Origin of the sequence: Faecalibacterium sp. An122 (genome assembly GCF_002160895.1) — a bacterium.
GTDB lineage: Bacteria > Bacillota > Clostridia > Oscillospirales > Ruminococcaceae > Faecalibacterium.
On record NZ_NFLL01000006.1, the window covers coordinates 55,890 to 112,145 of the forward strand.

Annotated in this window: 61 protein-coding genes and 2 pseudogenes (2 of these 63 running past the window's edge); 13 read left to right on the forward strand and 50 right to left on the reverse strand. The window is 51.8% G+C overall.

Annotation, left to right across the window (positions count from 1 at the left end; translation table 11 throughout):
* Both B5E67_RS06100 and B5E67_RS06105 read left to right on the forward strand, forming a co-directional pair.
* A protein-coding gene (locus B5E67_RS06100; RefSeq protein WP_087383931.1) for a type I restriction-modification system subunit M crosses the window boundary here: on the forward strand, window positions 1–279 show its end. Its footprint begins 1,290 nt before the window's first position; only the last 279 of its 1,569 coding nucleotides appear in the window; its start codon lies off the left edge, out of view; it ends in the stop codon at window positions 277–279.
* A gap of 2 nt (window positions 280–281) precedes the next feature.
* Window positions 282–1,493: a restriction endonuclease subunit S gene (locus B5E67_RS06105; RefSeq protein WP_242956808.1), complete on the forward strand. Its 1,212-nt coding sequence runs from the start codon at window positions 282–284 to the stop codon at window positions 1,491–1,493.
* Here B5E67_RS06105 and B5E67_RS06110 read toward each other — a convergent pair.
* A complete protein-coding gene (locus tag B5E67_RS06110; protein ID WP_242956809.1) occupies window positions 1,486–2,607 on the reverse strand; it encodes a restriction endonuclease subunit S in 1,122 nt (373 codons plus the stop codon). The genes B5E67_RS06105 and B5E67_RS06110 overlap by 8 nt on opposite strands.
* Before the next feature lie 266 nt (window positions 2,608–2,873).
* On the opposite strand from B5E67_RS06110, the gene B5E67_RS06115 reads away from it, so the two are divergent.
* Window positions 2,874–3,458: a restriction endonuclease subunit S gene (locus B5E67_RS06115; protein ID WP_242956810.1), complete on the forward strand. Its 585-nt coding sequence runs from the start codon at window positions 2,874–2,876 to the stop codon at window positions 3,456–3,458.
* Here the strand turns inward: B5E67_RS06115 and B5E67_RS06120 are convergent.
* Window positions 3,451–4,560, reverse strand: coding sequence for a restriction endonuclease subunit S (locus tag B5E67_RS06120; protein WP_343286516.1), 1,110 nt, complete (start codon window positions 4,558–4,560; stop codon window positions 3,451–3,453). The two genes, B5E67_RS06115 and B5E67_RS06120, sit on opposite strands and share 8 nt — an antisense overlap.
* 149 nt (window positions 4,561–4,709) lie before the next feature.
* On the opposite strand from B5E67_RS06120, the gene B5E67_RS06125 reads away from it, so the two are divergent.
* Window positions 4,710–5,657, forward strand: a complete 948-nt coding sequence (locus B5E67_RS06125; protein WP_087384113.1) for a site-specific integrase — start codon at window positions 4,710–4,712, stop codon at window positions 5,655–5,657.
* A gap of 354 nt (window positions 5,658–6,011) precedes the next feature.
* Here the strand turns inward: B5E67_RS06125 and B5E67_RS06135 are convergent, their stop codons facing one another.
* From B5E67_RS06135 to B5E67_RS06290, 32 genes and pseudogenes are all read right to left on the reverse strand, one after another.
* Window positions 6,012–7,769 (reverse strand): antirestriction protein ArdA, encoded by a 1,758-nt coding sequence (locus B5E67_RS06135; protein ID WP_087383946.1) that lies wholly within the window; start codon window positions 7,767–7,769, stop codon window positions 6,012–6,014.
* A 13-nt stretch (window positions 7,770–7,782) separates the two neighbouring features.
* Window positions 7,783–7,995 carry a transposon-transfer assisting family protein gene (locus tag B5E67_RS06140; protein ID WP_069432464.1) on the reverse strand — a complete coding sequence of 71 codons (213 nt, stop codon included), beginning with the start codon at window positions 7,993–7,995 and terminating at the stop codon, window positions 7,783–7,785.
* Between the two features lie 2 nt (window positions 7,996–7,997).
* The gene (locus B5E67_RS06145; protein WP_158098856.1) at window positions 7,998–9,269 is read right to left on the reverse strand and encodes a hypothetical protein; all 1,272 of its coding nucleotides are present in this window, start codon (window positions 9,267–9,269) and stop codon (window positions 7,998–8,000) included.
* A gap of 5 nt (window positions 9,270–9,274) precedes the next feature.
* Window positions 9,275–11,086, reverse strand: a pseudogene (locus B5E67_RS16090) (DUF3849 domain-containing protein); the annotation flags it as partial.
* 33 nt (window positions 11,087–11,119) lie between these two features.
* The gene (locus tag B5E67_RS06155; RefSeq protein ID WP_087383954.1) at window positions 11,120–11,875 is read right to left on the reverse strand and encodes a phosphoadenosine phosphosulfate reductase; all 756 of its coding nucleotides are present in this window, start codon (window positions 11,873–11,875) and stop codon (window positions 11,120–11,122) included.
* Window positions 11,872–13,941: a DNA topoisomerase 3 gene (locus B5E67_RS06160; RefSeq protein WP_087383957.1), complete on the reverse strand. Its 2,070-nt coding sequence runs from the start codon at window positions 13,939–13,941 to the stop codon at window positions 11,872–11,874. The genes B5E67_RS06155 and B5E67_RS06160 overlap by 4 nt, the downstream gene beginning before the upstream one ends.
* Window positions 13,938–14,747 carry a DUF4366 domain-containing protein gene (locus B5E67_RS06165; protein ID WP_087383960.1) on the reverse strand — a complete coding sequence of 270 codons (810 nt, stop codon included), beginning with the start codon at window positions 14,745–14,747 and terminating at the stop codon, window positions 13,938–13,940. The genes B5E67_RS06160 and B5E67_RS06165 overlap by 4 nt, the downstream gene beginning before the upstream one ends.
* Entirely contained in the window at window positions 14,740–14,985 is a 246-nt protein-coding gene (locus B5E67_RS06170; protein ID WP_087383963.1) for a DUF4315 family protein, read from the reverse strand. Before B5E67_RS06170 ends, B5E67_RS06165 begins: the two co-directional genes overlap by 8 nt.
* 17 nt (window positions 14,986–15,002) lie before the next feature.
* Window positions 15,003–17,207: a C40 family peptidase gene (locus B5E67_RS06175; protein ID WP_087383966.1), complete on the reverse strand. Its 2,205-nt coding sequence runs from the start codon at window positions 17,205–17,207 to the stop codon at window positions 15,003–15,005.
* Complete coding sequence (locus tag B5E67_RS06180) at window positions 17,207–18,154, reverse strand: site-specific DNA-methyltransferase (protein ID WP_087384119.1); 948 nt, start codon at window positions 18,152–18,154, stop codon at window positions 17,207–17,209. The genes B5E67_RS06175 and B5E67_RS06180 overlap by 1 nt, the downstream gene beginning before the upstream one ends.
* Window positions 18,155–18,190: 36 nt before the next feature.
* Window positions 18,191–18,817 carry a nitrogen fixation protein gene (locus B5E67_RS06185; RefSeq protein ID WP_087383969.1) on the reverse strand — a complete coding sequence of 209 codons (627 nt, stop codon included), beginning with the start codon at window positions 18,815–18,817 and terminating at the stop codon, window positions 18,191–18,193.
* A gap of 14 nt (window positions 18,818–18,831) precedes the next feature.
* Entirely contained in the window at window positions 18,832–21,267 is a 2,436-nt protein-coding gene (locus tag B5E67_RS06190) for an ATP-binding protein (RefSeq protein WP_087383972.1), read from the reverse strand.
* Window positions 21,233–21,616, reverse strand: coding sequence for a PrgI family protein (locus B5E67_RS06195; protein ID WP_242956811.1), 384 nt, complete (start codon window positions 21,614–21,616; stop codon window positions 21,233–21,235). Before B5E67_RS06195 ends, B5E67_RS06190 begins: the two co-directional genes overlap by 35 nt.
* Window positions 21,617–21,635: 19 nt before the next feature.
* A pseudogene (locus B5E67_RS06200) lies at window positions 21,636–22,172 on the reverse strand (MT-A70 family methyltransferase); the annotation flags it as partial.
* Between the two features lie 15 nt (window positions 22,173–22,187).
* Window positions 22,188–23,057, reverse strand: a complete 870-nt coding sequence (locus tag B5E67_RS06205; protein ID WP_050005960.1) for a CD0415/CD1112 family protein — start codon at window positions 23,055–23,057, stop codon at window positions 22,188–22,190.
* A gap of 37 nt (window positions 23,058–23,094) precedes the next feature.
* The gene (locus B5E67_RS06210; protein ID WP_004611947.1) at window positions 23,095–23,307 is read right to left on the reverse strand and encodes a Maff2 family protein; all 213 of its coding nucleotides are present in this window, start codon (window positions 23,305–23,307) and stop codon (window positions 23,095–23,097) included.
* 88 nt (window positions 23,308–23,395) lie between these two features.
* A complete protein-coding gene (locus tag B5E67_RS06215) occupies window positions 23,396–23,608 on the reverse strand; it encodes a Maff2 family protein (RefSeq protein ID WP_087383978.1) in 213 nt (70 codons plus the stop codon).
* A gap of 111 nt (window positions 23,609–23,719) precedes the next feature.
* Window positions 23,720–25,492 carry a type IV secretory system conjugative DNA transfer family protein gene (locus B5E67_RS06220; RefSeq protein WP_087383981.1) on the reverse strand — a complete coding sequence of 591 codons (1,773 nt, stop codon included), beginning with the start codon at window positions 25,490–25,492 and terminating at the stop codon, window positions 23,720–23,722.
* A complete protein-coding gene (locus B5E67_RS06225; RefSeq protein ID WP_087383984.1) occupies window positions 25,489–25,980 on the reverse strand; it encodes a PcfB family protein in 492 nt (163 codons plus the stop codon). Before B5E67_RS06225 ends, B5E67_RS06220 begins: the two co-directional genes overlap by 4 nt.
* Before the next feature lie 116 nt (window positions 25,981–26,096).
* Window positions 26,097–26,933, reverse strand: coding sequence for a DUF6017 domain-containing protein (locus B5E67_RS06230; protein ID WP_069432516.1), 837 nt, complete (start codon window positions 26,931–26,933; stop codon window positions 26,097–26,099).
* A 4-nt stretch (window positions 26,934–26,937) separates the two neighbouring features.
* A complete protein-coding gene (locus B5E67_RS06235) occupies window positions 26,938–27,168 on the reverse strand; it encodes a hypothetical protein (protein WP_087383986.1) in 231 nt (76 codons plus the stop codon).
* A 141-nt stretch (window positions 27,169–27,309) separates the two neighbouring features.
* Window positions 27,310–27,609, reverse strand: a complete 300-nt coding sequence (locus B5E67_RS06240; RefSeq protein WP_087383988.1) for a DUF6050 family protein — start codon at window positions 27,607–27,609, stop codon at window positions 27,310–27,312.
* Window positions 27,606–27,818, reverse strand: a complete 213-nt coding sequence (locus tag B5E67_RS06245; RefSeq protein ID WP_050006549.1) for a DUF5348 domain-containing protein — start codon at window positions 27,816–27,818, stop codon at window positions 27,606–27,608. The genes B5E67_RS06240 and B5E67_RS06245 overlap by 4 nt, the downstream gene beginning before the upstream one ends.
* Window positions 27,819–27,954: 136 nt before the next feature.
* A complete protein-coding gene (locus tag B5E67_RS06250) occupies window positions 27,955–28,185 on the reverse strand; it encodes a recombinase family protein (RefSeq protein WP_087383991.1) in 231 nt (76 codons plus the stop codon).
* A gap of 185 nt (window positions 28,186–28,370) precedes the next feature.
* Window positions 28,371–28,994, reverse strand: coding sequence for a recombinase family protein (locus B5E67_RS06255; protein ID WP_087383994.1), 624 nt, complete (start codon window positions 28,992–28,994; stop codon window positions 28,371–28,373).
* 411 nt (window positions 28,995–29,405) lie between these two features.
* Window positions 29,406–30,845, reverse strand: coding sequence for a CotH kinase family protein (locus B5E67_RS06260; protein ID WP_087383997.1), 1,440 nt, complete (start codon window positions 30,843–30,845; stop codon window positions 29,406–29,408).
* 4 nt (window positions 30,846–30,849) lie between these two features.
* Window positions 30,850–31,521 carry a DUF4956 domain-containing protein gene (locus tag B5E67_RS06265; RefSeq protein WP_087384000.1) on the reverse strand — a complete coding sequence of 224 codons (672 nt, stop codon included), beginning with the start codon at window positions 31,519–31,521 and terminating at the stop codon, window positions 30,850–30,852.
* A gap of 24 nt (window positions 31,522–31,545) precedes the next feature.
* Complete coding sequence (locus B5E67_RS06270; protein WP_242956821.1) at window positions 31,546–32,265, reverse strand: polyphosphate polymerase domain-containing protein; 720 nt, start codon at window positions 32,263–32,265, stop codon at window positions 31,546–31,548.
* A complete protein-coding gene (locus tag B5E67_RS06275; protein WP_087384007.1) occupies window positions 32,234–33,397 on the reverse strand; it encodes a PepSY domain-containing protein in 1,164 nt (387 codons plus the stop codon). Before B5E67_RS06275 ends, B5E67_RS06270 begins: the two co-directional genes overlap by 32 nt.
* Before the next feature lie 110 nt (window positions 33,398–33,507).
* Complete coding sequence (locus B5E67_RS06280; protein WP_087384010.1) at window positions 33,508–34,467, reverse strand: hypothetical protein; 960 nt, start codon at window positions 34,465–34,467, stop codon at window positions 33,508–33,510.
* On the reverse strand, window positions 34,464–35,189 hold the full coding sequence (locus B5E67_RS06285) for a sigma-70 family RNA polymerase sigma factor (RefSeq protein WP_087384013.1): 726 nt from the start codon (window positions 35,187–35,189) through the stop codon (window positions 34,464–34,466). Before B5E67_RS06285 ends, B5E67_RS06280 begins: the two co-directional genes overlap by 4 nt.
* Window positions 35,190–35,563: 374 nt before the next feature.
* Entirely contained in the window at window positions 35,564–35,845 is a 282-nt protein-coding gene (locus B5E67_RS06290) for a TnpV protein (RefSeq protein ID WP_087384017.1), read from the reverse strand.
* A 189-nt stretch (window positions 35,846–36,034) separates the two neighbouring features.
* Here B5E67_RS06290 and B5E67_RS06295 point away from each other — a divergent pair, with 189 nt between their 5' ends.
* From B5E67_RS06295 to B5E67_RS06320, 6 genes are all read left to right on the forward strand, one after another.
* Window positions 36,035–36,532: a flavodoxin family protein gene (locus B5E67_RS06295; RefSeq protein WP_087384020.1), complete on the forward strand. Its 498-nt coding sequence runs from the start codon at window positions 36,035–36,037 to the stop codon at window positions 36,530–36,532.
* Window positions 36,529–37,275, forward strand: coding sequence for a hypothetical protein (locus tag B5E67_RS06300; RefSeq protein WP_087384022.1), 747 nt, complete (start codon window positions 36,529–36,531; stop codon window positions 37,273–37,275). Before B5E67_RS06295 ends, B5E67_RS06300 begins: the two co-directional genes overlap by 4 nt.
* Window positions 37,276–37,285: 10 nt before the next feature.
* Window positions 37,286–37,828: a flavodoxin domain-containing protein gene (locus B5E67_RS06305; RefSeq protein WP_087384025.1), complete on the forward strand. Its 543-nt coding sequence runs from the start codon at window positions 37,286–37,288 to the stop codon at window positions 37,826–37,828.
* Complete coding sequence (locus B5E67_RS06310) at window positions 37,825–38,634, forward strand: hypothetical protein (protein WP_087384028.1); 810 nt, start codon at window positions 37,825–37,827, stop codon at window positions 38,632–38,634. The genes B5E67_RS06305 and B5E67_RS06310 overlap by 4 nt, the downstream gene beginning before the upstream one ends.
* A gap of 12 nt (window positions 38,635–38,646) precedes the next feature.
* A complete protein-coding gene (locus B5E67_RS06315) occupies window positions 38,647–39,837 on the forward strand; it encodes a hypothetical protein (protein ID WP_087384029.1) in 1,191 nt (396 codons plus the stop codon).
* 75 nt (window positions 39,838–39,912) lie between these two features.
* On the forward strand, window positions 39,913–40,092 hold the full coding sequence (locus B5E67_RS06320; RefSeq protein ID WP_087384032.1) for a hypothetical protein: 180 nt from the start codon (window positions 39,913–39,915) through the stop codon (window positions 40,090–40,092).
* A gap of 216 nt (window positions 40,093–40,308) precedes the next feature.
* Here B5E67_RS06320 and B5E67_RS06325 read toward each other — a convergent pair whose 3' ends face one another.
* The 9 genes from B5E67_RS06325 to B5E67_RS06375 form a co-directional block, all read right to left on the reverse strand.
* Window positions 40,309–40,857 (reverse strand): DUF2812 domain-containing protein, encoded by a 549-nt coding sequence (locus B5E67_RS06325; RefSeq protein ID WP_087384034.1) that lies wholly within the window; start codon window positions 40,855–40,857, stop codon window positions 40,309–40,311.
* Window positions 40,838–41,173, reverse strand: coding sequence for a PadR family transcriptional regulator (locus B5E67_RS06330; protein WP_087384037.1), 336 nt, complete (start codon window positions 41,171–41,173; stop codon window positions 40,838–40,840). The genes B5E67_RS06325 and B5E67_RS06330 overlap by 20 nt, the downstream gene beginning before the upstream one ends.
* Before the next feature lie 746 nt (window positions 41,174–41,919).
* The gene (mobQ, locus tag B5E67_RS06340) at window positions 41,920–43,617 is read right to left on the reverse strand and encodes a MobQ family relaxase (protein WP_087384043.1); all 1,698 of its coding nucleotides are present in this window, start codon (window positions 43,615–43,617) and stop codon (window positions 41,920–41,922) included.
* Window positions 43,618–44,045: 428 nt separating this feature from the next.
* Window positions 44,046–44,252, reverse strand: coding sequence for a DUF3847 domain-containing protein (locus B5E67_RS06345; protein WP_087384048.1), 207 nt, complete (start codon window positions 44,250–44,252; stop codon window positions 44,046–44,048).
* 4 nt (window positions 44,253–44,256) lie between these two features.
* The gene (locus B5E67_RS06350) at window positions 44,257–44,469 is read right to left on the reverse strand and encodes a hypothetical protein (protein ID WP_002596143.1); all 213 of its coding nucleotides are present in this window, start codon (window positions 44,467–44,469) and stop codon (window positions 44,257–44,259) included.
* 390 nt (window positions 44,470–44,859) lie between these two features.
* Window positions 44,860–46,239, reverse strand: coding sequence for a phage/plasmid primase, P4 family (locus B5E67_RS06360; RefSeq protein WP_087384052.1), 1,380 nt, complete (start codon window positions 46,237–46,239; stop codon window positions 44,860–44,862).
* Entirely contained in the window at window positions 46,217–46,948 is a 732-nt protein-coding gene (locus B5E67_RS15870) for a CHC2 zinc finger domain-containing protein (RefSeq protein ID WP_242956812.1), read from the reverse strand. The genes B5E67_RS06360 and B5E67_RS15870 overlap by 23 nt, the downstream gene beginning before the upstream one ends.
* A gap of 67 nt (window positions 46,949–47,015) precedes the next feature.
* Complete coding sequence (locus B5E67_RS06370; protein WP_087384055.1) at window positions 47,016–48,956, reverse strand: recombinase family protein; 1,941 nt, start codon at window positions 48,954–48,956, stop codon at window positions 47,016–47,018.
* A 1-nt stretch (window position 48,957) separates the two neighbouring features.
* Window positions 48,958–49,161 carry a transposon-encoded TnpW family protein gene (locus B5E67_RS06375; RefSeq protein WP_087384058.1) on the reverse strand — a complete coding sequence of 68 codons (204 nt, stop codon included), beginning with the start codon at window positions 49,159–49,161 and terminating at the stop codon, window positions 48,958–48,960.
* 262 nt (window positions 49,162–49,423) lie between these two features.
* On the opposite strand from B5E67_RS06375, the gene B5E67_RS06380 reads away from it, so the two are divergent.
* Genes B5E67_RS06380 through B5E67_RS06390 form a run of 3 tightly spaced genes read left to right on the forward strand, consistent with a single transcriptional unit; the run spans window position 49,424 to window position 52,249 of the window.
* Complete coding sequence (locus B5E67_RS06380) at window positions 49,424–50,272, forward strand: hypothetical protein (RefSeq protein ID WP_087384061.1); 849 nt, start codon at window positions 49,424–49,426, stop codon at window positions 50,270–50,272.
* 31 nt (window positions 50,273–50,303) lie between these two features.
* The gene (locus B5E67_RS06385) at window positions 50,304–51,224 is read left to right on the forward strand and encodes a hypothetical protein (protein WP_087384064.1); all 921 of its coding nucleotides are present in this window, start codon (window positions 50,304–50,306) and stop codon (window positions 51,222–51,224) included.
* Window positions 51,221–52,249 carry a virulence RhuM family protein gene (locus B5E67_RS06390; RefSeq protein WP_087384067.1) on the forward strand — a complete coding sequence of 343 codons (1,029 nt, stop codon included), beginning with the start codon at window positions 51,221–51,223 and terminating at the stop codon, window positions 52,247–52,249. The genes B5E67_RS06385 and B5E67_RS06390 overlap by 4 nt, the downstream gene beginning before the upstream one ends.
* A 66-nt stretch (window positions 52,250–52,315) precedes the next feature.
* Here the strand turns inward: B5E67_RS06390 and B5E67_RS06395 are convergent, their stop codons facing one another.
* From B5E67_RS06395 to B5E67_RS06425, 7 genes are all read right to left on the reverse strand, one after another.
* Entirely contained in the window at window positions 52,316–52,591 is a 276-nt protein-coding gene (locus tag B5E67_RS06395; RefSeq protein WP_087384070.1) for a DUF6809 family protein, read from the reverse strand.
* Between the two features lie 13 nt (window positions 52,592–52,604).
* A complete protein-coding gene (locus B5E67_RS06400) occupies window positions 52,605–52,955 on the reverse strand; it encodes a TnpV protein (protein WP_087384073.1) in 351 nt (116 codons plus the stop codon).
* Window positions 52,956–53,317: 362 nt separating this feature from the next.
* Window positions 53,318–53,506, reverse strand: coding sequence for a transposon-encoded TnpW family protein (locus B5E67_RS06405; protein WP_009259633.1), 189 nt, complete (start codon window positions 53,504–53,506; stop codon window positions 53,318–53,320).
* Between the two features lie 14 nt (window positions 53,507–53,520).
* On the reverse strand, window positions 53,521–54,363 hold the full coding sequence (locus B5E67_RS06410; RefSeq protein WP_033126274.1) for an ATP-binding protein: 843 nt from the start codon (window positions 54,361–54,363) through the stop codon (window positions 53,521–53,523).
* Window positions 54,360–55,091, reverse strand: coding sequence for a replication initiator protein A (locus tag B5E67_RS06415; RefSeq protein WP_009259635.1), 732 nt, complete (start codon window positions 55,089–55,091; stop codon window positions 54,360–54,362). Before B5E67_RS06415 ends, B5E67_RS06410 begins: the two co-directional genes overlap by 4 nt.
* Window positions 55,092–55,227: 136 nt before the next feature.
* A complete protein-coding gene (locus B5E67_RS06420; protein WP_009259636.1) occupies window positions 55,228–55,614 on the reverse strand; it encodes a cysteine-rich VLP domain-containing protein in 387 nt (128 codons plus the stop codon).
* Window positions 55,604–56,256 carry the end of a relaxase/mobilization nuclease domain-containing protein gene (locus B5E67_RS06425; RefSeq protein WP_087384075.1) on the reverse strand. It continues 973 nt past the right edge of the window, so 653 of the gene's 1,626 nt are visible here — the last part of the coding sequence; its start codon lies beyond the right edge, outside the window; the stop codon is at window positions 55,604–55,606. Before B5E67_RS06425 ends, B5E67_RS06420 begins: the two co-directional genes overlap by 11 nt.

The following is a 56,256-nucleotide window of genomic DNA, read 5'->3' on the forward strand; positions in this document are numbered from 1 at the left end:
CAAAGCGACATCGACAAGATTGTAGACGCATACCAGCGCCGCGAAAACATTGACAAGTATGCTCATGTGGCGACTATGCAGGAGATTGAAGAGAACGGCTTTAACCTCAACATTCCCCGCTATGTTGATACCTTTGAGCCGGAAGAAGAAATTGATCTGAACGAAGTGGCTGCGGAAATTCGCAAGCTCCAAAGTGAAATCAAGGACATCGACGCGGAATTGAAGCCGTATTTTGATGAGCTGGGGCTGGATTTCCCGTTTGATGTGGAGGGCAAATAATTATGGCAAATGTATCCTCAAGTAACGGTCTCGAAAAGCGCCCGAAACTGCGCTTTCCGGGCTTTGACGAGCCGTGGCACGGCAAACCATTTGGCGATCTTATTCAGGAGTATAGTGATCGCACTCAAACGGAAGACGAAGATACTCTTCTCTCTGCTGCGATAGAAGGAATGTTCCTAAATTCAGAGTTGTTTGGTCATCAGCGTGGAGCGAGCAACAAAGGTTATAAGAAAATCAAATACGGTACAATGGTCTTATCTACCCAAAATCTGCATTTAGGAAACGCAAATGTAAACCTCCGTTTTAAGAACGGCATGGTATCTCCTGCATATAAAACCTATGATATAACGGGATGCTCGATAGAACTGCTGGCACATTGGATTAAATCAGATGCTGCAAAACATTTCTTTTATAATGCTACAACCGTCGGTGCGAGTATGTGCCGACGAAATGTGGAATGGAAAACGCTCTATGAGCAGCCCCTGTTTTTGCCATCCACTGACGAACAAGATAAAATCGCTTCCTTCCTGAGCTTTTTGACTCAAAGAATTGATGCGCAGCAAAAATATGTTGCGACACTCAAGAAGTATAAAAGAGGTGCGGTAAGGTGTCTTCTTTCGGCAAAATCATGTCCGCTCAGAAATGCGAGATGGACAACTGCAAAGATGGGCGAACTCGGCAGCTTTGTGAAGGGTGCGCCTCTTTCCAAAGCCGATATATCCGAGGATGGTACCCCCTTTATCCTTTATGGAGAACTTTATACCACCTACAACGAGGTTGTAACCAGCGTCAAAAGACGGACGCAAGCACAAGTTGATGAAACTTTTCTGAGCCGTGTGGGTGATGTCGTGATCCCGACTTCCGGCGAGACGCCAGAAGAGATTTCAACGGCTTCCTGCGTTATGCTGCCCAATGTCATTCTTGCCGGAGACCTCTATATTTTCCGTGGCGATAAGGTGGATGGACGAATTATGAGCTATCTGCTTAATCATGTTGTTAATGCAAAAATCGCCCGCATAGCACAGGGGAAGTCAGTTGTCCATATTCAAGCGAGCGAATTGTGCAAGCTCACATTGACATACCCGGATAAAAGCACGCAGAACACGATTATAGGATTCCTTTCCTCGCTTGATGATAGGATCATGAATGAAGAAAATGCGCTTGCTTTTTTGTCCGATCTAAAAGAGGGGTTATTACAGCAGCTATTCATATAAAGAGTTGCTGTAACAATGCTTCCTTAGTGCGTACAAGTCCATGAACACAAGCCTGACAAATATCAATCCTATGATCCAAAGCATAAAGCACAGAGGCTATTTGTGACTGCACTTCGAAAGAGGGAAATGCAATGGATGTTTTTTGTATTTCGCTTTTGCTGATGGAGGAAACCTTCGTCCCTTGTACCAGCGGAAGTATTTGCGTTCTAAATCTTTTGGAATTGATAAAGTAACCAAGATACATAGAAGCAAACGAAATCTTAGGGCGGCATGGTATTGTGTGAAGACCTGATAATGCCTTTGTATCAGCGACTCCAACAATTTCTACCGCCTTACCAACTGTATAATCTTCTGCGGTGTCTGCGATCACGATGTCACCATTTCGCAGATAACTACTCCGAGCAAACTTTGAAAGGCTCACATCCGAGCGAATGTATGGTACCTTTGACTTGGACAGATCAACCACCGCGCCGTATTTAATCAGAACATCTCCATAGTGGATGTTATATGCTATTCCGTTTTCAGTTGACATTTCATCCCGCGAGAAGGTGTTGTTCTGTAACAGATCAAATGCTTCACTAAACGGAACTGTCATCCATCTTTCGCCTGGTCCTTTCTCCCCAAAAAGCTCATCTGAGAGTCCTCTTTTATACTTCTTGAGGTTATCCACAAGAAGTTGCTGAGATGAGATTCGTCGCTCAATAGCGTTTAGAAAAGAGGCGATTTTCTTTTGCTCTATTGAAGATGGAAAACGAATTGGCATGGAAAAGAAATCGTCATCCTTTATACTTACTCTGTCATGCCGTGCGCCACTGTCGCCGGTCATATAAATATAGCGATGCCATGCAGACGAACGGAAATACCACTCAAAAAAGTTCGTGTCTACATCTCCTTTGGCTCGAAAACAGAGATAGAGCGGCGAAACAATCCCAGCATCAGGATAAGCATATCGGCTTATAGGTCCGTATGGAGCATCGGATGACTTTCTCGGATTGTAAACAAAGTCATTATGTTCAATTATGTAATACCCGCTGGTATTATCGCTGTTTGCAATGTCTTTATCGAAGTAATCGCGCTGGGGGATAAGCCCCATCTTTGCGGAGTTACAAATCACATTGGAAATACGCCCATCCGTATTTTTCTTTATATTCTTTGCAAAACACGCTGATAACTTTGATTCGTTCCACGGCTCATCAAAGCCCGGGAAGCGCAGCTTTGGACGCTTTTCGAGACCGTTACTTGAGGGCTATTTAGACTTCCAAAATCAATACCGCCTCATAGCAAAATCCCTTGCAGTAGCAGAGGTAAATCCGCTATTGCAAGGGATTTCGGCGTTCGTGGAGCTTTATCTGCGTACTTGAACAGAAGTATAAAAGAGGATTGCTTTCAAATCTGTTCGGTGAAAAGATAACTCAGGGATGTACAACAAAGAGTTATTATTTCTCGGAGATTGCCCAAAGAAGAAGCGAGAAATATGATCCCTCTTCTGGCATCGAATATCCTTGTGTGGAGTTGGAGAACATCGAACAGGAAACGGGGAAAATCCTTGCCACAGTTCCATCAACAGCGCAAAGCAGCATAAAAAATATAGCAATGCCCGGTGACACACTTTTTGGCAAATTGCGCCCTTATCTTCGTAAATATGCTTTTGCTAAAAAGACGATGGCTTGCTCATCGGAGATATGGGCGCTTATTCCGTCAGATGTTGTTTTGCCGAAGTTCTTATTCTACCTTGTTCAAACTGAGTATTTTCTTCGAGTAGCCAACATCAGCTCAGGTACAAAGATGCCGAGAGCAGAGTGGTCTAATATTGAAAAAGCTGAGTTTTTTATCCCTGATTTCTCTGTTCAGCGTAAAGTAGTCTCTCTTCTTGAGGGGCTGGATCAAAAGATTACTTTTGCGGACTCAACACTCCTTAGCTTGAACAGATTAAAAGCATCGCTATTGCAACACCTCTTCATATAAAGAGCTGTTGCAGCAAGGAGGATTTAACACTGCATAAGGCGGAAAGTAGCTTTTGATGTACTTCTATCTTTTCCCCGAGAAAGGATAACGCCGCACCAATTTTCTCCTGCTGATTAAGTGGCGGAACCCAAATGGGAATTTCCGCAAGATCATCTGCATTGATAGCTGGATACCCTGTACCTGTACTGCGAAGCATTGCTTCACGGGCAAAATAGTCTGACGAAAGTTGCTCGTATATGAATTGAGTGTCCATCTCTGAGCATCGGATTTGTGCATACCCGGTAGATGCAACTGTTGGATATTCAAAACCCTTTTGGAAATAGTAATTGTTTTTTTGGTAAGGTCGGACCATTTGATAGAGTAAATCGCCTTCCTCCAAAAGCCTTTGTGCTCGACTTGGTGCAGAGTTACGAGATATAAGTTTTTTACTGTTCAAAACACCCGACTCTACGCACTCTAAGTCAATATATATGAACGCCTCTGGAAGCGATCCGGTCTTGGGGTTGATATGGACTACGCTTCCCAATGGCTCCACATCATGCGAATCAATTTCAGAGGCTTTTGGGGACAAATGTGAACGCTTAAAGAAAAATCGGTTTTGTAATCCTCTTTTATACTTCTTGAGGGCATCGACAAAGGAACGCTGAAGCTCAACTCGTTCGTTCAAGCATTCTAACAGAGAAGCGATTTTATCCTGTTCCTCTTTACAAGGAAGATCAAACTTTGCAGATTTTAACGCTTCGAACGAAAGAACAACTTGACTTGTTCCGACCGCAAGCACTGACAGTTTTTTTCGTGCTCGGGCTGACGAGTTGAGATATTCTGTCATAAAAGTGCTGTTCGCATTTTTGAATCGAAAGACCGGATAGAATTTACTTACAATAGCCTTGTCGCTGATTTTGTTAATGTTGAAGGTAAACCTTCCGTCATCGCTTCTATTTCTATATGTGCAAAAGCCAAGAGGTATAATGTTATAGCCGTCTGTATCGTGCCTTTGTTGAGAGCCAAAATGATCTATTTGTCTTTGAAGTCCTTCACGAGAAGATGTAAGGACTTCAAAGTCATGTTCTCCATGAACTTTCTCTGAATATGGCTCAATAATTGTACCAAGGGTAGTGCGATGCCAGCTTGGAAACTCTCTTCCGCAATCATCTCTAAACGATAATGCTGGGCGCTTTTCGAGACCGTTACTTGAGGACGATAATGCTCTGTTTGCTCCTCCACCTGATAATGTTCGTGGAGGTGGTCAATATGACTAACAATACACAATTCAAGACGCTGCTGAACACTTGGCTAAATCAGAAGAAGCCAATGATCACACCGTCAACCCACGCCAGCTTCACGCTGATTGCCGAAAATCATCTGATCCCGTACTTCGGCAAGCGTAAGATTGGCAGCATCACCGAAACGGACATTCAGAGCTACATTTCGTATCTCTACAATGCCGGTCGGCTTGACAACACGGGAGGGCTTACCGTAAAGACCATACGGGATGTTATTCTCGTTCTCAGGCTTGCAATGGAGTTCGCCTATAAAGAGCGGGCTATTCCATTGCTGAATTGGGACTTGATTGAGTACCCGAAAGAGCTGGGTATCAAGAAAGTCAACTCGCTCTCCAAAGATCAGGAACAAGCCCTTATTCAGTGCATCTACATGGACTTGAACAGAAAAACGGCGGGTATTCTGATTGCGCTGTTTACCGGCATTCGGATCGGTGAGCTTTGCGGACTCCAGATGAAGGATATTTCCCTTACGGACAAGACCATCAATATCAACAAGACTGTCCAGCGCATCTATGACAAGCGAAAGGGATCGTCCTATCTCCATATAGGACCGCCGAAGACGAAGACATCTGCCCGTGTTATCCCGGTTCCGTCGTTACTCATGAACATCATCAAGAAGTTCTACACGGAAAATCCGAATCACTACTTCCTGACGGGCAAAACGAGGCCGACCGAGCCGCGTACATACCGGCAATTTTTCACCCGTTTTCTCAAGCGTAACGGGCTGCAAAAGGTAAAGTTCCATGAGATCCGGCACACCTTCGCAGTGAGGGCAATCGAGATACCGGAGTTTGACATCAAATCGCTCTCTGAAATCCTTGGACACAAGAATGTTTCATTCACGCTGAATGTCTATGGGAGCGCCAATCTCCAACAGAAGGTAAAGTGCATGAACCTTCTGAACGATCTGCTGTAAACAAAAAAGAGCCTCAGCCGACACCCGCAAGGGCATCGACCGAGGCTCTTCGCTTTTGTATAAAAATCGACCTTTATTCTGACATTTCAGACATTTGGAGCTTAGACGGGAAAACATACGGGGCAATGCGTCATCTCTGCGCAGAGGGCAGGAAATCAGCGATTTTCAACCTTTAATCCGACAGATTTTGGCTTTGTCCTGAGCGCTTGGAAAAGTAACGCGGACAGGCAAGGATAACGGCGCGGAAGCTCTGCTTACAGGGATGAACGCAGCGGCGGCACAGGTCATTGTATTTGCGGCGACCGTCGCTGCCTAAAAAGAAGCTCCATTCGAGCTTCCATTTCTTACTCCGGCTCATAACTCACGCTCGCTCTTCTTCTCCTTGTGGGGAGAAGGCTTATCCGTCTGCTGGGCGGTTTTGGCGGATTTCAGCCGATCCATGATAGAGGCTTTCTCGCCTTTCTCGTTCGCTTTGTCTTCCTTCGGACCGTTGTTGATGATCCCGTCAATCATGCCGTAGTCATCCTCAAGCGACATTTCAGCGGCTTTGAGCGGATTTTTCTTTTCCAGCTCAGCCACCCAATCCGCTTTCTCCACACCGAAGATACCGCCTTTTGCGGCGTGTTCCTTGATCTCCTTGGCGTCCAGAACCAGCCCCTCGGTATCGTCGCCGTACAGCCGGTAAATCTGGCACGACTTCATGACCTCAGCCGCAGTCTCTTCCCGCATGGGCAGCATCCCGCCCCATTTGTAGCCGTACTGCTTCATTTCCTCGATGCTGATGCTGTCGTCCGGCATCTTCTCGACCGGCATGACCTCCTGACGGAGCAGATTGACTGCGGTTTCATCGAAGCCGTCATAGATATGGGACAGCACCAGCTCGCCGCGCTCATCGACAATGATGCAGGAGGCATCGTCCCCAAAGGTGTCGTGCTCCATCAGCCAAAAGGTGTGGCCATCGATCTCCTTATGGTCAATCGTGTGCCATGTGCCGATATGACCATCCACCGCCATGCCGGAGGTGTTTTCATTGACAATGGAGCTTTTCTCTTCAAGAACCGTCTGTTTCTGCTGTTCTTCGGAAATCATCGGGATAGCAACAATCCTGTCTCCGATTTTGGCAAACTGCTCCGGCATTTTGAACTCCGTCACAAACTGCCGCAACAGATCCGGCGAAAGCGAGCCGAAGCTGTCATCCGTCAGCCCTGTGACAAGGAAGGTACCGGCAACAATGTCATAGATTTCACCGTTGTCATCCCGCAGGGCACGGTTGAGAGGCAGCCCGTTCATCTTGCCTTCTTCGTTGCAGACAATGGCGACCGGCTCTTCAAAGGGATAGACCGCCTCAATGTCCCCGCCAACCTCATGCTGTAAGGACTCAAGGCTGGAAGGGATTTCTTTCACATAGGGCTTCTTGTCCGGCTCAACCACCAGCACAGTGATCGTACTTGGCTGCTCCAATTCCTCGCCGCTTCCGGTGACACGGTACTCATCGGGAATATCCTCAAGCGTACCGTCAAAGTAGCGGTTCCAGCTATCGCCGGTAGGTCGGATGTACCCGGCGTCGGTCAGCGTGCCGCCTTCATTGATTGCGCAGTCTTCACCGTACCGCTCAAAGTCGATGTAGTCCACAAAGCTGCCGAACTTGTTGTCGATGTTGTAGCCACCCTCAAAGAAGTAGTAACGACCGAGATCGTCATAGTCCTTGATGTCGGGGATAAAATCATAGTTGTCAAGATTGTAGGTCAGGTTAATCAGATCGTCGAGGTCATTCACTTCATCGCAGCCGTTATCTATGATTGCCAGGAAATGCTCAAGCTCAGAGCGGGACATCTCATCCAGCCGCGCGGCGAGGTAGTTGAGCTTATCGAGGTTTTCGTATTCGCCAAGGAGATTGCTGACTCCATGAATGGAGCAGTCATAATCTGTGATAAACCATTCCTCATAGACCTGACCAAACTCGCCCTTTGAGCCGATGCCGATCCGCTCGAAGACCTTCTTCATTTCCTCTTCGGTGGTCGGGAAATGAACCCATTCACCGACAAGCTCGCCTTCGTTGTACTTGCCGAGATTAGTCACGAAGGCTTCAAAACTGCCATCCAACACGGGCATAGGTATCCTCCTTTCAATCGTCCATCATGCTGTCCGGCGCGATGTAGAGCTGGGCAAACGCCTCATCGGTGATACCCTCAAGCTTCCGAACGGTATGAAAAAGCAGCTCCGCCATCTCGTCGTCCAGCTCGTTGATGGGCAGCGACTTCATTTCAGCAATCAGCCTCTTGCGGCTGGAAGTGTCGAAGCAACACATCAGATTTGTCTCTTCCACGGTAAAAAACATAATCACATCTCCATTTCTTTTGATTTCGGTTTCTTTGTTTGCTCAGGCTTTTTAGCACTTTTGTCCGGCGCAGTCTGGGCGTGTTCTTTGAGCTTTGCGAGGACAGAAGTCTTCTTCTGAGAGGGATGCTCTCTGCGATCCATTGCTTTCCAGAGGCTTTCTGCCGGAGCGTCCTCCACATAGGAACGGACAATAGACAGCCGCTCATGGAATGGAACGGGATTCTTCCTGTCCGTGATGTCAGTCAGGCTGACTTCTTCATTTGGAAAATCCACTTTGTCAACGCGGACGGTTTTGCCGTCCATTTCCATTACCATGCCGACAGGGATGTAATCCTCAGCGAGAAGGTGTTTGACGGTTTCCTGTCTGCCGTCTTCACCGGGCTGCGTAACAAGGACATCGTTGCCTCGCCCCCACAGTGTCTTAGCCTTGGCAACCCACTGATCTTCCCGAAAGCCGGTCACGGCAACCTGTCCGCCGCCTTCCAGCTCTTTCATCAGAAGCTTCGACCCGAGCGCGGGCGCTGCCTTCTTCGCATCTTCACCGTAAATCTCGAAGTAGCCGTTCTGGGCAAAGCAGACAATCGCTTCGGGATGGGCTTCCTTGACGGCGTTGTAAGCGGTCTGCGCTTCAAGGGGCAATATGCCAAGCTTTTCGGTCACGCCATGCTGAACGGCAAGCTTGTGAATGTGATCCTCAATACTGCCAGTTTTCGCATGGAAGCTCGTTTTGAAGCGCTCACGGCGGAGAATCATGTCAAGCTCAGCCGCGTTCTCAGGCAGATAACTCACCGACACGACCTCGCCGTGCTTTTCTTTCAGCGGGATCGCTTCGCGCCGGTAGCTGCGGAAAGGCAGATAAAAGGTGGCATCGTCCTTAAAGGTGACTGCCACTGTCTCAACCGGAACGGTGAGCTTTTGCATCCTCTCCACATGAGCGGCATAGTCCAGCTCAATGAGGTTGCCTCTGATGGTATCGCCCTCTACGCCCTTGATCTCGACTGCATAGGCAAGGATGGGATCGCGGGTTTGCTCATGGTAAAACTCCCACACTTTGTTTTCGTAGGAATCCTCCACATAGACTTCGCGCTCAGGCAGGAGGTAAGTGCCGTTCGGACGGGACATCCAGAGAAGGTGCTTGTCCTCGGAGGATTGGGAAGCGGCAAGGCTGTGAAGCAGCCCGGCGTCCAGCTCAAAATCCTCCTTGTAGTTCTGGGTGTGGATGTCCATAATCCGGCGAAGGGCATCCACAAGATCGATGTTTTCAAACTTCATAGGCATCACTCCAAACCGACATCGTGGGACTTCTGCTTAACCGGCGTTTTCCGCTCAGGCTGGCTCTTTGCCGCAGCACGGAGCTGTTCCCGGATAGAAGGCTTTTCCCGCGCTGCTTCCTGAGTCTTCTCTTTTCCGATATATTCAAGCGTCGGTGTCAGCTCTCGATAGCAGCCTTGCACCTTCTTGGCAGAATGGCGGCGGTGAATGGCGAACATCGGCTCGCCATCCCGGGTAACGGTGTTGCCCTCAATCCTGACCTTGTACTCCACCATCACCTTGAAGGACTGATTGGACGAGCGGTAGGTAGACAGCATCCCGTCGTTGCGACCGGCGATCTGCGCTTTGAGCGTGTCCATGACGGCTTCCTTAATTTTCTTTTCCTCCGGTGTGAGGCGATGCTTCACCGGTGCCGCCTGTTCCGGCTCTTTGGGAGCCGGAGTTTCGGGACCTTCCTCCGGGACAGCCGTTTTGCTCTGTTCAGCCGGTGTCTGCTCCTGCGCCTTACCGATAGCGGTCTGCCGGACGAACTCTTCGGTGAAAAGACTGACAAGCCCCGGATTTACACTGTCAATAATGAGTTGAGTTGCATGATCCGGGCTGGCATCCATGCCCTTTGCCCATTCCTTGCAATCACGGGAGATACGCCCGTCATGGTCTTTCTGCTGGATGGTATTCGCAAGGACATAAGCGACGCGCTCAGGCGAGAATTTCTCAAGGATGCTCTTAACGGCGGACTCCGCCGCAAGGCGGTTGTTGCCGTAGTAGTCGTTGATGGTCTGCTCAATCGCCTCTTTACAATCCATGTTCGCTTGCATCGAAGTACGGTAAGCACTCAGCTCACCGGCTTCAAAGGCATACATCGCAGCTTCCCGATAAACCGGAATCGCCGCATCCCGCAGCGGCGTAGGGGCTTCCTGTTCTTTCACGGCAAGCCGCTCTTTGAGCTTTTCATCAATACCGGTGATCATCTCAGCCGCCGTTTTGCGGATGGTTTCCAGCGAGCCTTTCAGCTCCTTTGTCTCCTTGTCGGAGGACCAACCGGCGATATAGCCGAAAGAATAATCAGAGGTTTCAATGCCGTACCGCTGGCAGACGGTATAGGCGACGCTTTCTGCCTCGACCTCCTTAGTGCGCCGGTCTTTCTTGTCTTCGGGAGCGACCTTTTCGCCCGGAGTGACGGCATGGAGCTTGGCATGGGCAATCTCATGGATCGCCGTCTTGATGGTCTGGATTTCGCTCATGCCCTCCTGAATGGCAATGCGGTTTTCTACATGAGAGAAGTAGCCTTTTGCGCCATCGGTGATGTTTTCAAAGGCAATGGGGGCCGGAGACAGCTCTTTGAGAGCATCAAAAAAGGCGGCGTAGTTTTCCACGCTGCCTGTCAGCTCGTCTACGGCAATATCGGGAAGCGCTTTGCCGTCCGTCTGGGACACATCGAAGACGCTCACCACCTTGAAGGCGGGGCGGGTCACTTCAACCGTCTCAGTGACCGGCTTGCCGTCCTTGTCGAGAACGGGCTTCTGCGTTGCCGGGTCGAGTTTTTCCCGCTCTTCCTGCACCTTGTAGGGCGCAGGAGCAAGGATTTTGATACCCTTTTCGCCCTTCATCACATGGCGGTCGAAGTTGCGCTGCCATGCCGTGTAACCGGCGATCAGCGTCGCATCCGGCTTCTGCATGGCGATGAGAAGCGTATTGTTAAACGAGTAGTTGTAGAACTTGGACATCGTTTTCAGGTACTCTTTGAAGCGTTCGGATTCAAACAGCTCCTTGAGTCCCTGTTCCAGCTTGTCGGTGATTTCCCGGACTTGCTGGGCGTTTTTGTTTTCAGCCATTTCTAACCTCCAATCTTACTGATTTGAAATAGAAAACTCCGGCTGAGATTTGCCCCAAAGACGGGCTTTTACCTCAGACGGAGTTTCCGTTCTGGTCAATCTGCGATGATACAAATTATCTGTCTGTTCCCATTCAATCAACTTCCCAAACAAGTCAGGGTGACGGTTGACCATGTGGGAAAGCTCAGAAGTCGATGCGTTCGGGCAGAACCAACAACCGTTGCGTTTGGAATGTTGGTAACAGGGAGAGAGCATATCGTATTTCTCGCACAGCCGCCAAGCATCCGCTTCCGTCATGCCATACTTTGCAAGAAGGCTGATGTCCTTCTCCTTATTCAGTCTGGCAAGACGCTTTGGCTCGTCCAATGCAATACCTACATAGCTGCGGGTGTCATCAGGTTGAGCCTTATGGTACTTGCGGAGCGGAGGCATTTTACAGTCCCGATTTACCGCGCACTTTCCCGGCCAGACAAAACCTCGAATCAGCCCTTCATAAGGTCCTCTTGTGATAATGTGATGGAACACATCATCGTAAGTTTTGTCACTCCGCAGAACCGTGAATTTGCATCCGAGTTCATTTTCAACGAACGGTTTGAGCTTTTGGTGGATAAAGTCCCGATGCTCCGGGACTTCTCCACTGATCTCCTGATCGAACATCACCTCACTGTAAATGACCTCATCCAACGGCTCGTTTTTCTCCGCAGCAAGAAGAATTGTTGCTACGCTGTCCTTGCCTCCGCTGCATGAGGCAATATATCGCGGGCGCGTCATCGGTCGAACTCCATCTTGAAGCTGACATACTTGCCGCCTGTGTCATCCAGACGGATCACCGCATCATAGAGCTGCGGGCGTTTCGGCGTATAAAGTCCGGTTACTCTGCACCAACCCTTGTCCAGCAGTTCGGCAGCGATTTTCTTGGTCAGCTTCTTTTTCTTGCTCGTAAAGAACTTGTTATCCTCCCACATACAGAAGGAGCATTCCTTGTTCGAGCAGTAGTAGTTTCCCTTGCCTACATAGACCGGCGAGCCGCAGCGCGGACATTTGCCGATGGACTCTCTTCCGGTATCGAAGCGGTTTGCCTCGGCGTCAGAGAGGAAAGGATAGGCTTTGACCAGCTCGGAGGTCATCCCCACAATGCCAGAAAGGAACTTGTCCGCATCCGCCTTACCGCATTCAATCTGCATCAGAGTGTTTTCCCATTCCGCCGTCATGGAGGGGGAAGTAATCTGTTCGGGCAGGACGCATACAAGGTTGTTGCCGTCCTTTGTAGGCACGAGAGATTTGCCCCTGCGCTCAACAAAGCCGCCTTTGACCAGCTTTTCAATGATACCGGCGCGGGTGGCGGGAGTGCCAAGCCCTTTCTTTTCGGTATCATCGTCGAACTCAGCGTTTCCCGCAGTCTCCATAGCCGACAGAAGGGAGTCTTCGGTGTAGGGCTTCGGCGGGGATGTATAGTGTTCGGTAACGCTGGCATCGACAGAAGAGAAAATATCCTTCTCATTCAGAGAAGGCAGTGAGCGCTCCGGCTCGTCCTTTTCCTTGCTCTTGAGTGTTTCCTTGAAGCTGCGCTCAATGGCTTTCCATCCATCCTGCACGACCGTTTTGCCCTTTGCCTTGAACTCGTAACCCTCACAGGTGAGCGTAACCGAAGTCTCGTCGTAGATGTGCTTCTCACCGATAGCGCTCAGAAGGCGCATGGCGACAAGCCGGATGATTTTCTGCTCCGACTCCGGCAGCTCGCCGAGATCCTGCTTTTCAAGCTGGACAGTGGGGATAATGGCATGATGGTCAGTGACCTTGGCGTTGTTGGTAATTCTCCCGATGTCCGGCTCATGGGTAATGCGCTCGAAGAGCGGTAGCTTGCGGGAGACAATGCCGATCACTTGACGGGCAGTGCTCTCCATATCCTCAGTGATGAACTGACTGTCCGTTCGGGGATAGGTAAGCAGCTTTTTCTCATAGAGGGACTGCACCAGATCGAGCGTCTGCTGGGCGGTAAAGCCATAGTAGCGGTTGGCTTCCCGCTGCAAGGTGGTCAGATCATAGAGCTTCGGTGGGTTGACTGTCTTCGTCTCCTTCTTGAGAGAAGAAACGACGGCTTGCTTTTTATTGCAAGCCGCCGCAATCGCCTTCGCCTCGTCTTCGGTTTTGACCTTTTCCATGTCCGCTGTCAGGCTGTCTTTGCTGATATGGACATTGAAGTATTTCTCCTTGTGGAAGGTTGTGATTTTGCCTTCACGCTCCACCAGCATTGCCAGCGTAGGCGTTTGGACGCGCCCGACCACCAGCTTCTTATGATAGAGTGTCGAGAACAGCCTTGTGCCGTTGATGCCGACAATCCAATCTGCCTTGGAACGGGCAAGGGCGGCTTCATAGAGCCGGTCATAGTCGCCGCTGTCTCGCAGATGGGCAAAGCCCTCCCGGATCGCGCTGTCTTCCAGCGAGCTGATCCACAGGCGCTTGAACGGCTTTGTGCAACCGGCTTTCTTGTAGACCAACCGGAAAATCAGCTCGCCCTCGCGCCCAGCATCGGTGGCGCAGACAAGCTCGGTTACACGCTTATCGCGCATGAGGTCGCACAGCACCTTGAACTGCTTCTGCTTGTCCTTCGGAACTTCAAACAGCCATTCATCCGGGACGATGGGGAGATCGCTGTACCGCCATTTGGCAAAGCGCTCATCGTAGGAGCTTGCGTCCGCAAGCCCCACAAGATGACCAACGCACCATGAGACAATGTAGTTGTTTCCTTCGAGATAGCCGTCCTTACGGGAGGAAGCGCCCAGCACCTTCCCGATAGCGGCTCCAACACTCGGTTTTTCCGCAATCACTAAGATCAAATCGTTTCCTCCGTTTCTTTGGTTTCGTCCCCGTCATCCTCATCGTCTGCAATGACAGGCTCTTCGTCCTCGTTGATGTACGGCTCTTCCTCATAGCCCTCGTCATCGAAGAAATCCAGATCCTCGTCCTTCTGCTTCTTGCCGCGCACGAACTTGAAGTAGTAATATGCACCACCGCCGATACCTACCAGAGCGATGATGCCGATGATCAGGGCGATGTTCGGAGAAGAGCTTTCCGGCTCTTCGGGGACTTCGGTTTCCTCGCCTTCAACCGGCTCTTTCGGCTCAAGCACAGCGCCGGTACACTCGCTCATGTTTGTTTTGCAGACAGGGCATTCCGTATTGACAGCCCCGGCCTCACAGTGGGTATCACAGTTACAGGTAGTAAGCGAAGAGGCCGTTTCCTCATCCAACAGGGCAAGCAGGTCAGCCTCATCCACCATGTTGAGGAAATAGGTCTGGTATTGTTCCTCTTCCTCATTGATGGGCGCATCGTAGTCGATTACAACATAAAAGGTGTTGCCGGTCTTGGTCTGCACCGTGATGAATTGCTTATTTGTCGCTTTGTCATAGAGCAGATCGCGGGTATAGGCGTTGCCCTCACCGTCAATCGGCTCTCCTTCATACGGTTCAGGCTCTTCGGGTGCTGCGGTTTCCGGTGTTGCCTCGGGTTGGGTTGCCTCAGTGACCGGAAGCTCCTGCTCGGTGTCATCCGCATAGGCGAATGCGGGTACAGTGAACGAGATACAAAGCGTGAAGCACAGTGCAAGCGCCGCCAGAAGGCGGATTCCATTTCTCTTAGTCATTGTCCGTCACCTCCTGCTGGGTAGTGATAGGCTTTTCCGCCTTGCCGTCCTTCATCGCAGCGAGGAAGGCCATGATCTGATCCTTGTCCATGACCATCGCACGGACAGTGTTGACGATTTCAAGGTTTTCCAGCTCGATTTTCTTGTCGCACAGCTCCTTGAGCTGCCCCTGCAGGTCCTCGACCTTCTTCTCGGTTTTGGCGATTTCCGCGCAAACCTTCTGATATTTCGGGTTCATAAAAACGCTCCTTTCGGTTAGTAGTTGGGTCTTCCAAAGGCATAAAAGTGAGACTGCCAATAGGAAGTGTTGATGGATGTGTACTGGATGGGATCGCCGCAGTGCAACATCACATTGTCGCCCACATAGATGCCCACATGGGACACGCCCGGCGTGTCATAAGTGCCGACAAAGAAGACGAGATCCCCCGGCTTCACATCGGCGCTGGAAACAGGCGAACAGACATTGTAAAGCCCTTGCGCACCCAGCCGCCCGGTGTTGACAAGTCCGCTGTTTGTGAGGACATAACTGACGAATCCCGAACAGTCAAAGGAAGTGGACGGATTTGAGCCGCCCCAAACATACGGGTAGCCGAGATATTTTTCTGCCTCTGCGATGAGAGTTGCGAACTTCTCGTCCGTCAGATACGCCGCATTGACCGTGTAGTCATCGGGTGGGTTTTCAATGTACTTGTCCACATAGCCGGAGCCGGGGAACAAATCCTCGCGGTTGCCCAGTGTTGACATATAGGCCGAGTACATAGAGAGCTGGTCTTCATTCATGATGTAGACCGGTAAATGGGAGAGGTCAAAGTTTTCCAGCGTGACAGTACAGATGTAGTAGTTATACGGCACTTCGACCTCATAGGTGTAAGTTTCCGTGCTGGTCTCGCCGGTTTCGGGATCGGTGACAGTCGTTGTCCCGGTACGGGTCTCTGTCCGGTAGCGTACCTCAACCTCCACATCTTCGGTGAGGATGTATTGCCGGTCAAAGAGCGTTTGAAGAAGCCCCTGAACTTCGTCCAGAGTGAACTCTCCTTCATTGAAGGCGGAGAGAATGGAAATGAGCACATAGGGATCGTGCTCAATCGCGTCGAGGTCAAAGTGGTACTCGTCGTAGTCGTGTGTGCTTTCGTAGTTGTCCAGATACGATTGCAGCTCGGCCTCCATCTGACAATACTGCGCCTCCGCGCCGGTCATGGCATCGTCCTCACTGAGGTAGGAAGTGGCGATGACAGACGAGGTGGTAGAGGTGAACATTGCCGTGCAGGAGCTAATCCCAGCAGACAACAGGATCAGAATCATCAAGCCAGCTCCCAGCCAAGCAAAGACCTTTTTGTTCTTGACGATAAAGTCCTTTACCTTATCCGACGCTTTCTCTCGGATGGTTTTACCGGTGGACTTGGTGGCGGTGGAGGCCGTTTGCGTCCCTGCCTTGCGAGCCGCAGCATATTCTTTCTTGATGTGCTGCTTCTGGTAGTGCTTATTCATATTGGCTCGGGAAGCCTTCATCTCAGGATTTTCGGCGACCGTCTTCCCAAAATGGAGCTTCCGGTCAGCGGCCTCGGCCTTCTGCTCCAGCTTGGACACCTTCTCGAACGGCTTGTTTGCACTGCGCTCTGTATGATGCTGGTAGTGGCGGACAACGGACTCGGCGGCAATCTCTGTCTTATGGGCAGCTTCTACACCGGAGTTTTCCTGCTCCACCTCATGGATTTTGCCGTGGATGCCAGAGGCAAGCGTATCGCCGACCTTGCGGACGGTCTTGTCTGCCTCAAACTGCAATTTGCTCTGTCCCTTGGGGACTTTCAGCTCGTCTTCAAAGTAGAGGCGGGTTTTGCCTTTACCGGTTTCCTCGTCAAAGACGCGCTCTTTTTTCAACACCTTCTTGGTGGGCAGCTTCTCACGGGCGGCATCCAGACGCTCATGCGCCTTCTGAGATTTTCGCTCCAACCGTTCAATCCGTCTGGAAGCTGGGGCATCATCGTCAAGGTCCGGCATCTCTGCGGAGGTTTCCGCCGCTCTTTCCAGAACAGACTCTCCATCAATCTGCCTTTCAGCGCGAGGCTTGCTGACCTTGCCGGTGACAGCGGTATCGGCAAATGCTTTTCCGTAGTCAACGGAATGGTTGCGGTATGTCTCAGAGTACAGAGTGTGAGATGTGGGATCATCGCTGACGGGCAGATCACCCGGCTTGTACTCTTGCGCCGCATCTGCGGACTGTGTTTCGGCCTGAGCCTGACTCTCTGCGTCTTCCAGCTTATCAGGACGAAGCTGCCGCCGCTTCTTGATCTCTTCGGCAATATCGCCGGTTTCCGTGTCGTGGGGCGCAACAAGTTGGGCGTCCTCAAGCCGTTTTGACACTTTTTCTGAGGTGCCTTCGGTGAGGTTTTCTTCCACTGCGCCGTCTCTGGTCATCCGCAGGACAACCCGGTCTTTGGGCTTCAATTCATCATGAGGCATCAGATTTCACCTCCAATCCGCGCCTCGGCAAGTTCCTTGTATTCAGGGTTTAGCTCAATTCCGACATAGTGACGGTCAAGTTGCTTTGCGACCATACCGGTTGTGCCGCTGCCTATGAAGGGATCAAGGACAACGCCGTCTTTCGGGCATCCGGCAAGCAGACAGGTTTCAACCAGCTTCGGCGGGTATGCGGCATAGTGACCGCCTTTGAAGGGGACGGTGTTGATAATCCAGACATCCCGCTTGTTACGCAGCGGATTGATCATCTCATCGGAGATAGCACCGTGTTCCCGGCACAGGTTGATGGTCTGCTGCTTTGCCTGTCCGGGGATCGGCTCCCCGTATTTGTTGCTTCCCTTGACCCCGCGCTTGAGCCTGCTTACCGTTCCGGGAGCAATCGGCTCGGAAATGGCCTTGTAGTCAAAGAAATACTTCCGTGACTTCGAGAACAGAAAGATATGCTCATAGCAGCGGGCGCAGCGGTCTTTGACGCTTTCCGGCATCGGGTTTTCTTTCATCCAGATGATGTCATTGCGCAAATACCAGCCAGAGTCGCGGAGCGAAAAGGCCAGCATCCACGGGATTCCGATCATATCCTTGGGTTTGCAGCCCTCAACCTTGTAATTGAGAGCCACAGCCTGACCGTTTCTGCCCTTGGGATTCTTTGCGTCCACATAGCTGCCCTGATTGCCTTTCCCGGCATAGGTGTCGGAGATGTTGAGCCAGAGCGTCCCATCCGAACGCAGAACACGCCTGACTTCGGTGAACACTTCCGTCAGGCGCGAGATGTATTCCTTTGGCGTTGCCTCTCTGCCGATCTGCCCGTCCACACCGTAATCACGCAGCGCGTAATACGGCGGGGAGGTGATGCAGCAATGGACGCTTTCATCGGGCAGCGTTTTGAGGACTTCGAGACAATCGCCGGTGTAAATGTGATCAAGCTGTATGGGGACTCCCTCCTTTCTGCGAGACTTGATGCGCAATCAGTCGGAGAAATACTCGTCCGGCTCGTAGTTCTCGTCATCGTCCAGCTCATCCTCCCAGCGGTCGATGATGGACTCGGCCTCCTTCGCCGCTTCGCGGTACAGGGAAAGACGATTGCGCTCATAGGCGGCATAGGCCGGGATGAACTTGCCAAACTCCTGAATGGCGCGGACATCCTTGGTGCGCATATCCGATACCATGTCGATCAGCTCGGCCATCGTCAGCAGATCCTCAATCATGCTGTCATACTTCTCCTTGGGGATGGTGACGAAATCATCCTCATACTCGTCTTCCTCATCCATATCAAAAGCGGAAGGCGTGCCGGACACACGGTAGATGTGTTCTTTCTCCTGAATGGAGTCAAGAATACCGCCGATGACCTCCGTCGCCTCATTGGCGCACTCGGCGATTTCCTCGCGGACATGGAGGTAAGCGCGGTGGTGCTTTTTCAGCTCGTCCTCCTTGCGGATCAGGTTGACCAGCTCCACGGTCAGCCCCATCAGGCCAAAGAAGCTGTCCATGCCTTCCTTGACCTCGCGGAAGCTCATCTCAACCGGCGTATCGCCGAAAATCTCGGTCATCTCGTCAACGGTGATCTCAAAGTTCTCATTCATATTCTTTTTCATAAAGGTAGTCCTCCTTAATTCTGCAAGGTTTCTTCGGGTTTGGTGGTCATGTAACGATAGAGCATCGTGTCCTTCGGGAAGTCATCCTTGAAGGGGACGATGGTCGAGCCGTAGAAGATCAAGCCTTCACCGGCGTTGGAATTGGTGATGTAGTTCTGCTGACTGGGCGAGATGTTCAGCGCTTTCGAGAGGATCTGCCGGTCGCCGGATGCCTGGTTCAGAAGGTAAACGAAGTCGGAGTTCTCAAAGATGTTCTCAATCTCACGGGAAGCCAGCAAATCCTTGACATTCTGGGTGATCCCGGTCGGAATCCCGCCCCATTTTCTGAACCGCTTCCAGATTTCGACGGAATAGGCGGCTGTCTGTTCTTCCTTGAGCAGAAGGTGGAACTCGTCCATGTAGTAGCGCGTCGCCTTGTGCTGGGCGCGGTTGATGGTCACACGGTTCCAGACCTGATCCTGCACAATGAGCATCCCCAGCTTTTTGAGCTGCTTTCCGAGCTGCTTGATGTCATAGCAGACGAAGCGATTATTCACATCCACATTCGTCCGGTGATTGAAGACATTCAGCGAGCCATGCACATAGATTTCAAGGGCAGTGGCAATCCGCTGTGCTTCCGGCTCGCTCTGGCTGCGCAGGATGTTGTAGAGGTCTTCGAGGATGGGCATTTTCTCAGGAACCGGATCGGCAAGGTAGTCCTGATACACCTTGCGGACACTGCGGTCGATGATGGTCTTTTCCACCGGTTGCAGCCCGTCCTTGCCGCCCACAATCAGCTCACACATGGAGAGGATGAAGTCGGACTTCAAGGTCAGCGGGTTTTCCTCTTCCGAGTAGTTCACATTGATGTCCAGCGGATTGATGTAGTCGCTGCTTACCGGCGAGATGCGGATGACCTGACCGCCGAGCTTCTGCACAAGGGGATAATACTCTGCCTCGGGATCGCAGACGATGATGTCATCTTCTGTGATGAGGAAGGCGTTGGTCATTTCCCGCTTCGCCGAAAAGCTCTTGCCGGAGCCGGGGGTGCCGAGGATCAGACCGTTCGGGTTTTTGAGCTGTTTGCGGTCAACCATGATCATGTTGTTGGAGAGCGCATTCAGCCCGTAATACAGCGCCTCGCCGTTCTGAAAAAGCTCCTGCGTCGTGAACGGGACGAACACCGCCGTCGAAGAGGTGGTCAGCCCGCGCTCAATCTCGATCTGATTCAGGCCAATCGGAAGAGAGGACATCAGCCCTTCTTCCTGCTGGAAGTCCAGCCGCTTGAGCGCACAGTTGTATTTCTGGGCAATGGAAGCCGTCTGGAAGATGGCGTTTTCGAGCTTCTGGCGGGAGGCAGCGGTATTCATGATGAGGATGGTCACAAGGAACATTCTCTCGTTGCGCGTCTGAAGGTCCTGCAACAGGCGCTTGGCCTCACCGCCGTAGGTGGCAAGGTCGGACGGGATGATTTCCATGTCATATCCGCTTCTCACGGCCTTCTTCTGCTCTTCAATTTTCATCTTGTCGAGGTCAGTAATCTTCATCTTGATGCTCTTGATGGCTTTCGCCTGATCAATCGTGCGGATATGAAGATTGACCGTGATGTTGCTGTCCATGTCGAGGAAGTCAGCCAGCATCCGGTCATTGAGTTCCGGCGCGAGGATTTGCAGGAAGCTCACTGCGCCGATGGCCTTGCCCATCTTGAAGCACTTGCCTTCACGGAAGTCGAAGGAAGTGGGCGCGATGAAATCTTTGCTGCTGAGTCCCGTCCGGGCTACCATGTCAAAGGAGAAGCGGAACGGCTCGTTCGAGTCCATGTTGAACACATCATGGAGCACTTTCAGCCGTTCGTAGCCGGACAGCGGCTCGGTCTTCACACCGAGGGTTTTGAAATTGTTGAGGATGTCCGTCTCAATCCGATCCAGCTTGGCCTTCGCCATGCGCAGGGAGTCGGCCTCAATGCCGAAGGTAATGTACTTGCGCTTGATGAGGCCGTTGTTGCCCTTCGTGAGCTGGTTTTGCAGCATCTCGGAATACTCGCTGCGGATGTCGTTGAACTCGTCAGCCTGCTCCGGGATGTTGATCTGCTTCTTGAACTCGCTGATGCTCGTCCTCTGGTTGATGAAAGAGAACTGGACAAAAATCGAGCTGTCAAAGTAGTTCAGGAAGTCGCACCAGTTCTCGAAGATGGCCGTCTTGTCCTCGTTCTGGGCGAGCTGATAGTTGATGTCGTTGAAACGGATAGTCTTTGTATAAAGACGGCTGTTGACCTTGCAGATGCCGTCGCGGCACATCTCCACATAGGGGATGGTCTGCTGCGCCGATTTGCGGACTTTCTTTGCCTTCTTGTCCTTTTTCTTCTGCAAGACCAGCTTCTTCTTTTCCTCGGCGGAGAGAAGATCGCCGTACACCTTGCCGTTTTTGGTAAGCCGCTTAGGTTCTGCGGCCTTTTTCGTGCTGCTGTGCAATCTGCAATTCCTCCTTCTCTTTGATTTCCTGCTGGATCGCAGCGTATAGGTTGCTCGTGCGGTATGGCCGCACCTTATCCCTCAAAAACATGGACTTGATCACATGACCGAGGATTTTTTCAGCCGGTTGCCCGTCCTTCTCATAGAGAGCGAAGAAGATAAACGGGAGCATGATGACCACCATCAGCATTGCCGAAGTGGAGATGCCGAGGCTGGGCTTAGTCAGGAAGAAGATCGGAACACCCGCTGCCGCAGCCAGCGCAAAGCAGATGAGCTGCCGCTTTGTCAGGTTGAACATGACCTTCGTCTTGACACGATTCAGGTCCTTCGGGACCGGTACAAACGCCATTGGGAACCTCCTTTCCAAGCGTGATGCTGCATTCGACCTCATTGCCCCATACATCCCAGCCTTCGGGGGACTGGCGGGCGAAAAGTTCGATGCGCGGGACATCGCCCATGAGCTGGACGATGCGGTTGCGGGCTTCCTCCGGTTTCTTGGAGTGCTCTTCGATGTGGCTCATGATGACCTGATGCACACCGGGGCTTGCCCGTTTGGGATGGCCTTTCGTTGCAAGGATGCAGAGTTCAGCATTCGCCCGTGTCCAGTACCCCATGCCCCAAAAGAGACTGTCGGACACCCGGTTCTGCTTGATCCAGACAAAAGCCGTCGTTTTGTATTCAAATCCCCATGCTTCAAGGACTTGGAACGCCTCCTGCATACAGGGGAAGGTAATCCACATGAAGAGCGCACAGTCTTTTGCTGCAAGCTCTCCAATAGGCAGAGCCTTGATGTCTTCAAGGCTCATGGTCGGGTAATGGCTTTCCGCTGAGCGGCCAAGCCCCTTCTTTGAGTAGACCTTGTACCGCCACGGAGGGTCGGCGTAGATCACGGAGTATTTCTTCAAGTTGACCCTCCTTTCTCAGTGGGCATTGAATAGTGACTTTGCAAGCGAACCTGTCTTGAACAGGGAGAAGCAAAGAATGACCGTATAAGCTGCCACCGAGAATAGCGCCGAGTGGATATTGGCTGCGATGATCATGTTGTTGATGAGCACGGCATAGATCGCAACGCACACCATGATGAGGAAGCCTTGGAATGCCAGCGCGAACAGCCCTTTGAGGTAGTTCGTGCCGATGCTGCCCCATTCGCGGTTGCTCATCGTCGCAATGGGAATGGGCGCGATGCTCACGGTGCAATAAATCTCAATCATACGGCCATAGAGAATGACCGTGATGAGAATGGACATGATCTTGAGGCACAGGCTGATCAGCAGCGTCTCTATGGACAAGCCGAGCAGTTCGCCAATGCCCATCGTTTCCATGCTGGCGCGCATTTGTTCAAGAGTGGATTCGATGTCGATGTTCGTGTCGCCGCTTATGACACCGGCTGCACCGGCTACGACATTCTGACCGATGTCGAAGACCGCCATCACAATGTCAAAGGTATTGGTAACGAGGTAGATCGCCACAGCCGCCTTGAAGAACCACTTGAAGAACATCCATGTGTCCATGTCATGCAAGTTGTTTTTCTCGGTGATCATGGAGATCAGCTCGTAACACAGGACAAAGGTGATGATGATACCAGCGATGGGGACTATCACATTTTCGGATAGTCCCCGGATCATCTGGTATATGCTGCTATCCCATGAAGAGGGCGTTTTGCCTACCTCAGCAGCTATCGTCCCTACCTTGTCGTTGACATCGGTGAACATATTGGTCATGTTGCTTTCAATCCAGCCGATCAGAAGCTCTTTTATGGCTTCCTCGATTTTTTCAAGGATAAATCCCAATATTTCACCACCTTTCGGTTATGCTGGGGCTGCCGGATCAGAACAGGCCAGACAGGAGCGGGATAAGGGTCGTGCCGATGAGTACCACACCACCACCGGCCATCAACTGCTTGATTCCTTGGCTCTTGGCACCGGGATTGTCATTGCCGTACCCCTCCATGAGGTTGACCACGCCCCACACGGCAAGGCCAGCGCCAAGGGCGACAACGAGGGTCTGCAAAACGGTAACTGCCTGATTGATAAATTCCATAAATGACCTCCTTGTGTTGGAAATTGGTTAAAAATGAAGGGAGAGCGCGGCATTTCGCGCCCTCCCATGTGGATACGCGAACCGGTTATCAGAACAAACCGGAGAGCAAGGGGATGAGGGTTGTGGCGATGAGTACCACGCCGCCACCGGCCATCAACTGCTTGATGCCCTGGCTCTTGGCGCCGGGATTGTCATTGCCGTAGCCCTCCATGAGGTTGACCACACCCCACACAGCCAGACCGGCACCGAGGGCAACAACGAGCGTCTGAAGGACCGTAACCGCCTGATTGATAAATTCCATAGAGTGACCTCCTTGATTTTTGAGTGTGAATGATTAAAAATGGGCAAAAAAATAGAAGCCCCGTCATTGTTCTGCTTTGGGCATTGCCCATGCGCAGTGCATGACGGGGCTTCAATCGGCTTCAACCTCTCCCATGTCATAGAGGTCGAAGGTTTGGGTGGGCTTGACTACCAGCTTGTGAGAACGGTATTTCTCGATGTCAAAAGCGTTGCGCTTATCGTAGTCGGACAGCATTTTGTATTTTGGATGCTTCGTAATGTCGTACTTGTCACTGAGAAAAGGTCTCACGCCTCTAAGCTGCAAAATACATTTGCCGCCGTCCATGACAGCGATTTCGTCCTCCGACATGAGCTGCTTGCCGGTCTTCTGGTAGTTCAGGCCGTATGAGTTGTTGGTTGAACGGGTTTCTGATGTGTTATATAGGTCGATTGTCTCCTTGCCGAGGATTTCACTGAGTTCCTTCAAAGTGGATTTTTCCTTGCCGCCGAGGAAGAGGGTACAGTCGCAGTTGCCGACAATCGTGTCCGCTGCGTCCTTGTAGATGGTCTTGAGCTGGCTCTGGGACTGCAAGATGATGGATGCTGAGATTTCCCGGCTTCGGATCGTTGCAATCAGCTTGTCGAATTTCGGGATTTGACCGATGTTCGCAAACTCGTCGAGCAGGCAGCGGACATGGACGGGGAGCCGCCCATTGTAGACATCATCCGCCTTGTCGCAGAGCAAGTTAAAAAGCTGGGAGTACATGATCGCCACGACAAAGTTGAAGGTATCGTCGGTATCAGAGATAATGACGAACAGCGCCGTTTTGCGGTCGCCGATGCAATCCAGCTCCATCTCGTCGTAACTCATCAGCTCCCGCAGCTCCGCGATGTCAAATGGGGCAAGCCTCGCACCGCAGCTAATCAGGATCGACTTGGCAGTTTTGCCAGCGGCTAACTTATATTTGCGGTATTGCTTCACCGCGAAGTGGTCTGGCTCGCGCTCTTCCAGCTCATCGAACATGAGGTCAACGGGATTTTTGAAGGTTTCGTCATCCTCTCTGGCCTCCGAAGCGTTGATCAATTCGAGCAAGGTAGTGAAGTTTTTCTCGTGTTCTGGCGCTTCGTACCAGATATAGCCGATGAGGGCGGTATAGTAGAGCTTTTCTGCCTTGACCCAGAAATCCTCCCCGGACTTATCGCCATCTCCCTTCGTGTTGACGATGATCGTATTGACCAGTTTGAGGATGTCCTTCTCGCTGCGGATGTAGGCGAACGGGTTGTAGTGCATGGACTTACGAAAGTTGATCGTGTTCAGCGACTTAATGACATACCCGTTTTTCTCAAGCATCTTCCCACATTCGACCAATACTGTGCCCTTGGGATCAGTGACCACATAGGAACTGTGCATCTGCATGAGGTTTGGCTTCACAAAGAAGCGGGTCTTGCCGGAGCCGGAACCGCCGATGACAAGGATATTCTTATTCCTCGCGTACTTCGGCTGCTTCGGACGGCTGTTCATGGTCAGCCCTTCGGTCTGGGTGAGAATGACATTGTTGGAAAAGTCATCATCCATGTAAGGCCGGATGTCTTCCGGTCGTCCCCAACGCGCTGACCCGTATTCCTCCCCTTGGCGGAATTTCTTGCGGTTTTTGCCTTTGATGTAGACGGCCAGCTTGAGCAACGCGCCTCCGGCCACACCAATGAGAAGGTCTACTGGATGAAAGCTGGGGAGCGGATTGGCGAACGCTGCGCCGAAATTGGCAAAGCCGCCGGTGAGCTTGTCGATGAACTCTGTGCCGGGAGCCAGCCGGAAGACTGCCGCCAGCTTATCCACAAAGTAGAAGGCGAACACATACGGGAGATTGAGAAGGACGAGCTTTTTGATGTCGAGTTTCTTTTTCATAGCTCAACGCCCCGATCCTTCGTCTTAACCTTGACCTTCTCCTTGTGCTGGGCTTTAGACTGCTCCCTGCTGCGGGAGAGCTTCTGCTTGAGGGATTGCTTTTCTTTCTGCTTGACCGTCTTGGCGGAAAACTCCTTGAACGCCTGAGTCATCACATCCACATCCCGGCCTTTGAAGAAGACGAGATAGCGCGGCGGCTGCTCAGAGGTGTCTTTCTTGAGCGCGTAGTCGATCCCGTACTTGTTCGCTGTACGCTCGAAAGACTTGATGTTTCCTTCGGTCACTTCGATGTTGCTGATTGCGGCGTTCTGCTCGACAAGGTGCTTGATGGACTGCTTGCCCCGGTAGGTCTTGGGCTGCGAGGCTTGCTTTTCGGCCTTTTCAATTTCCTCGATGAATTTGGCGAGCGCCTTTTTCAGCACCTCCGCAGTAATTTTTCCGCCCTTAATGGCAATCGCAACGACTTTGGTATTTACTTCATCCTGCATGGGGACCTCCTTTCTGAGATTTGCGGGGCAATCCTGTCACTAAGGCGGGACACCGTGTAAAATGTGGATCATGTTTTCATCTCACCCCCTTTAAGTTGATTGAGAATGCTTACGCATCAGCCTTTTCCGTGAAAATCGTAGTTCACGCGGGCTGAATAGTAGTTATCTATGGTTAGTGAAGCGTTATACAACGCCGTAAGCAGATATGCCCGGATGTTCCGAATGTCGGAAGGGCAATCGTTCATCGCTTGGAGCACATAGTCGATGTGGCCGCTGTCCAGCTTGAGGAAGCGTGACTTAACCACCGGCTGCGGCATATCTTCTCCGTTGATACGGATGGTGGGGCTTGTGGAGCAAACAGCATCCAGCATGATCTCGACAATTTCGTTTACACGGTCAAGGTCATAGTGCCTGTCCAGAGAGCGGATGTCGATCTCAAGGTTATCCCGGATCAATTCCCTGTATTGCTCCCGTTCATCCATCCTGTCTATCCCATCAAGATTGATAGATTGATAGTTTCTCAGAGAGTTATTTCTTTCGTTGGTAATTACTTGATTAGTATTTAATTGTGCGGGATTTTCCGTACACGGTTTTCCCGTGAACGGATTATCCGTGTCCGGCTTTTCCGTATGCGGCTTTTCCGTGTCCGGCAAACCCGTCTGCGGCTTCTCGTATATCTCGAAAACCATGCTGCTCATCCGGCCTTTTTCATCCCGTGACTGATGACGGACGAGATACCCTGCGTCCTCAAGCTCCCTGAGAGCTGCCAGAACAGCATCGGGGCCTTCCTTGCAGATCGCCGAAAGACCTTTCGTTGAGAACTGCCAGCCATCGTTGAAGGACAGCATTTTGGAGAGTAGCCCCACGGCTTTGAGGGACAGGGTTTTATCCCTGAGATGGTAATTTGCCATGACCGTGTAGCCACGGTTTTTGTTGACGCGATAGACTGCCATGCGGTTATCCCTCCCTTGCCATCACCGGCTGACAGCGCAGCGTTGACAGCTTCACCGGGGAATAGGGACATTCCTCGAAGACACAGGTTTGATATTTCCAGTAGGGACGATGGAAGCAGCACGACCGGCACTCCGGGCAGATTCCTTCGCATCCGCTGTCATAGTGGTTGTGGCCGGGTACCTCCTTCATGAGGGCTTCAAAGGCTTGCAGCTTACCGGCTGTCATGTAGCTCATTTTGTTTTCTCTCCTTTCCTCGCCGCACCGCCGTCATCTGCAAGAGGCAGATTGTTCCAGCTTTCGGGCAACAAAAAAAAGAGGGTTTGCTTCATGCTCCGAATTGGAGAATGAAACAAACCCTCTTAGCTTTTCAGATATTTAGATGATTTCTCGGATGGTATGGATGATGCCGAGCAGCAGCCCGACAACCAGGGCGAGTCCTCCGATAAGACCGCCGATGATGATGTTGAGTGCGAAGATTCCTACTGTGCCGGATATGCCGTAACCGAAGGGGACGAGCCAGAGACACATCCTGCGGATGCCGAATGGGAAGCCGACACAGAGCCACATCAGGAAGTAGTCACATACGCCGTCCGCCATATAGACCGGCTTGAAGAATGCGGCAAGACAAAGGGCAATCAGCAGAGGAAGCAGCACTTCCTTGAGAAAAGTCTTCACATCCTCACCCTCAATCCCTGCAAATCGTCCGTGCGGATGCCGACGAGATACCAGTCCGCAGCCATCTCGATCCGGGTGGGTTTCCACTTGCCCCCGATCATGACATCGAAGCATTCCCCGCAGTGCAGACCGCCGTAGTAGCAGTCAAGGTCAAAGCGAATGTCGTACCGATCCGTTGCGTGGTCATAAACCAAAGTTCCCTGTTTCATGATGGACTCCTTTCGTTGTGGGTAGCGCAACGGGAAGGGCTTACGCAGTGTACCTCCATAGCCACCGCCAGCCGGTTTTGATCCGGTGCGCCGATTGTAGTGCGATTGTTCCTCTTTCAGGTCAAAAAAGAAGGGACTAAGCCAGAATCCCTTGATTTTCAAGGTCTTTCTGATTTAGTCCCATTATCGCACAACAATCCTTAACGATGATGGTGCCGATCTTCCCGGCCTCCACCTCGGCGATCAGAGACTGAAAGCCGGGCCGATTGAAATTCACACCGGAATACCCATCGTCCGTGAAGTGAATGATGTTTACCAGACCGTTTCTGCGGGCATAATCTTCAAGGTACTTCTTTTGAAAAGCGATTTGTCAAGGGTATTTTCACCATAAAACACGCATGACATATAATTTTTTCAAATTAGGCATATACTAATTCTTTCCTACATCCTGATAGAGCATACTGAAAGAAGTTCGGCATCCTCGCCCACAAGTGCTTCGGATGCCGCTTCATATCTTTAGAGCAGCATATGAACTACGCTGTTCCATAAACTTTATTCATTGATATTTGTCTGTACATCTTGATATAGGCTGTTGGCAGACAATTCTCCTCCAATGGCAAACGCTTTCCCGGCTTCTGTGTCACCTTGCAAATGGTACATCCGCTTCTCGCCGAATTCCTCCAACTGCCTTTGTGCGAATAGCTTTTCGTAGCTTTGCACATACCACAGTACCCTCTGCATACTCTCAAGCACAAGCTGCTCCACGACTTTTTCCCGAATATAATGGGCAGAGCATACCTCAGAGTTTTTACGGTAAGCAGAACAGAAGAAGTAGGCTTGTTCCCGCTTGTAATTGTTGGTTACGCTGTAATACAGCTTTTCTCCGCAGTCGGCGCAATAGAGCAATCCCGAAAACATACTGACGATCCCGCTTTTAGCAGGTCTGCGGCGGTGTCGGCGCAGTTCCTGCACCAGCGCAAATACCTCCCGGTCAATGATGGCGGGGTGAGTATTCAGGAATATCTTCCATTCGTCTTTCGGTTTATCGAGCTTTTTCTTCATTTTGAAAGACTTGCGATAAGTTCGAAAGTTGACGGTATCACCGCAGTATTCCTGTTTATCAAGAATGCCCGATACAGTGTCTGCAACCCAGCCATATCCCATCCAGCCGGTCATTCCGTTGTAACCGGCTTTCGGGCAACAAAAAAAGCCGGCACACAAATGCGTACCGACTTCCCGCAAAAGGATAGACCTATCCCCTGCGGTGGTGGCTTCACATTCATGTAACCGGCTTTGTCATGCAAAGTCGAAACTGTCCTTTACGCTTTTTCCGACTGCCGACAGTCCAAAGCAGTTTCAGAAGCGGTGATGTTTTCGCTTAGCACACCACAGGCGTTGTCCGGCTTAATGCCGTCTATCAATCCATAGTGAAGATAAATATTCAGTTGTAGTCCTCAAACGATAACATTTGTATTATATCAGAAATCCCGCCGAAAATCAAGTTATTTCCGTGACCTATGAATAACTTTGCATAAAAATGGAAATGCTATTAAATTTATCACTAAAGTGATGTCTTACGACGATGCTTTAGTTTCGTATCCTATGCATAGCTGCGTCTTGTTTATCCTTTGCCGACTCCAGATCTTCAAAATCCCCCAAGTCGGTCAGTTGAATTTCTGAAGCGTCAACCTTGGCGTCCGGGTTTTCCTGCTGGCCTCGTATGGTGGCGGGGATTTCTCCGTCCAGCTGTCCACGGATACTCTGCGCCCGGTGCAGGCAGACCCGTTCCAGCGTATCTACTGCCAGCTGATGGTCATCAAAGGAGCAAAACGCAGTCGGATCCTTTTGGACATAGGGCGCGATCAACTTTTCCACCTTCCGTAGGATAGCTTCAAACCGCCCGCTTTCAAAATATTCCGAAAGGAGTTCGTCGAAATAGGAGTGATAGCGGGCGAAGTATTCGTCGTGCTTCATCAGGTTGTGGTAAAGCGGCCGGTTCAGCATAACCTCACCTTCCGCCGGAGTATTGATGGGGTAGTTGATGAGGATGTTGGGATCTTTGATAGGATCGGTCATGCCAAGGGCATAGGTGCCGAAAGCCAGATTGTAATCCCAGGGCAGAATGCTGAGAACCCCGTCTTCCTCATACAAAAAGTAATTGTGACCGGTATGGCCCAGATAACTATCCCAATTCATCACAAAGGCCTGCACAGTGAAATACCGCAGCACCTCGTCCACGTTGATTGCGGTTTCCAGATTTTCTCCTGTGGAAAGGGTTTTCAGTGCCTCAATCACCCGTTCCTGATCGGCTTGGGACGTTTCAAATTTGGCATTTTCAAAGATACCGGGATAACTGTCCGGATAATCATCGATATATTGCAGCGCTACGTCGGCGTTTTCCGCATTCAGGGAACGGTAATCCGGCTTGTACAGCTTTCCGTAATCATTCCCGAAATTCCTGCGGGCAAAGGCTTCCTCCGGCGCCTCAATTGCCAGAAACAAACCCCAGTCCTCTCCATTGACCGTCACCCAGGTATAGCTGCAAAGAGGCGCAGGCACCCCCATAAATGCCATCATGTCGTAGACCATGTAGGTTTTCAGATAGCTGTTGTCCTGAAAGGAGGCGTCCAGAGAAAATTTGTCCAGCCCATAGTAATTCCCTCCGTCCAGGAGCTGGTCAAATTCCAGCTTGAGGCTATAGCGGGAAAGCCCGTATTCCTCCGTCAGCCGCAGAGAGTTGTTGCCCTTGGTCCGCAGCCCAATATTGTGAAACGCCTCTCCGTCGATTTCGACGGTGCAGGCCACATATTCTTCCTTTTCCGCGTTCCCGATAAAAGCACCCCAGTCCTCGATTTGAATATCAATGGTGTGCACCCGGCTGTTGTCAAAAAGCCGGGGCACATATCCCGGGTTGGCGCTGGCTTTGGGAATCCCCAACTGTTCGCCGAACATCAGCAGCAGAGTGAGAATCGCCGCTAAAACTGCCGCACCGATGCAAATCCAGTCGATATACTTATGCTTCACCATCGCCTTATCCCATATAATCGCCGTTGTAAGAGACCAGCACCACCCGGGATACGCCCGGCATAGCCTCTAACTCGTTGACAAAGGTATTGCTGTCCTCCTTGAGGCGGACTTCGTAGTTGAGCTCAATACTGCCATTGTCCACACTTTTGCTTTTAAGATTCAGCCGCCTGACCTGGGACTTCACAAAAAGCCGAGCCTGTTCCTCGATCTCGCTGTTTTCACAGTGTACCACCAGGATATAGGGGGAATCCACCGTTTTCTTTTTGGAGAATGCAAAGAGCACAACCCCAATAAAGATACTGCCGAATACCGCCAACGGAATCAGCCCGGCCGCCAGGACAATGCCCACCGCAATAGCCCAGAACAGGAACGCGATATCCATGGGTTCCTTAATAGCAGTACGGAACCGGACGATGGACAGAGCGCCCACCATGCCCAGGGACAGCACGATGTTGCTCACCACCGTCATGATCAGCAGGGTAGTGATGAGGGATAAAGCAACCAGCGTCACACCGAAGCTGGCCGAATACATCACGCCGCTGTAACTCTTCTTATAGATGAAAAAGATAAATAATCCCAGCAGGAAAGCCAGAACCAAAGCGATCACCATGTCCAATATGGAAATGCTGGCGATATTCTCCAGAAAGCTGGATTTAAAAATATCCTGAAAGGTCATTGCAGCCTTTCCTCCTCTATTTTTTCAATCAAACCGCCGGCATAGGACGTATTTGGAACAGGCAGATGCCTGCCTTCCGGGCACCTGTACTGCCATACGGACAAGCTCTGGCAAAAACGCATCATATTTGATTTCCAGAACTGTGCCGGACTCTATAGTGCGCAGATAAAAGATCTCCGGATTCAAAAAATCCACGCTGCCAAGACCAGTGCGGATATCCCGATCCAGGGTGATCCGCACGTTGCCGGGTGCATAGAGAAAGGCCTCCCGGTCGTAACAGACGATGGTCTTCGGCCGCAGCCCTTTCCCTTTTAACTTGCTGTAAAGCTCTATGAAAAGCGGTTCACTCGAATCCAGCAGGAATTCATAGTTGCCGGAAAGCAGCTTTTCTGCCTGTTCCTGTGTTATCCGGGCGCTGCGTTTACCGCACAGTCCGTTTACCTTGTACTTCTTTTCCAGCCGGATAAAGGAAAAATCTGTCCCATAGTACCGCAGGCGGAATTTTTCCCGCCGGTTTACCCCGTCGATTTTCTCCCGCAGGGCACTGTCATACGGTGTGTCAAAGTATAAGCTGGTTACCCGGTATATACCGTCTGGGCCGGCGTTTTTGTCGTGGGTAAACAGCTTCCGAAGCCTTTGGGAAAGCACCAGATCTTCCCGCAGGTTGATCTGGTGCTTCAACTCATGCCGAAGGGAAATGGCTTTTAGCGGCTCAATCGTCATAGCCGGAATCCCCGTCATCATCGCTATCACTATAATCGCTGCCACCATCATCGTAATTGGTGTCACCGTAGTTCGTATCATTGTAATCGGTGACACCGTCACTGTTGGGACCATAGTCCGTATCGTTGTAGTCGGTCACACCATCGTTGTTGGGGCCGTAGTCCGTGTCGTTATAGTCGGTGACACCGTCATTGTTGGGACCGTAGTCCGTATCGTTGTAGTCGGTGACACCGTCATTGTTGGGACCGTAGTCCGTATCGTTGTAGTCGGTGACACCGTCGTTGTTGGGACCGTAGTCTGTATCGTTGTAGTCGGTGACACCGTCATTGTTGGGACCGTAGTCCGTATCGTTGTAGTCGGTCACACCGTCGTTGTTGGGACCGTAGTCTGTGTCATCGTAGTTGCCGGAACCACTGCTGGTATTCTGGTTTCCACTCTGCGTGCCGATGGTCTTGTGCTCAGCTCTTACAACCTTTCCCGTCACGGCATGAATGTCATATTCATATTCATTCCCATTCGCAGTGAATTCCAGTTCAAAAATCGGGGTTCCGTCATCGTGGTCGAACTCCCGGTCATCGAATACCGCGTTCGCAGCGTTGACATTCGCCTGGGTAAGTGCGATTTCCTGCGCTTTCTCCAGAGTGATATAGGGAGAAGGCTCACCGTCTTTGGCATAAGCCGGGTCATAATCGTCGTCGTCAATGGTCACGATGCCTGAAGCAAGATCCAGACCCTTCACCGTCTCTTGAGTTCTTAAGCTCATATCCTCCAGAAAGTCGTCGCTGGGAAGCACCGAACCCGGTTCCAGCTGCAGGACGATATTCTTTTTGTTGCCGTCGATGTCATCCACAAAGAAACCGGCCTCGTTGATTTCTACAATCAGATCCTGTAATACAACCTCACAGTTTTTGCCTATATAATCCGGATAGGCCGCCACAATGGTCTTGCCGTCATCATTCCTGCCGGTCAGGTCTGTGACTTTTCCTTCCCGGTTATATTCGATTTGTATTTCCGGGTTGACACTCAGAGTAAGGGTTCCTGTCTCTTTCAGCGCTGTTCCTTCCTGCGCCGGTGCTCCGCATCCGGTCAGAAGGACTGCCGACGCGACAGCCAGGGAAGAGACCGCTGCAAAAAGTTTTCTTCTCAATTTCATGTTATTGCTCCTTTCGGCTTATGTTTGAATCGGCTTTTGTTTTGCCTCACACTCATAGATTACGGAAATAGATTTTGAAAACCGGGGTAAGCTGGAAATTTTTTTGAAATTTAATCGTCATCTGCATCATCGCCATCGTTATCATCACCGTCATAGCCGCTATCGCCGTCGTTATCGGAATCGTCGTCGCTGTCGTTACTCGGGTCATAATCGGTATTCCCGTCCGTATAATCGGTGACTCCGTCGCTGCCGGAACCATAGTCTGTATCTACAGGCGGCGTACTGCTGGCCGGAGGCGTATAATCGGTCACACCATCGTTATTGGGTCCGTAATCTGTATCGTTATAATCGGTAGTACTGGATGATGTCGGGGGGATAACCGCAGGCTGGGATGATTCAGGCGGAGATGGCGATACGGACTCCGGCTGGGAAGTATCCGTCTGGGAGGAATTTGGAGAGGAACTGCTCTCCGGTTCTTCCTGACTTTGTCCGTTTTTATAATCGACAATTTCGATCGTGATGGTAATCCGCCCGTCTAAATGCTCCGTCACCTTGGTGCGCAGTTCTGTTCCATATTCCTGGAACAGTGTTTCATCCGGTGAATCAACGGAGAATGAGACTCGGCCGCCATCAGAAAGAAAGCCCATTTCAATCGCACGGTCAAGCAGCTCATCTACAACGGTCACCTTGTCTTTTCCCTTACCATCATAGCCTTCCAGCAGCGTTTCTCCATCTTCATTTGTCCCCGTGAGTTCCACGACCGTCCCCTGTCGATTCAGGTCCATTCGCACTTCCGGATTGATGGTCAGGTAAATGGAAGAGTAAGGCCGCATATAATTTTGATAATAACTGAACCCAAAAAGTAGCAGGAAACAGGCGGCAATTGCCGCAATGCCGCTACTGATCCATCGAATGGTATGCCGCTGCTTTTCTGGCGTATCTTTCATCAACACCGGATCGTACACCGTCTGCCCTATTTCGTATCGAAGATTGGCCGCTTTTAAAAAACGCCCCTCTTCGTCCAGAAGAACCGCATAGCCGGGGTGGCATTCCATAACCAGATAACTCATCGCGCTGCCACTCCTTTCATTACTTGTTTCAAATGCCCGCGGATGATTTCATACCCGTTGGTATAGATCAGCAGCAGGGCCACCATATATTTGCGGTGCCGTTCCAGCGTCTTACGTTCCACGCCGCTGCCGGCGGTCAGCTGCCCGATGGGCAGCTTCTTTGTCTGTAAGAGGACGTCCAACAGTTCTGGATTCTCCTTGGCGTACTGCAATGCTTTACGGCAGGCATCCAGCGTGCGCTGCTGCTTGGGGCAGTTGTCCGCCACATCGCTGAGGCTGACACCGAATTCCTGCATCTGCCGGGTCAATTCCTCAATTTCTGCGCGGGTCGCATCCCGTACCGACGTTTCTTCATATGGGTCCCTTTCATCTGCCAGCGTATCCCCCAGCGTTATATCGTCTTCTCCTGCCGGTGCGTCCAACGAAATGACACGGCTATGCCGCTGTTCCCTGCGGCTGTAGTCAATCAGCCGATTGCGGATCAGCATGGCGGCGTACTTGAGGAAAGCACCGCGGGTTCGGGAATATCCGCCGATCGCCTCGTGAAAAGCAATCATGGCAATACTCAGTTCATCGTCATGTCCTTCAATGGGAGGACGCTTTAAAAACTTTGCTGTTTCCATCTTGATAAAGGGCATGTATGTACCAATCAGCCGATCTGCCGCTTGTATGTCCTCTTTTGCCGCATATACATGCTGAACGATTTTATGTTCTTCATTCATGCAGCAGAATCCCTCCTATATATAGTATACGAACTCCTGTTTTCAAAACCGGGGTCACCGTGACATGGCTTATCAAATCAAATGGGTATAAAACTACATTTTAATTATATCTCTCTTGCTGTTAAGCTGCGACCATAGAAAAGTTAAATTCTTGTAAAACTACGGTAAAGCAAAAAGGGAAAGCATTTCATGAAACTGAAATTGTACAAAGTATATGCAATAAACCTTTTGATGCCATATAGGCTTTTATTTGCTTGATCCGCAAGCGTAGAAAATTAGGAGCTGAAAAATCCTAATTTTAAGCCGTTTTTAAGGCATAAAAATCGAGGGGCAAGGATTTTGTACCTTGCCCCTCGATTTTGCGTTTGAAAGTGTTACAGGCTTAATTTTACGACTTTCCTATCGGCTTTGGTTTGTGCGAAAATTACTTCTGTGTTCACGATTTCCGTAGCCGCTTCACGCAGCGCATTCATTATTCCGACCCACTCCATCGGATGTTCAGCTTTCAGTTTTTCAGTTATACCCTCACGCTCCTCCATCTGCTCTGCCAACCGAAGAAACAGTTCTTCTGCCTGTTTATCAATATCCGCAAGATAGCTGTTCAGCCTGCTGCTTGTCAGCAGGTTGGTACAAAGTATCCTGCGGTGCTGTTTCATCCAAAATATTTTACACAGATTTGTCCTTAAACAGATAGACGTTTTATGCCGCGTGTTGTATCCTTAAAAGGTATATGTATTTGCGATAAGCAGAAATGCGGCATGTACTTTTCTGCGCTTTTACCCCAACCGTTTTGAAAACGGCGCTGGAAGGAAGACACCGCTCTGTTTGAAAGAGGAAGCTGATCTATGAAAGTGATCATCCACGACCTTGGCGAAGAGATTACCTGTTTGCTGAAAAAAACGAATGAGGATTTGGTTGTCATTCATGCGGACAATCAGTATGCTCACTGCCGCGGCTGCTTCAAGTGCTGGCTGAAAAACGCCGGCTATTGCGTCATGAGGGATTCTCTACGGCACATTGGAGCACTTATTGGAAAGGGTGATTCGCTCATCATTGTCAGCCGGTGCTGTTACGGAGGATACAGCAGCCCTGTCAAGGCCGTTTTGGATCGCTCAATCGGAGCTTCTCTTCCATTTTTCACCTGGCGCGGCGGCCAGACCCACCACATAAGCCGCTATCCGCGCCGGAAACAAATGCGTGTTTTCTTTTATGGGGAATGTACGGAGTTTGAGCAGGAGACAGCCACGGAACTTGTCGAACGAAACCGTCTGAATCTGGACTATGAGAAAGCAGATGTGGTTTTCTTCCAAAATATTGAACAGTTAAAGGAGGCCAGCCTGTGAACCTTCTGATCGTGCAAGCAAGCCCAAAGAAGAAGGGCGGAGCCTCCCGTTTCTTCTCGAGATTGCTCCGGTTGTTCCTGCCGGGCGTCCGGAAGGAAACGGTATCCCTCAGTGCCCGGCAGGATTTTCAGCCGATTCTGGAGCTCCTTCCAAGCACGGAGGCAGTGTGCCTTTCTGTACCCCTTTATGTGGATGGCCTTCCCTCCCATGTAGTGGAATTTCTGGGCAGGGCGGAAGCATATTGCCAAAGCCATCCCTGCCGGTTCCGGCTGTATGCCCTATGCAACAACGGCTTTGTGGAAGGGAAACAAAATCTGCCCGCCCTGCGCATGCTTCAGGCATGGTGCGAGAAGACTGGGATGCCATGGGGCGGCGGAATTGGGATCGGCGGCGGGGTCATGCTCCAGGTGCTGGGGATCGTTTACCCCATCCTGATTGGCATCATTCTGCTTCAGATGGCGTTATCCTTTTTCAGCACCGGAACATTACCAGGCGAGCTGTGGTGCTCCCTTGCCATCCAGATATGCACATGGCTTTTTCTCAACAGCGGCCTACTATTCTGCTTGGCGCGGCTTTCGTCGGCCATTCGCAGAGAGCGGGTGTTGCCCAACCGCTTTACGCGGGTCATGATTCCCGCTTTTCTGTTTGTCCCTGTCGCAGACGTATTTATGACATTGTCCTCTCTTTTTCATGGCCGCTTCCTCGTCACACTCTTGAAACGGGACAAATGGCATAGTGAATAGGAGGGTAGATATGGAACACATCATTATTTATGGCAGCCAGTACGGCAGTTCCCGCCGGTATGCAGAAAAGCTGTCTGAACAAACCGGCATCCCCGCGGTCAGCTACAAAGACGCCCCAGACCTTTCAGGCAGAAGCGTGGTCGTCTATCTGGGCAGCCTTTACGCCGGCGGTGTCCTTGGCCTTTCGAAAACCCTGCGGGGCTTTTCCCTTCAAGACGGGCAAAAGCTGATCCTCGTTACCGTAGGGCTGGCCGACCCCTGCGAACAGGAAAACCTGGACAATATCCGCGCCTCTTTGCGAAAGCAGCTTTCCGAGAAGCTGGTTGACCGGGCAAAGGTTTTCCATCTACGCGGCAGGATTGATTATCAAAAGCTTTCCCTCGGCCACCGGACGGTGATGAAGCTGCTGTACCAATCCCTGCGCAGGATCCCTATGGAAAAGCAGACGGCGGAAAACCGGGAACTCCTGGAGACCTACGGGAAACGGGTTGATTTTACAGATTTTCGCGCGTTGGGGCCGATTATTTCAGAAATACAGGGAAAAACGATATGAACAGCGCTGTTAAAAATATCCTCAAAATCTTTGCGGTTGGTCTTGCTGCCACTGTTGTCCGTATCATCGGGCAGCTTTCCATCCCGTCTGGGGAGCAGACTGTTCTGCCGCCCAGTGTTTTCGCGAAAAACGGAACGATGCCGCTGGCCTTCACTGTCTATGGGGTATTTGCTTACTCCCTGATTGCCTCGCTGTTCCTGCTCATCCGGGGCCGGATGAGCGGCAGCCGGATTTTGCAGGGGCTGAAATATGGCCTTTCTTGCTGCGTTGTGTGGATCTTGTATCTTTTGGAGCCCCTGCCCCATGTGGCGGCTATGGATCGGATCACCTATCCGCTGGCGGATAGCCTGGCCCTGGTGGTTATGGGCTTGCTGCTTGGATGGCTGTTGGGGGCAGTCGGGCGTCCTGCCCCCCGGAGGAAAGCACCATTCCCTGTTCTTCCGATGCTGGCCGTAGCTGCCTGCTTCCTTGCCGGACGGATGATACAATACCTCATCTTTGACATTTATTCATCCTTTGCTGAGAAGCCGGTGGAAACGGTGCTATGGTGCCTGCTCACGGGTATTGCAATTTCCTGTGTGACGGCATGGCTGAGGCCCCGCATCAGCCACGGAAGCCGGTTAAAGCGGGCCATGGTTTTGGGCTGCCTTTTGTTCGGCATGGATTTGATCCTTTTCAACTTCTTTATGCCCTTGGTGTTTGCCGCCAACATTCCCGATCTGATCCTCCGTACCTTCATCGATATTCTGGCGGTGACTTTGGGATGCCTGGCGTTTTCAGACAGGACCGATGCCGGCGAGCTATAAGGAGTGAGTTGGATGCAAGAAGAGCGAAACGTTGGATTTGGAAAATGGCTCCTTAAAATTACAGAGTTCTATGCGGTGTTTATTATCATCGGCATGCCGCTCTCCCTCGTGCCGGCCGGCTGGCTTGGGTTATCGGAAGAAATGTTTTTCAACCTTCGGATGTTTTTTATGTTGTTGGGGCCGGTCTATCTCACCCTAATCGTCAAAATCATGTTGACCCTTCTTGCGGCCGTAAAAGGCCGGACAAAAGACGTCGCCAGGGAGACCCGCGGTGTCCTGTTCATCGTCACGGCCCTGCTGCTGTTTGCCAACCTCTCCAGTGCCGGGACAATCTCAGATCTCACGGCCGGGCATATCCAGGGCAAGGGCCTGCGAGTCCTGGAGAAAAGCAGGCGCTATTCCCTGAAAGGCAAGCGGTTTTTAAATGTCTTTCTGCCGGTGTGCTTCTATCTGCTGATGTTGGAGCTGCTGACGCTCCTTATCTGTATCGTCATCTTTGCCCCGCTGTCACAACCCGCAAGCTACGGGTTTATTTTTTCCATTGCCCTGACCGGGCTGCTTCTGCTCCTAGTCCCTCTGATCCTCTCGCTGATATCAGGCTATCAGGGAGACAGGAAGGCGCACGCGGAAAAGCGGGCAAGGGAAAAGCAGAAGGCCGCCCAGTCGGACACCCTAGTGCTGGAAACCGACCCGACCCGCCGGAAGCGGTATCTCAGGCTGCCGAAAATTCTCGCCCTGCTGGTTTGCCCGGGGACTTTCCTGATATGCCTGGCCATCCTCGCCGCCACGAGGGATTCCCAGGCGCTACCGGCTGTCTGGCTGCTGCGCCAGCCGGTCCTGGTGGTGATGGCGACGGCCATGTTCTCCTTCATCCCCCTGCTGATGTATTGGATGAACTGCTCGGGGACTTCCCTGGTGCAGCGGGTTTATCTTGCGCAAGGCCAGCTACACTATACCGGTTACAGCGGCAGCATGGAGGAGCGCGTGGAATTTGTCTTTACCCTGCTTCAGCTGGAAGGTTGCCATGTTGGGAAAAGATCCATATGCATCCGGGGGCAGTTCAACAAAAAGACAAAGGACGCCTATGGATCTCACCGTAAGGGGTCTTTCACGAAAACATTACACCTTCCCCGCACCTTTCCGCCAGAACAGGAACAGGTCCTGGTGGAGTTTTTGCGTGCTAAAATGGAGCAAACACGTTAGCTGCGTCGCTATCTGCCGTGAATAGCGCAGCGTGACGCAAGGCAGGCTCGTTTTCAAGGGAGGGAGGTGAATTCTATGTACAAAACGGTGGTAATTAAATATTCGCCTAAGGCGAGAGAAATGGCCTCTAAAGTAGAAGAAACAGCCAACGAAATGGAGAAAAAGGGATTTGAGCTGGTTTCTTGTTCAATCATGCCCTCATCCAAAGGTATCCTGATTTTCAAAAAGACCACGGTTGACGAGGTATCTGAGTAGCAGCTTAACAAGAGGCTTTTGCATAATAACCTCAGAAAAAATCACGCACAAGAATTGGCCTTCCAAGGATGCAAAGCCGCTTCTTTGGAGGGCCAATTCTCATTGCGTTTTTTGAGCTGACTGCCGCTGCCGGGCAGTCCGAAAGAAAACCGGCAACAGGCCCGCGACCCGTCCGGCAATCCCTGCCGATACTTTCTGCGGAGATCAGCCCGGGCATCATTTTTTCAGCCGGTCTTTTAATTTCCAATAGCGATAGCCGAAAGACACGGCCGCCCAGGCATAAACCGCCAGAAGAATCAGAAACAGCACCAGCAGGACGGGGGCGTCTGCATCCTGGCTGCGGAACTGTCCGAACAGATTGGGCAGGATCAGCAATACAAGAATAATAAGGATCGGCAGATACCGGCCTGCAAACACCCGCCGCATCATATCCAGTCTGGATTCATCGTCACAGAAGATTTTCTCTTCCCCCTGCATCTGGGAAACCGGCTTGCGGAAATAGCTGTATCCGCCAAAATCCTGCATATATTCCCAGCCACAGTCCTGGAACATCTGGACGTACTCATCTTTGTGTTTCAGCCCTTCTTCGTTATAATCCAGCTGATAAACTACATCCTCAGGCGTACATCGCTCAAAATGATAAATCCCCAGCAGGTTTACCCTCCGAAACTTCCACCCTTCCCGGTGACGTTTTTGAAGATACCGCTCTTCTTTCTCCCAATCCGCGATTGTAAAGATACGCAATTCAGTTTTTCTCGTTTTCATTTCGGCGCACCTCCATCATGTTTTGGTACAGTCTTTCGATCCGTTTCATTTCCAGAGCCAGCACCTCTCGGCCCAGGTCTGTGATGCAATAGATTTTCCGCTTTTCTTCCTCCCGCACAAACTGGATCAACCCATCCTTTTCCATCTTGGACAGACTGCCATACATCGTCCCGGGGCTGATTCGGATTTCGCCGCCGGTAAGCTCTTCCACTTTGCGGACGACACTATAGCCATGGGACTCTTCCCGAAAGCACAGCAAGATGTAAAAACCTGTCTCCGTCATCGGGACATATACTTTCAGAATATGAGCGTCCACTTCCTCTACTCCTTCCCTTATATTCTTGGCAATATATATCGCACTGCTATATATCAATTTTAGTATAGCACTGCGATATACTATTCGTCAAATAAAATCTATGTAAAGGCGAAAAGAGGCGAAAACGTCCTGCGGATTTAAAACGTAATTCTTACCAACCTCAGCTATTTTGCCCATTGTGACAAACCGAATAATGACAAGACGGACAGAGTTTGAAAGCTCTGCCTGCCTTTATCATCGGTAAATCATTACATATCGATAATCTTTATTATACAGTGGCAAATCGATTTCATCTTCCAATCCATTCCATTTGATTTTCACCTTGAACGCTTCAGCGATACCATCACGCTCTGCAATCTACGTTACCATTTGAAAAAATAAATCTTTCGACTGCTTATCCATTTCGGTAAGATAACAGTTCCGTCTGCCGCTTATCAACAGGCTAATATAAAGCACTTTGCGGCACTGTTTGAGATTACGATAAGTGCCGCCGCTCCCATACGCCGATATTCCGTTATATTTTGGAGTCGGTAAACGGTCTGCCAGATAATAGTCGCCTTGCAAAGTATAGCTGATACCTGTTTTTCGTCAATGTAATGCTGTTTCATTTTGTAATCCCCAAAATATGATTGTTTTCCTACAAATCCAATCATTCCGGCTGACTACAAAAGCCAAAGGGAGAGAACTTCCTTACGAAGCCTCTCCCTTCGGTGACCTTTTTCGACAGGCTGAGGGCAGGAACGGCATTACCGTTCCTGCCCCTTATCTTTTTTCTTTTGGAAAATCCGCTGTCCCTTCTGTACCTGCTGCACCATCCTCCGCACGGCCTGCCGCTCCATATCCTCATGCAGCATATGGGAAACCGCCTTTTTACTGTCAAACATCAGAAGCGGGCTGTATTTCTCGCCATAAACCTCCTGCGCCCGGTTCTCCGCTTCCTGCTCCTTGCTGGGGCGGCTGGCCTGCCTTGCTTCATACAGCTGCACCGGGTCGAAGCCCTGTGCCTGCTCCCGAAGCCCGGCATACTCATTCAGGGCAGCGTCCAGCTCGGCGGAATATTTCTGTTCCTGTTCTTCCAACCGTTTCAGCCTCTGCTCCATGGCAGCGATGTCTTTAGGGAATTTGTCGGCGGCATCTTCCTCGGTATATGCCAGCGATGCCAAAAGCATATTTTTCTCAGAACGCAGTTCCTCCAAATCCTCTGTCAGAATCGCTATCTTAGCCGCCAGCTCCCGGTGTTGGAACACATGGACAGCAGAGAGCGCCTTTTTCTCGGAGAGCAGGCTGCGGCGCTCTTTCGTCTTGTCCCGGATGTCCTTTGCAAGCTGATTGTACTGTGCAAGGGCGGGCCGCAGCGTATTCAGCGAAGTGTTCAGACGCTCCTTGCCCTTGCGAAGATACCCCAGCTGATAGCAGAACAGCAGCAGATTTTTACGCAGATTCTCCATGGCCTCAGCAAGCGCCGGTAGGGTATTTTTAACTGCCTGCGCCAGCTTTTTGACCTGTCCTCTCAGTTCCCGGAGCAGGGCATTGTCCGCCTTGATCTGCCGGTTCAGCTCGCATCGGTCAGAGATAATACCCTTTTTCTCCATAGCTCTGGCAGCTACACCTTCATGAACCGTAGGTTGTTCCAGCAGGCCACGCTCGGTATGGCTGCGGTGGTCGATGCGTTCCTCATGTCCGGTGCGCTCCAGATAGCGGTTTGCCACATCCGCCCATGCAGCTCGCCACAGGACAAGCTGCTCGTCACTGTTCCATCGTTCCGTGATGGGGTTCTGTCTGCCAAATTTGGTGCTTTTGGGGTATTTGGATACCCGTTCATAGCCCTGCGCCTGCGCTGCGGAAGGGGACATATACACCTTCTTTTTGCCCACCTTGTACTGGTACTGCTTCTCCCATCCATCGGCCTGTACCTGTTTAAACTCAGCGGCGGTAAAGCCCCGTTCCTTACCGTCTTTGACGCAGAGATACTCTTTTTCGGTCTTGTACTGCCATTTTCCCTTTTCATCCAGTGGGCGCACCGTCAGCAGAATATGGGCATGGGGATTGTGCCCGGGAGGATATGGGTCATGGATGGCAGCATCAGCGCACATCCCATCTGCCACAAATTGCTCCTTGATGAAATCTTGCAGGAGCTGGATTTGTTCCTCCCGGCTCAACTCTATGGGCAGCGCCGCCACAAATTCACGGGCAAGGCGGCTGTCCTTTGCGGGTTCCGTTTCTTCCACAGCGTTCCACAGGGTTTCCCGATCCTGCCACGCTGCGGGGGCGTAGGCTGGCAGAAAAACCTGCCGCCATCCAAGTCCCTGTTTGCGGGTGTAGTCGTGCTGCACTCCGTCATACTGGTTGAGCATCCGGGAACAGCTCAGATAGGCCGCAGCAGCCACGGCGGAGCGCCCGGCTCCACGGCTGACTATCTTAGCCTCCAAATGATAAATCGCCATAATTCACCTTGTCCTTTCTGAAAGGGGTGCCCCGAAACAGGGCACCCTTGTTTTCGCTCAGTACGTCGTGAAATGCGACGTACCACCAGCAGGGGTGGAACGATTTGTTCCACCCCTGCATCTGTGTCAAGCTGCCGGTGGCAGGTTGACGCAGGCAGGCGGCGGGATGGGGTGGCAATATACCACCCCATGAACAGGGGCTTCCAAAACGGAAACCCCTGCGCCGACTGCATGGACAAGGCTGGCAGTTTGGCAGAAATGCAGCCTTGTCCAGCGGCTCCCGCAGGAGCCGCAATCCCCCTCGGAGAGCGCACGTGCCCGACCAACGGGAGGGCTACCACCGCCTGCTTTAGCAGGTGGTGAGTAAGTGCGCCCTTCGGAATAAAAAAGAGGAAGGCCCCCGGTTTCCCGGAGACCTCCCGCCGTTTTCAATCGTGCCCTGCCAGCTTTCGCCGCAGATATTCTTCCAGATTATCAAGTCCTACCGCCTGTACTTCCGGCAGCACTTTTTCCAGCACAGCGCCCTCCTGAATGAGCCGCCTTGTCCGGGCTTTTCGCTCCCTCACCCGGTCCCGTGCCTGGGCTTCCTCCAAGCGGTGCTTTGCCTGCAACAGTTTCTTTTCTTCACTTGTCATGGTGTTACCTCCGTTTCTGCCAGATCAGATCGTAGCCCAGCACATCGGCCAGCTCCACAACCTCCTTGTAGCGGATTGATTCCCGCTGGAGTTTGGCGGACAGATTGGAAACACTGTCCGACCAGCCGTATTCCTCATGGAGCCGGTCAACTACCTCCTGCATGGTATATCCGGCCCGGACGATCTGTGCCTTAATCTCGTTGCGTACCGTCATCATCAAAAATCCTCCTAAATTTACTTGATAAAAAAGCGAAGCTGGCACGCCCTCTGGCATAACCGCTTCGCTGTGTGGTGAAAAATCTCCTTGTCACCAAATCCGTTCAGAATTGCCGGTGTGATGTCCTGCCCATAGGTCGCACCTTCCGACTTTTCCGTTACGTGTGACTTGACTTGAAACCGTGCATTTCCCCATGATTCCATGCACCCGGTTCACCGGGGCGAGAAGCACGGTTTCGCAAAATGATTTCTTCCAATAGGCAAATACTTTTCGATTTCCACTTGCCTTGATTTAGCATGGGGATTTGACCAGTGATTCTGACTGACATAGCCGCTGAATTGCTATAAAAGGGAGAACAACGGTCAATCAAAGCGTACGTACGTACATGGCTCAGCGCCGCCATTCCTCCGGCACATCTTCCGGTACGTACGTACGCATCGAATCACCGGAAAACACTGATATATGATTTCTCACCAGTACCGCAATCCCCAGAAAGCCACGCACCCGCCGTCCGGCTGCGTTGGTCACATTGTTGCAGTATTCCAGATTGTAGCGGCTCTGGCAGGCGATCAGGGCTTCGCTGAAACTGCGGGGTTTCAGGGCAGGCAGGTTGTTCTCGGTGCAGTAAATCTGGTATGCCTCATACAGCTCTTTGGAGCTGGCAGATAAATCGGCTTTCAGGCGAACATACCCGTCAGAATCCAGAAAATCATAGACATTGTTATTGTCCCGTTTGACTGCCTCCCGGTTCCCTCTGGTGCGCTCACTTTCGGTGAATTTGAAGTTGTTGGCGGCCAGCCGCTGCAATCCCTCAAAAGCCCACAGCAGAATACCCTCCACCTCGGCTTTCATCTTCTCGGCAAGGTCGGGATCATCCACACGGCCAGCCGGTTTTTCTTTCGTGGTCAGCACCAGCTGGCGGCGGTAAAATCCGTCGCTGCGGTCAAACAGCGCCTGCAAATCTCCGTTGGAGAAGGCCAGTAGCCGGGCGCACATCCATCCCTGATAGCTCTGCTTGCCCTTGCGTTCCAAATCCATCTTACCCTGGGCAGTGACGATGGATTTCACATAGTTGGTTTGGCGAAGGGCCTCCATCCGCATATCGTCATCCACGCACAGGAGGATATGTTCCAAATCGGCACGTGCAAAACGGTTCTCGGATATTTTCCCGATGCTGCCGTCCTTCATGTTGGAGCCGAACAAAGTTCCCAGCACAGCGCCGATCTGCGACTTTCCTTCGCCGCCGCTGCCCTTAATCACCATCATCCGCTGTCCCTTATTGCTGGGGATCAGGCAGTAGCCGATATATTCCTGCAAGGTGGGGATGTCCTCCGGGTAGAGCAGGCCATCCAGAAATTGCAGCCAGAGGACAGGTTCCGGAGCGTTGGGGTTGTAGGCCACGGGGAAACGGTTGCGGACGATTTTCGGCTTTCCCTCCACAAAGGTTCCGTCCAGAAAAAGCGTCCCATTGGAAAGATGAATCCGATCCGGCTCCGGGGGAAAATCCTCCACCAGCGCCGCCAGTTTCATCAGCTCCACAATGTTGCTGATTTTGCGGGGAATGTTGCTGACTGCACAGCATTTCAGCTCCTCAAAAATCTCTCCCCGCAGGGGCAGTTCGTCTGTCACACGCCCTTCGGGCGTGAAAAAAGCCCCGTTTGTGTAGATGATCTTGTGCGTCTGCAAGAACTCCTCACAAAACAGGGCTTCGTTGATGCTTTTTCCATCAAACCAGACGGGCATCCCGTCAAGCTGCGTTTTGTTTTTCATGGGCATCGTCCTCCTTTTTCAGCCTGTCCAGCCGTTCCTCCAAACCGGCAATCAGGCCATCCTTGTTCAGCATTTCAACAATTTTCACCCGCTGTTCCAGCTCAGCGGCAATGAGCAAATCCGCCAGATACTCCACATAGTCCAGCATCTGACAGGCTTCCACAAACCGGTCATCCTCGTCCTCACAAGCTACATATCCCTCGCTCCCGCCTTGCGGCGAGAGCTCGCTCATTCCGCTGCTCGTCCTCTCCCCAACGGAACCGCCTTGCTGGGTTCCGTTGGGGGCCCCGGTTTTATCTGGATTGGATGGGGCATAGTTCTGTTTCCAACTTTCCAGAAGATGCAGATAATCACACAGCACCCGCAGGCAGCGCACTTCCTCCTGCCGGTATGCTTTCAGCAGAGGACGCTCCGGTTTTGGTAAGGCGATTGCCGCCGGGGGCTTGTCCGGGTCAATCCCGAAATCCTGTGCCAGTTTCTGGGCTGCTTCGTAACTGTTCAGGCCAAACAGCCTTGCCACAAGGTCAATCACATCGCCGGTGGCTCCGCAGCCGAAGCAGTAAAAATACCGTTCGTTCAGCTTCATGCTGGGGTGTTGGTCCTCATGGAACGGACAGCTGCACATCCCGTTTCGGTTGACTTGCAGCCCATAGTGTTCCGCCGCATCCGGCACACAAATATTCTGTTTTACCAGTTCAAAGAGTGTCATAAGAATCCCTCCGTTTCAGGGCATAAAAAAAGCGGCCTGCCCGGTTTATTTGGGCAGGCCGCAGTCCTTATGCAGTTTGTGATGTTTCCGTTTCTTTGGCTTTCCGCTTTTCCTGCCGGTAGAACTTCTCCCGGCAGGCGGGTTTGCAAAATTTAGCGTTAGGGCGGACAGACTGGAACGGCTCTCCGCAGCACTGGCACACTAGCTGGTACGGTTCACCCGGAACGATCAGCCCCTCGGCAATCTTCTGTTTGCGCTCCTTCTGGCGCAGATATTTTTCATGGTCACGGATACGCTTCTGGCGGCGCTTTTCTTCTGCGGCCAGTTCTTCCTCGGTAGGTTCGGGCATGGGCACTTCAAACTTCCCGATGAAATTCAGATAAATCTCAATTTCCTGCACCCGCTCCCCGGTGCTTCGGTCTGGGGCATGGACCAGAATTTTCTCCACAAATTCATGGATCATAGGGGCGGTCAGCTCGGTGAAATCCGTATATTTCTGCGCCAGCGCCAGAAAGTGGCTGGCACGGTCCGTATCCTCGTGAAATTGGTCCAACTGTGCCTGCTCGGATGCAAGCAGCTGTTCCAGCTCCGCCTGTTCCTTTTCATATTCGGCACACAGCAGCTCGAACCGTTTTTCTTCCAACTTGCCCATGGCATAGGTTTCGTACAGCTTTTTAATCAGCACGTCCAGCTCGGCGCTGCGCCTGCGCTCCTTGGCGACCTTGCGTTTCAGCTCCTTTGCCGCCTCCTGCTGGCGAACCTGTGAAATGCTGCGAACTTTCTGAATAAATTCCTCCTTGTTATGAATGGCGTAGTTAGCGGTAGTGCGGATGGTTTCCAGAATCAGGGCATTCAGAGCCTTAGTGCTGACCGTGTGAGAAGAACACATCTGAGTTTCTCGCTCAAAGGTCAGGGTGTAGGTGGAGCAGCTGTAAAAATCCACGGAATATTCCCGCCCGTCCTTTTTGCGCTTGCCCCGGTGGTTATACATTTTGGCTCCACAGTCAGCACAAAACACAAGGCCGGTCAGGGGATTGGCGACGCCGGTGGTGTCCGTCCGGCGCACCGTCCGTTTCACCTGCTGGGCAAGCTGCCACGTTTCCGGGTCAACAATGGCCTCGTGGGTGTTCTCAAAAATCAGCCAATCCTCCGGGGCGTTCTTCACCCGCTTATCCCGGTAGGACTTTTTAGAGGAACGGAAGTTCACCGTATGCCCCATATATTCCGGCCTTTCCAGCAGGGTACTGACGGTGTTGCCGTACCAGTCATAGGGACGGTTCTTGTCCAGCATGGATGTTCCGCCTTTTTTGCCCTGCTTTTTCTGCTTCGCCCGCTGTTTGGCGAGATAGTAGCCGGGGCATTCTACCTTTTCGGCGGTGAGCATTTTGGAAATCTCATACGGCCCGTGTCCTTCCACGGCCAGCCGGAAAATACGCCGCACCACGGCGGCGGCTTCCTCATCCACCAGCCAGTGATCTTTGTCCTCCGGGTCTTTCTTGTAGCCGTAGATGGCGCTGTTGGAGGTGGGCTTGCCTGACTTGCCCTTGACACGGTATGCTGCCGAAACCTTTTTGGACTGGTCGCGCAGATACCATTCGTTCATGATGTTGAGAAAGGGCGCAAATTCGCCGCTTTCCTGTTCCTCGCTGTCGATGTTGTTGGCGACAGCAACAAAATGAACCCCATTCTCCCGGAACATTACCTCGGTGTAAAAGCCGGTTTGCAGGTAATTCCTTCCAATCCGACTGAGGTCTTTACACAGCAGATGGGCTACCTTTCCCGCCTCAATATCCGCCACAAGGCGCTTCCATGCGGGACGGTCAAAGTTGCCGCCCGACCACCCATCATCCGTGTAGTGGACGATATTGGTGTAGCCCCGCTGTGCTGCATAGCTTTCGAGATAACGTTTCTGGTTCAGAATGGAGTTCGAATCGCCCGTGAGGTCATCATCACGGGACAGGCGCTCATAGAGCGCGGTAATTTTTTCTTCCGTCTGTCTGTTTGCCATATCAGGCGCTCCTTTCAGACGGACGGCTCATTTGTGGCAGTTCCATTATACAACATTCCGGCTGGTTTGCCAGCCCGTCGTTGCGAATCAGCCGCAAAATTTTATCTTCCATGGTTTCCTTGGCGGTTTCGCTGAGATAGACACGAACTTTATAGGTTGTGCTGCCAATGTGCCGGGTCAGAAACACGGCGTTTTTATCTGCCATAGAACCTCCCTTTCTTGCGCTTTCGGCGCATACGGTGTATACTGTTGTTATAGTTCCATTGTTTGTAACCTGCGATTGTGTTACTTGTTTTTTGTGTCAAGCCTGAACATGGCGAAAGCCCCCTTTCTCCCGTGTGAATGAGCAAATGTAACCCAAGTAACTCGTTTTTAGATTACTCTTTCACTAATAGGAGAAATCCGGGGTGCAAAACGGAACCATTTTTGAAAAATCGCAAAATATTTTTTTGAAAAGAGGTGGAGTCATGGCGTATCTGTCTGATGACGAGCTTCTGGATACCGAGGGTGGCTTCACCGGATGGGACGCTGGAACAGGCACTGGGGCAGAGGAAACGCTGGAACCGGCGCTTGCGGAAGAACGTCTGGCCGAGCTGGAAAGCGAGCTGGAGCAGGACGAGCATCCCATCAACTATGAAGCGGAGCTGGAGGACGAGGAAGAAGAAGCTGCCCCAGTCAGTGATAAACGGCTCAAACGGGAGATGCGGGCCGAGGCCATGCGGCGGCTGGAGGAAGCCGCCCGCACGGAGAAGGATTTCCGGGCCGTGGTGGAGGAATGGAACAAGCTGGACCGAAACCGGGAACGCCGGGAACGGGACCATGAAAACCTCCGTGGAGATGTGCCGATGGAATATCAGGCGGTGCCCGAACCGAAGCTCATTCCCCGCTGGATGAACAACCCCGCATACCGGCAGCTGATGGCCGGGAACTTTCTGGACATCCTGTTTGACTGCCCCTATGAGATGCACAACCTGACCGCCGACGCCTTTATATCCCGCATGGTGGAGGAACTGAGCGAGGAACACAAGGAAGTTCTGTATTTCCTCTCTTTGCGGCTGTACAGCACCACCCGGCTTGCCGCTGTGCGTGGGCAGTCTGACCGCAATATCCGCAAGCTGCGAAAGACCATCCACAAGAAATTGCAGCGCCAGATGTATAACCATCTGTGCGGCAAGCAGGAGCATGGCGGCAGCCTGACCTTGCGGGAACGCCAATTTTTTGAGGAATACTCGAAAATCGCACAGAAGCAGGGCAAGGATGCTGTGATCCGGCGTGAGAATAAAACCAGGCGCAGAAAAAAGAAAAACCGCCCCTGATAATTGGGACGATTCAGAAGAAAGGGCGTGTATGATGAAAAATTTATTTGAGCAGTCCCGTTCCCATTGGGTGCGGTACGATCACTACGAGCTGAAAACAGCGGAAGATGGCAAGCGGTACATCACCCCCGGCAAGAGTGCAAAGCCGGATGTCTACAATCCGCTGAAAGAGGTCCCCAACATTGTGCTAGATGCCCTGAATGTAGGGATGTTAATGATGGGACGCAAGCCGGAAGCAGAAGTGGAAAAGGCAGTGATGGAGTTTGTCACCCGGTACGGCCTGCTGGGGCTGATGACCGCCCTGCCCACCACGCCGTCCTTTATGGACTATGAGGCGGTATACCTGCCCAAAAACCACTTTATCAAGGAAGAATCCATGGAGACAGACAAATATCTGTCCCTGTTTTATCCCTTTGACCAGCTGGACTTGGTGAAAAAGGGCATTGAATCCACATGGAATGTGTCCGGTGACCGGACGATGGTTGCCCTGACCATGACTTTCATGGACGAACCGATGGCGAAGAATATGAGTTTCCAGCGGGAATATGCGGAACCCTACGACTGGGTTGCCCAGCAGTTCAAGGACTGGGCCTTTACGCTGACCACCGCCATTTTGTACTACAATGACTATGATTCCATCGACGAGGACGCACGGGGGCTGTACCGCAAGGCCATGGCTGCGTTCGGTGGGATTGCCCCCAGCTACCACATTGAGCTGCTGGATAAGCCCACCATTTACTGGGATTTTCACTCCCTGCTGCTGGGTATCCAGATGATGTTCAGCTTCATGCTGGTGGACGTTGACCAGCCCCTGCGCCTGTGCAAGCACTGCCAGAAGGTATTCCTGGGCAGTCGGTCCAACGCCGCCTTTTGCAGCCCACGGTGCAAGAACCAGTACAATGTCTACAAGAGCCGGGGAAAGAACCGGACGGATGGAGGTGACGAGGAATGAGTGAGGAACAGGGACTGACCCCGTATGAAACCAGAGAAATCCTCTTTTACAAGACCGAAAACGGAGAGGTGCGGGTGGAAATCCTACTCTTTCAGGAAAACCTCTGGCTGACACAGGCAAAAATGGCAGAACTGTTCGAGGTGCAGAAAGCGGCCATTTCTAAGCATCTGAAAAACATTTTTGAATCCGGCGAACTGAGCGAGGATTCAGTTGTTTCCAAAATGGAAACAACTGCGGCAGACGGGAAACGGTATCAGACCAACTACTACAATCTGGACGCCATTATCGCTGTGGGGTATCGTGTGAACTCCAAAAAGGCGACCATGTTCCGCATTTGGGCGAACAGGGTGTTGAAAGAGTTCATCATCAAGGGCTATGTGATGGATGACGCACGGCTGCGAGAGCCGGAGAACTTTTTCGGCAAGGATTATTTCGAAGAACAGCTGGAGCGTATCCGGGACATCCGGGCCAGCGAGAGAAGGTTCTACCAGAAAATCACGGACATCTATTCCCAGTGCAGCGCCGACTACGATGTGGAAAGCCCCATCACAAAGAAGTTTTTCGCCACGGTGCAGAACAAGCTCCACTATGCGGTCACCCATCATACCGCCGCCGAGATCGTATATGGCCGTGCCGACAGCACCAAGCCCAACATGGGCCTGACCACATGGAAAAACGCCCCCAAAGGCCGTATCCGCAAATCGGATATCACCGTTGCCAAAAACTATCTGAACGAAACGGAAATGCGAAACCTGAACGAGATCGTCACTATGTATCTGGACTATGCGGAGCGGCAGGCTCGCAGGGGAAATGTCATGTATATGGCCGACTGGGTCAAGCGGCTTGACGCATTTTTACAGTTCAACGAGGAAGATATTCTGCATGATAAGGGCAAGGTGACTGCCGCCATCGCCAAAGCCTTTGCCGAGAAAGAGTTTGAAAAGTTCCGAGTTTTGCAGGACAGGACCTATCAGAGCGACTTTGACAAGCTGGTTGCAGAGACTTCGGCTGATCTGATAGAATAACCGTATACACAGAAAGCCCACGCCACCGGTTCTCTTTCCGGCTGCGTGGGCTTTTTCGGCCATCGCTTATTTCTTGTTTCGCAGCTGTTCATAGGCTTCCTGTTGGGCGATCAGCCCCGCAGAAAAGCCATACTTGAAATGGCTCTCGCTTTCCTCGCACTGGGCAATAGCGTTCTGCGCCCGGAGTTCCTCCACCAGAGCATAGTCCTCTTTGCTGAGCCGCTGGGATAGCTGCTCCATCAACGCCGCACAGGTTTGGACCGCCTTGCGGTATACCGGGGACGTGGGAACAACGGTTTCACAGGGATAAAGCTCCCCGTTATACATGGCTTCTAAAATCATTGTGTTCCCTCCCTCAACAGTAGACCAGCTCAGCCAGGACAATTTCCTCGGCCCTATTGTGGATGGAGTTCATGGAGCGCACCCACTCCATCTGGTCGGCAGCTTTCAGGGCTTCAGTGACGCCCTTTTGCTGCATCATGGTTTTTTCAATGATTTCCAGCCGCTCCCGGCAGGCGGTGTCGATTTCCTCCAAGTGGGGAAACAGCTTTTCGGTGATAATGAAATCGGTATACAGAATGGGTCGGTGTTCTTTTAAGTAGGCACGGCGCAACCGGCCATATTTCCCGATATGGTACTCTTTGGCGTCCGATAATACAAGATCGGGAATGAAATAATCGCCGCATTTGGTGTAAGTCAGTTCCATACAAGGCTCCTTTCGTGGGAATGTTGGTTGACAGTTACGGTAGGTTTGAGGGCATCCCTCCTTTATCATAACTGTCTTTTCATTCGCCACAAATGAGCCGCCAGTCATGATGTAATTTTCGGTGGTGTAATCCACCCTTTATAAATTACATCATGGTTCGATATGGAATTGCTCTCGCCTTGCAATTCGTCCTCATGGGACAATCTCGGATAAAGGGCGGTAATGAGGTTTTGGGTGGCTTGTCTTAACATAAAATCCTCCGTTTCCGACAGCCAGCCCCACTATTCCGTGGTTTCATTGTACCACGGAATAGGGCGGGCTGTATAGCGGCAAAAGTGTAAAATCAGCTTCTTTATGATTTGTCAAATTGCCGATTTTTGTGTAGCAGCGGCTTCCGCTTCCAGTACCCGCGCCATTTTGTCGGCGGCGGTGGTCGTGGTGTCTTTCTTGAAATAGCCGGACACGACAAGGACGGAATTGCCCATGCGGATTTCCGTCACGCAGTCGGGGCGGCGGGTGGTGCGGGTGTCGTGCTGCTGTCTATCTGCCATAGGCAATACTCCTTTCAGTCGGTAATCAGTTTCTTCATGCTCTCCATTTTCCGCTGCGCGGTTTCCTGCCGGAAGTTGTCGCCGGTAAAGCGTACCGGGACGCACATGGAAAGCAGGCGGTCATAAATCCGGGAATGGGCGGTGTCCTCCGGGTTCCGCAGGTCGTCCAGCGTGAGGTTGGTCGTGACGATCAGCGGCTTGCCGCTACGGTAACGGCTGTCAATCACATTGAAAACCTGTTCCAATCCATACTCGGTGCCGCGCTCCATGCCGAAGTCGTCAAGGATAAGCAGCGGATAGCGGCAAAGGCGGGAAATGTACTCGTTGCGGTTCTCAAAGCTGGCGGCAAGGTCGTTGAGGATAAGGGCAAAGTTCGTCATGTGGACGGGGATTTCTTTCTCCATGAGGGCGTTTGCAATACAGCCCGCAAGGTAGCTTTTCCCGGTTCCCACGCCGCCCCAGAACAGGCAGCCGATATTGTCGGCTCGCATATCCTCCCAGTGTTCCACATACCGGCGGACAATCCCGGCCTGCGGATTTCTGCCGTTGTCGTTCTCAAAAGTCCAGTCCCGCATGGTGGGGTCGGTAAAGCCCCGGCGTTTCAGTTCCTCCACGGTGTCAAGGTGCCTGCGCCGCTTCTCTGCGGCCTCCCGTTCCTCGCGGGCGGCTCTCTGACAGTCGCACTCTGCCGGGTGGCGGTCACGGCCAAAGATAGCAGCCTTATCCGGCGCAAAATAGGCTTCTTTCGGCTTGCGGCACTTGCCGCAGTACAGTAAACCGTCCTCGCCGGTGTAGTCCTCCGGCTCCGGGGTGGTGGCCGTCATATTCTCCAAAACAGCGTTGATTTCGTTCTTCATAAACTCTCGCCCTCCTTGCATGAGTAGTCTGGTATGCCCTTTTTCGGGGCTTTCTTTTTGTCGTTCCCCGCCCATATCCGCAGGGCGGCGGCATAGTTCTGATAACTTTTCCCGTTGGCGGCAAGGTAGCGGCTCATTTCCTCGATGAACCGTTCCAACCTGTCGGGGTACTCTGCCTGCAACTCGTCGTATTCGGTCTGCGACAGAAAAATATTCTGGTATCGGCCATAGGGCGCGGGCGGCTCCCCACTCACTCCCATTGTTTGGCTCTCTGTAAGGTTGTTTATAGTAGTTTGGTTAGGGGACGGTTTTCCGACCATCATAAGGTCGGTTTTCTGACCATCAGTAGGACGGTTTTCCGGCTCTATGAGGGTCGGATTTCCGGCCATCAGTTGGTCGGAAAACTGTACCTGTGGCACACGCGGCACTTTCACATATAGGCGGTTCGGTGCGGAGAAGCCGCCCCGTTCCCGTTCCAGCAGCCCCGCCATGTCCAGTTCATTAAGCGCCCCCTTTATGGTGGTGCTGCCCTTATCCAGTATTTCGGCTATCTCCGCGATGGGATAGATAATATATATCCTGCCCTCGTCGTCCTGCCACTTGTTCTTCTGGGAAAGTGTGGAACGGTCTAACAGCAGCGAATACAGCAGCTTGGCGGTCTGGGAAATCTCCATTTTCAGCAGGAAACGGGGGTAGGGCAGATAGATAGGCAGCGGCGTGTCTGCCATGATATAATCAGCGATAGTATCACCTCCCTGTGTTTCGGGTTGATTTTGGCGTTTTGTCACGCCTTAGAACGGCGTTTCCGGTGGAAAAGGATAAATGTATCGCGTACCCTTTGACACCCACGAAAAAAGCCTTGATTTATGCGGGTTTGAAAGGCTCTAAAGCGTGACATTTCTGCCTTTGTTTCCGCTTTCTCTCGGCGGCTTTGATTTTCTTCATGCGTCCGGCGCAGCCGGGACAGTATTTCCCCCGGTTGGATTTGGGGACAAATGCCGCCCCGCAGACGGCGCAGCGTTTCCGGCTCCCTCGGTGCAAGAGGGCTGCGGCCAGTTCCCCGTCAAGGGGCAGAACAGCCACACGGAACCAGCGGCACATGAGGGAAAGGGAAATGCTCTGGACGCACACGCAAGGCTCCCCGTCGTCTAACAGCAGGCAGTTTCCCTCGTCGTAGTTACAACACTCATGTACCAGCCGCCGCGCCCGCCGATGCTGGCGGTAGTCCATTCTCGGTAACTTATCGCTCATGGCTCTGCTCCTTTCTGCGGTGCGGCTCGTTCCGGCGCAAAATCTGGTCGATGTTCCGCTTGACGGTCTGCAACTCCTTGAACCGCTGTTTCTGTTCGTGATAGGTGTTATACAGGCCGTCTTTCTCGGAGATAAGCTGCTCGATCTCGGCCTGCAACGCTTTCCGGGCGGGCAGCTTGGTAATGCCATGCGCCTTGAAATACCGGGCTGCTGCGTCGGCTATGATAAAATCGCTCTCATGGGCCTGCCGGTATGCGGCGCGGGCTTTCTCGGATTTCTGTGCCCGCAGCCCGTCGCGGGCGGCCTTGGTCTGGGCGTAGGCCAACACCTGCCGCTGCAACTTCTTTTTCCCTTGCAGCTTCGTTTCCAGTGCTTTCAGTTCGCCGCTGGTCTGGCGCATTTTCTGATAGGCGGTGTCAACGGCGGCTTCTAACTGCTCCGGGGAAGTAAAGCCGTATTGCTGGTAGACGGACAGCGTTTTGGCGGCCTGCTTCAGATTGTGTATCTTCGCCCAGCGTTCATAGCCCCGGCCTTTGCCCTCGGCCATTTTCTGCTCAATGTCCACAAGCCGCTGCACTCCGTCCTGTTTCGGGGCGGCTATCTCGGCTCTGGCAACCTGCAAGCGGTCTTTTATGGTGCGTG

Excerpts from the sequence above, each read along its gene's own strand:
- B5E67_RS06105 (WP_242956808.1), top strand. The coding sequence starts at position 282 with ATGGCAAATGTATCCTCAAGTAACGGTCTCGAAAAGCGCCCGAAACTG.
- B5E67_RS06125 (WP_087384113.1), top strand. The coding sequence starts at position 4,710 with ATGACTAACAATACACAATTCAAGACGCTGCTGAACACTTGGCTAAAT.
- B5E67_RS06135 (WP_087383946.1), bottom strand. The coding sequence starts at position 7,769 with ATGCCCGTGTTGGATGGCAGTTTTGAAGCCTTCGTGACTAATCTCGGC.
- B5E67_RS06140 (WP_069432464.1), bottom strand. The coding sequence starts at position 7,995 with ATGTTTTTTACCGTGGAAGAGACAAATCTGATGTGTTGCTTCGACACT.
- B5E67_RS06145 (WP_158098856.1), bottom strand. The coding sequence starts at position 9,269 with ATGAAGTTTGAAAACATCGATCTTGTGGATGCCCTTCGCCGGATTATG.
- B5E67_RS06155 (WP_087383954.1), bottom strand. The coding sequence starts at position 11,875 with ATGACGCGCCCGCGATATATTGCCTCATGCAGCGGAGGCAAGGACAGC.
- B5E67_RS06165 (WP_087383960.1), bottom strand. The coding sequence starts at position 14,747 with ATGACTAAGAGAAATGGAATCCGCCTTCTGGCGGCGCTTGCACTGTGC.
- B5E67_RS06170 (WP_087383963.1), bottom strand. The coding sequence starts at position 14,985 with ATGAACCCGAAATATCAGAAGGTTTGCGCGGAAATCGCCAAAACCGAG.
- B5E67_RS06175 (WP_087383966.1), bottom strand. The coding sequence starts at position 17,207 with ATGCCTCATGATGAATTGAAGCCCAAAGACCGGGTTGTCCTGCGGATG.
- B5E67_RS06185 (WP_087383969.1), bottom strand. The coding sequence starts at position 18,817 with ATGAAAAAGAATATGAATGAGAACTTTGAGATCACCGTTGACGAGATG.
- B5E67_RS06195 (WP_242956811.1), bottom strand. The coding sequence starts at position 21,616 with ATGGCGTTTGTACCGGTCCCGAAGGACCTGAATCGTGTCAAGACGAAG.
- B5E67_RS06210 (WP_004611947.1), bottom strand. The coding sequence starts at position 23,307 with ATGGAATTTATCAATCAGGCAGTTACCGTTTTGCAGACCCTCGTTGTC.
- B5E67_RS06215 (WP_087383978.1), bottom strand. The coding sequence starts at position 23,608 with ATGGAATTTATCAATCAGGCGGTTACGGTCCTTCAGACGCTCGTTGTT.
- B5E67_RS06220 (WP_087383981.1), bottom strand. The coding sequence starts at position 25,492 with ATGAAAAAGAAACTCGACATCAAAAAGCTCGTCCTTCTCAATCTCCCG.
- B5E67_RS06225 (WP_087383984.1), bottom strand. The coding sequence starts at position 25,980 with ATGCAGGATGAAGTAAATACCAAAGTCGTTGCGATTGCCATTAAGGGC.
- B5E67_RS06230 (WP_069432516.1), bottom strand. The coding sequence starts at position 26,933 with ATGGCAGTCTATCGCGTCAACAAAAACCGTGGCTACACGGTCATGGCA.
- B5E67_RS06235 (WP_087383986.1), bottom strand. The coding sequence starts at position 27,168 with ATGAGCTACATGACAGCCGGTAAGCTGCAAGCCTTTGAAGCCCTCATG.
- B5E67_RS06245 (WP_050006549.1), bottom strand. The coding sequence starts at position 27,818 with ATGAAACAGGGAACTTTGGTTTATGACCACGCAACGGATCGGTACGAC.
- B5E67_RS06255 (WP_087383994.1), bottom strand. The coding sequence starts at position 28,994 with ATGACCGGCTGGATGGGATATGGCTGGGTTGCAGACACTGTATCGGGC.
- B5E67_RS06260 (WP_087383997.1), bottom strand. The coding sequence starts at position 30,845 with ATGGTGAAGCATAAGTATATCGACTGGATTTGCATCGGTGCGGCAGTT.
- B5E67_RS06265 (WP_087384000.1), bottom strand. The coding sequence starts at position 31,521 with ATGACCTTTCAGGATATTTTTAAATCCAGCTTTCTGGAGAATATCGCC.
- B5E67_RS06270 (WP_242956821.1), bottom strand. The coding sequence starts at position 32,265 with ATGATGACGGGGATTCCGGCTATGACGATTGAGCCGCTAAAAGCCATT.
- B5E67_RS06275 (WP_087384007.1), bottom strand. The coding sequence starts at position 33,397 with ATGAAATTGAGAAGAAAACTTTTTGCAGCGGTCTCTTCCCTGGCTGTC.
- B5E67_RS06280 (WP_087384010.1), bottom strand. The coding sequence starts at position 34,467 with ATGAGTTATCTGGTTATGGAATGCCACCCCGGCTATGCGGTTCTTCTG.
- B5E67_RS06285 (WP_087384013.1), bottom strand. The coding sequence starts at position 35,189 with ATGAATGAAGAACATAAAATCGTTCAGCATGTATATGCGGCAAAAGAG.
- B5E67_RS06290 (WP_087384017.1), bottom strand. The coding sequence starts at position 35,845 with ATGAAACAGCACCGCAGGATACTTTGTACCAACCTGCTGACAAGCAGC.
- B5E67_RS06295 (WP_087384020.1), top strand. The coding sequence starts at position 36,035 with ATGAAAGTGATCATCCACGACCTTGGCGAAGAGATTACCTGTTTGCTG.
- B5E67_RS06305 (WP_087384025.1), top strand. The coding sequence starts at position 37,286 with ATGGAACACATCATTATTTATGGCAGCCAGTACGGCAGTTCCCGCCGG.
- B5E67_RS06310 (WP_087384028.1), top strand. The coding sequence starts at position 37,825 with ATGAACAGCGCTGTTAAAAATATCCTCAAAATCTTTGCGGTTGGTCTT.
- B5E67_RS06315 (WP_087384029.1), top strand. The coding sequence starts at position 38,647 with ATGCAAGAAGAGCGAAACGTTGGATTTGGAAAATGGCTCCTTAAAATT.
- B5E67_RS06320 (WP_087384032.1), top strand. The coding sequence starts at position 39,913 with ATGTACAAAACGGTGGTAATTAAATATTCGCCTAAGGCGAGAGAAATG.
- B5E67_RS06325 (WP_087384034.1), bottom strand. The coding sequence starts at position 40,857 with ATGAAAACGAGAAAAACTGAATTGCGTATCTTTACAATCGCGGATTGG.
- mobQ (WP_087384043.1), bottom strand. The coding sequence starts at position 43,617 with ATGGCGATTTATCATTTGGAGGCTAAGATAGTCAGCCGTGGAGCCGGG.
- B5E67_RS06345 (WP_087384048.1), bottom strand. The coding sequence starts at position 44,252 with ATGACAAGTGAAGAAAAGAAACTGTTGCAGGCAAAGCACCGCTTGGAG.
- B5E67_RS06350 (WP_002596143.1), bottom strand. The coding sequence starts at position 44,469 with ATGATGACGGTACGCAACGAGATTAAGGCACAGATCGTCCGGGCCGGA.
- B5E67_RS06360 (WP_087384052.1), bottom strand. The coding sequence starts at position 46,239 with ATGAAAAACAAAACGCAGCTTGACGGGATGCCCGTCTGGTTTGATGGA.
- B5E67_RS15870 (WP_242956812.1), bottom strand. The coding sequence starts at position 46,948 with ATGACACTCTTTGAACTGGTAAAACAGAATATTTGTGTGCCGGATGCG.
- B5E67_RS06370 (WP_087384055.1), bottom strand. The coding sequence starts at position 48,956 with ATGGCAAACAGACAGACGGAAGAAAAAATTACCGCGCTCTATGAGCGC.
- B5E67_RS06375 (WP_087384058.1), bottom strand. The coding sequence starts at position 49,161 with ATGGCAGATAAAAACGCCGTGTTTCTGACCCGGCACATTGGCAGCACA.
- B5E67_RS06380 (WP_087384061.1), top strand. The coding sequence starts at position 49,424 with ATGGCGTATCTGTCTGATGACGAGCTTCTGGATACCGAGGGTGGCTTC.
- B5E67_RS06385 (WP_087384064.1), top strand. The coding sequence starts at position 50,304 with ATGATGAAAAATTTATTTGAGCAGTCCCGTTCCCATTGGGTGCGGTAC.
- B5E67_RS06390 (WP_087384067.1), top strand. The coding sequence starts at position 51,221 with ATGAGTGAGGAACAGGGACTGACCCCGTATGAAACCAGAGAAATCCTC.
- B5E67_RS06395 (WP_087384070.1), bottom strand. The coding sequence starts at position 52,591 with ATGATTTTAGAAGCCATGTATAACGGGGAGCTTTATCCCTGTGAAACC.
- B5E67_RS06400 (WP_087384073.1), bottom strand. The coding sequence starts at position 52,955 with ATGGAACTGACTTACACCAAATGCGGCGATTATTTCATTCCCGATCTT.
- B5E67_RS06405 (WP_009259633.1), bottom strand. The coding sequence starts at position 53,506 with ATGGCAGATAGACAGCAGCACGACACCCGCACCACCCGCCGCCCCGAC.
- B5E67_RS06410 (WP_033126274.1), bottom strand. The coding sequence starts at position 54,363 with ATGAAGAACGAAATCAACGCTGTTTTGGAGAATATGACGGCCACCACC.
- B5E67_RS06415 (WP_009259635.1), bottom strand. The coding sequence starts at position 55,091 with ATGGCAGACACGCCGCTGCCTATCTATCTGCCCTACCCCCGTTTCCTG.
- B5E67_RS06420 (WP_009259636.1), bottom strand. The coding sequence starts at position 55,614 with ATGAGCGATAAGTTACCGAGAATGGACTACCGCCAGCATCGGCGGGCG.